The 57,671-nt window shown below is 38.6% G+C and carries 53 protein-coding genes and 1 pseudogene (1 of these 54 running past the window's edge); 23 read left to right on the forward strand and 31 right to left on the reverse strand.

Annotated elements, in window-relative coordinates:
* Positions 1 to 65: 65 nt before the first annotated feature.
* The 6 genes from ON09_RS00855 to ON09_RS00880 form a co-directional block, all read right to left on the reverse strand.
* Complete coding sequence (locus tag ON09_RS00855; RefSeq protein ID WP_010599173.1) at positions 66 to 680, reverse strand: ABC transporter ATP-binding protein; 615 nt, start codon at positions 678 to 680, stop codon at positions 66 to 68.
* A 10-nt stretch (positions 681 to 690) separates the two neighbouring features.
* Positions 691 to 1,173, reverse strand: a complete 483-nt coding sequence (locus ON09_RS00860; RefSeq protein ID WP_010599174.1) for a GNAT family N-acetyltransferase — start codon at positions 1,171 to 1,173, stop codon at positions 691 to 693.
* A 38-nt stretch (positions 1,174 to 1,211) separates the two neighbouring features.
* Entirely contained in the window at positions 1,212 to 1,997 is a 786-nt protein-coding gene (gene lpxA, locus ON09_RS00865; protein ID WP_010599175.1) for an acyl-ACP--UDP-N-acetylglucosamine O-acyltransferase, read from the reverse strand.
* Complete coding sequence (locus ON09_RS00870; RefSeq protein ID WP_010599176.1) at positions 1,997 to 3,409, reverse strand: bifunctional UDP-3-O-[3-hydroxymyristoyl] N-acetylglucosamine deacetylase/3-hydroxyacyl-ACP dehydratase; 1,413 nt, start codon at positions 3,407 to 3,409, stop codon at positions 1,997 to 1,999. Before ON09_RS00870 ends, lpxA begins: the two co-directional genes overlap by 1 nt.
* On the reverse strand, positions 3,399 to 4,475 hold the full coding sequence (gene lpxD / locus ON09_RS00875) for a UDP-3-O-(3-hydroxymyristoyl)glucosamine N-acyltransferase (protein ID WP_010599177.1): 1,077 nt from the start codon (positions 4,473 to 4,475) through the stop codon (positions 3,399 to 3,401). Before lpxD ends, ON09_RS00870 begins: the two co-directional genes overlap by 11 nt.
* 122 nt (positions 4,476 to 4,597) lie before the next feature.
* Positions 4,598 to 5,821: an HD domain-containing protein gene (locus tag ON09_RS00880; RefSeq protein WP_029204021.1), complete on the reverse strand. Its 1,224-nt coding sequence runs from the start codon at positions 5,819 to 5,821 to the stop codon at positions 4,598 to 4,600.
* A 111-nt stretch (positions 5,822 to 5,932) separates the two neighbouring features.
* On the opposite strand from ON09_RS00880, the gene porX reads away from it, so the two are divergent.
* The 4 genes from porX to ON09_RS00900 all read left to right on the forward strand — a co-directional run bounded on the left by porX (position 5,933) and on the right by ON09_RS00900 (position 10,050).
* Positions 5,933 to 7,486 (forward strand): T9SS response regulator signal transducer PorX, encoded by a 1,554-nt coding sequence (gene porX / locus ON09_RS00885; RefSeq protein WP_010599179.1) that lies wholly within the window; start codon positions 5,933 to 5,935, stop codon positions 7,484 to 7,486.
* A gap of 75 nt (positions 7,487 to 7,561) precedes the next feature.
* Positions 7,562 to 7,978 (forward strand): tRNA (adenosine(37)-N6)-threonylcarbamoyltransferase complex ATPase subunit type 1 TsaE, encoded by a 417-nt coding sequence (gene tsaE / locus ON09_RS00890; protein WP_039841704.1) that lies wholly within the window; start codon positions 7,562 to 7,564, stop codon positions 7,976 to 7,978.
* Between the two features lie 72 nt (positions 7,979 to 8,050).
* Positions 8,051 to 9,277, forward strand: coding sequence for an alanine dehydrogenase (locus ON09_RS00895; RefSeq protein ID WP_010599181.1), 1,227 nt, complete (start codon positions 8,051 to 8,053; stop codon positions 9,275 to 9,277).
* Positions 9,278 to 9,372: 95 nt separating this feature from the next.
* Entirely contained in the window at positions 9,373 to 10,050 is a 678-nt protein-coding gene (locus ON09_RS00900) for a M15 family metallopeptidase (RefSeq protein ID WP_010599182.1), read from the forward strand.
* A 67-nt stretch (positions 10,051 to 10,117) separates the two neighbouring features.
* Here the strand turns inward: ON09_RS00900 and ON09_RS00905 are convergent, their stop codons facing one another.
* From ON09_RS00905 to ON09_RS00945, 9 genes are all read right to left on the reverse strand, one after another.
* Positions 10,118 to 10,618 (reverse strand): SixA phosphatase family protein, encoded by a 501-nt coding sequence (locus tag ON09_RS00905; protein ID WP_010599183.1) that lies wholly within the window; start codon positions 10,616 to 10,618, stop codon positions 10,118 to 10,120.
* Positions 10,619 to 10,722: 104 nt separating this feature from the next.
* Positions 10,723 to 12,093 carry a RagB/SusD family nutrient uptake outer membrane protein gene (locus tag ON09_RS00910; RefSeq protein ID WP_010599184.1) on the reverse strand — a complete coding sequence of 457 codons (1,371 nt, stop codon included), beginning with the start codon at positions 12,091 to 12,093 and terminating at the stop codon, positions 10,723 to 10,725.
* A gap of 10 nt (positions 12,094 to 12,103) precedes the next feature.
* A complete protein-coding gene (locus tag ON09_RS00915) occupies positions 12,104 to 15,415 on the reverse strand; it encodes a SusC/RagA family TonB-linked outer membrane protein (protein WP_010599185.1) in 3,312 nt (1,103 codons plus the stop codon).
* Positions 15,416 to 15,506: 91 nt separating this feature from the next.
* A complete protein-coding gene (locus ON09_RS00920) occupies positions 15,507 to 16,325 on the reverse strand; it encodes a FecR family protein (protein WP_083837927.1) in 819 nt (272 codons plus the stop codon).
* Positions 16,256 to 16,528, reverse strand: coding sequence for a hypothetical protein (locus ON09_RS25040; protein ID WP_010599187.1), 273 nt, complete (start codon positions 16,526 to 16,528; stop codon positions 16,256 to 16,258). Before ON09_RS25040 ends, ON09_RS00920 begins: the two co-directional genes overlap by 70 nt.
* Before the next feature lie 58 nt (positions 16,529 to 16,586).
* On the reverse strand, positions 16,587 to 17,096 hold the full coding sequence (locus ON09_RS00930; RefSeq protein WP_010599188.1) for an RNA polymerase sigma factor: 510 nt from the start codon (positions 17,094 to 17,096) through the stop codon (positions 16,587 to 16,589).
* Between the two features lie 111 nt (positions 17,097 to 17,207).
* Complete coding sequence (locus ON09_RS00935) at positions 17,208 to 18,251, reverse strand: aminotransferase class I/II-fold pyridoxal phosphate-dependent enzyme (RefSeq protein WP_010599189.1); 1,044 nt, start codon at positions 18,249 to 18,251, stop codon at positions 17,208 to 17,210.
* Positions 18,252 to 18,254: 3 nt separating this feature from the next.
* On the reverse strand, positions 18,255 to 19,280 hold the full coding sequence (locus tag ON09_RS00940) for a glycosyl hydrolase family 18 protein (RefSeq protein ID WP_010599190.1): 1,026 nt from the start codon (positions 19,278 to 19,280) through the stop codon (positions 18,255 to 18,257).
* A 58-nt stretch (positions 19,281 to 19,338) separates the two neighbouring features.
* Positions 19,339 to 20,667, reverse strand: a complete 1,329-nt coding sequence (locus ON09_RS00945; protein ID WP_010599191.1) for a D-alanyl-D-alanine carboxypeptidase — start codon at positions 20,665 to 20,667, stop codon at positions 19,339 to 19,341.
* A 51-nt stretch (positions 20,668 to 20,718) separates the two neighbouring features.
* Here ON09_RS00945 and ON09_RS00950 point away from each other — a divergent pair, with 51 nt between their 5' ends.
* The 5 genes from ON09_RS00950 (at position 20,719) to ON09_RS00970 (ending at position 26,826) form a co-directional block, all read left to right on the forward strand.
* On the forward strand, positions 20,719 to 21,966 hold the full coding sequence (locus ON09_RS00950; protein WP_010599192.1) for a pepsin/retropepsin-like aspartic protease family protein: 1,248 nt from the start codon (positions 20,719 to 20,721) through the stop codon (positions 21,964 to 21,966).
* A 94-nt stretch (positions 21,967 to 22,060) separates the two neighbouring features.
* Complete coding sequence (locus ON09_RS00955) at positions 22,061 to 24,574, forward strand: zinc-dependent metalloprotease (RefSeq protein ID WP_010599193.1); 2,514 nt, start codon at positions 22,061 to 22,063, stop codon at positions 24,572 to 24,574.
* A gap of 145 nt (positions 24,575 to 24,719) precedes the next feature.
* Positions 24,720 to 25,586: a phosphodiester glycosidase family protein gene (locus ON09_RS00960; protein ID WP_010599194.1), complete on the forward strand. Its 867-nt coding sequence runs from the start codon at positions 24,720 to 24,722 to the stop codon at positions 25,584 to 25,586.
* Positions 25,587 to 25,641: 55 nt separating this feature from the next.
* A complete protein-coding gene (locus ON09_RS00965) occupies positions 25,642 to 26,529 on the forward strand; it encodes a hypothetical protein (protein ID WP_238533578.1) in 888 nt (295 codons plus the stop codon).
* Between the two features lie 105 nt (positions 26,530 to 26,634).
* Entirely contained in the window at positions 26,635 to 26,826 is a 192-nt protein-coding gene (locus ON09_RS00970; protein ID WP_010599196.1) for a cold-shock protein, read from the forward strand.
* 313 nt (positions 26,827 to 27,139) lie between these two features.
* Here ON09_RS00970 and ON09_RS00975 read toward each other — a convergent pair whose 3' ends face one another.
* The 4 genes from ON09_RS00975 to ON09_RS00990 all read right to left on the reverse strand — a co-directional run bounded on the left by ON09_RS00975 (position 27,140) and on the right by ON09_RS00990 (position 29,374).
* Entirely contained in the window at positions 27,140 to 27,619 is a 480-nt protein-coding gene (locus tag ON09_RS00975) for an anti-sigma factor (protein ID WP_010599197.1), read from the reverse strand.
* Positions 27,616 to 28,197, reverse strand: a complete 582-nt coding sequence (locus ON09_RS00980) for an RNA polymerase sigma factor (protein ID WP_010599198.1) — start codon at positions 28,195 to 28,197, stop codon at positions 27,616 to 27,618. Before ON09_RS00980 ends, ON09_RS00975 begins: the two co-directional genes overlap by 4 nt.
* A 220-nt stretch (positions 28,198 to 28,417) precedes the next feature.
* On the reverse strand, positions 28,418 to 28,738 hold the full coding sequence (locus tag ON09_RS00985) for a DMT family transporter (protein WP_010599199.1): 321 nt from the start codon (positions 28,736 to 28,738) through the stop codon (positions 28,418 to 28,420).
* A gap of 69 nt (positions 28,739 to 28,807) precedes the next feature.
* A complete protein-coding gene (locus ON09_RS00990; RefSeq protein ID WP_010599200.1) occupies positions 28,808 to 29,374 on the reverse strand; it encodes a Crp/Fnr family transcriptional regulator in 567 nt (188 codons plus the stop codon).
* Positions 29,375 to 29,508: 134 nt separating this feature from the next.
* Here ON09_RS00990 and ON09_RS00995 point away from each other — a divergent pair, with 134 nt between their 5' ends.
* Positions 29,509 to 29,874 carry a DUF6249 domain-containing protein gene (locus ON09_RS00995; protein WP_010599201.1) on the forward strand — a complete coding sequence of 122 codons (366 nt, stop codon included), beginning with the start codon at positions 29,509 to 29,511 and terminating at the stop codon, positions 29,872 to 29,874.
* 118 nt (positions 29,875 to 29,992) lie between these two features.
* Here the strand turns inward: ON09_RS00995 and ON09_RS01000 are convergent, their stop codons facing one another.
* From ON09_RS01000 to ON09_RS01010, 3 genes are read right to left on the reverse strand one after another with little or no spacing between them, the layout of a single operon-like run.
* Positions 29,993 to 30,418, reverse strand: a complete 426-nt coding sequence (locus tag ON09_RS01000; RefSeq protein ID WP_010599202.1) for a hotdog fold thioesterase — start codon at positions 30,416 to 30,418, stop codon at positions 29,993 to 29,995.
* Entirely contained in the window at positions 30,408 to 30,917 is a 510-nt protein-coding gene (locus tag ON09_RS01005) for a DinB family protein (protein ID WP_010599203.1), read from the reverse strand. The genes ON09_RS01000 and ON09_RS01005 overlap by 11 nt, the downstream gene beginning before the upstream one ends.
* Complete coding sequence (locus ON09_RS01010; RefSeq protein ID WP_010599204.1) at positions 30,898 to 32,103, reverse strand: sensor histidine kinase; 1,206 nt, start codon at positions 32,101 to 32,103, stop codon at positions 30,898 to 30,900. The genes ON09_RS01005 and ON09_RS01010 overlap by 20 nt, the downstream gene beginning before the upstream one ends.
* A gap of 223 nt (positions 32,104 to 32,326) precedes the next feature.
* Here ON09_RS01010 and gltX point away from each other — a divergent pair.
* The 8 genes and pseudogenes from gltX to ON09_RS01050 all read left to right on the forward strand — a co-directional run bounded on the left by gltX (position 32,327) and on the right by ON09_RS01050 (position 41,838).
* Positions 32,327 to 33,834 (forward strand): annotated as a pseudogene (gene gltX, locus ON09_RS01015) (glutamate--tRNA ligase).
* A gap of 150 nt (positions 33,835 to 33,984) precedes the next feature.
* Complete coding sequence (ypfJ, locus tag ON09_RS01020; RefSeq protein ID WP_010599206.1) at positions 33,985 to 34,827, forward strand: KPN_02809 family neutral zinc metallopeptidase; 843 nt, start codon at positions 33,985 to 33,987, stop codon at positions 34,825 to 34,827.
* 102 nt (positions 34,828 to 34,929) lie between these two features.
* On the forward strand, positions 34,930 to 36,063 hold the full coding sequence (locus ON09_RS01025; RefSeq protein WP_010599207.1) for a hybrid sensor histidine kinase/response regulator: 1,134 nt from the start codon (positions 34,930 to 34,932) through the stop codon (positions 36,061 to 36,063).
* An 18-nt stretch (positions 36,064 to 36,081) separates the two neighbouring features.
* A complete protein-coding gene (locus ON09_RS01030) occupies positions 36,082 to 39,663 on the forward strand; it encodes a response regulator (protein WP_010599208.1) in 3,582 nt (1,193 codons plus the stop codon).
* A gap of 16 nt (positions 39,664 to 39,679) precedes the next feature.
* The gene (locus ON09_RS01035) at positions 39,680 to 40,054 is read left to right on the forward strand and encodes a response regulator (protein WP_010599209.1); all 375 of its coding nucleotides are present in this window, start codon (positions 39,680 to 39,682) and stop codon (positions 40,052 to 40,054) included.
* Positions 40,051 to 40,869 (forward strand): CheR family methyltransferase, encoded by an 819-nt coding sequence (locus ON09_RS01040; RefSeq protein WP_010599210.1) that lies wholly within the window; start codon positions 40,051 to 40,053, stop codon positions 40,867 to 40,869. The genes ON09_RS01035 and ON09_RS01040 overlap by 4 nt, the downstream gene beginning before the upstream one ends.
* A complete protein-coding gene (locus ON09_RS01045; protein ID WP_010599211.1) occupies positions 40,854 to 41,438 on the forward strand; it encodes a chemotaxis protein CheB in 585 nt (194 codons plus the stop codon). Before ON09_RS01040 ends, ON09_RS01045 begins: the two co-directional genes overlap by 16 nt.
* Positions 41,439 to 41,472: 34 nt before the next feature.
* Complete coding sequence (locus ON09_RS01050; protein ID WP_010599212.1) at positions 41,473 to 41,838, forward strand: response regulator; 366 nt, start codon at positions 41,473 to 41,475, stop codon at positions 41,836 to 41,838.
* 6 nt (positions 41,839 to 41,844) lie between these two features.
* Here the strand turns inward: ON09_RS01050 and ON09_RS01055 are convergent, their stop codons facing one another.
* The 4 genes from ON09_RS01055 to ON09_RS01070 all read right to left on the reverse strand — a co-directional run bounded on the left by ON09_RS01055 (position 41,845) and on the right by ON09_RS01070 (position 47,096).
* On the reverse strand, positions 41,845 to 42,804 hold the full coding sequence (locus ON09_RS01055; RefSeq protein WP_010599213.1) for a DUF3137 domain-containing protein: 960 nt from the start codon (positions 42,802 to 42,804) through the stop codon (positions 41,845 to 41,847).
* A complete protein-coding gene (locus ON09_RS01060) occupies positions 42,804 to 43,358 on the reverse strand; it encodes a LemA family protein (RefSeq protein ID WP_010599214.1) in 555 nt (184 codons plus the stop codon). Before ON09_RS01060 ends, ON09_RS01055 begins: the two co-directional genes overlap by 1 nt.
* A gap of 53 nt (positions 43,359 to 43,411) precedes the next feature.
* On the reverse strand, positions 43,412 to 45,247 hold the full coding sequence (locus tag ON09_RS01065; RefSeq protein WP_010599215.1) for a hypothetical protein: 1,836 nt from the start codon (positions 45,245 to 45,247) through the stop codon (positions 43,412 to 43,414).
* A gap of 61 nt (positions 45,248 to 45,308) precedes the next feature.
* Positions 45,309 to 47,096, reverse strand: coding sequence for an AsmA family protein (locus ON09_RS01070; protein WP_010599216.1), 1,788 nt, complete (start codon positions 47,094 to 47,096; stop codon positions 45,309 to 45,311).
* Positions 47,097 to 47,438: 342 nt separating this feature from the next.
* On the opposite strand from ON09_RS01070, the gene ON09_RS01075 reads away from it, so the two are divergent.
* The gene (locus ON09_RS01075) at positions 47,439 to 48,080 is read left to right on the forward strand and encodes a DUF47 domain-containing protein (RefSeq protein WP_010599217.1); all 642 of its coding nucleotides are present in this window, start codon (positions 47,439 to 47,441) and stop codon (positions 48,078 to 48,080) included.
* Positions 48,081 to 48,092: 12 nt separating this feature from the next.
* Positions 48,093 to 49,103: an inorganic phosphate transporter gene (locus tag ON09_RS01080; RefSeq protein ID WP_010599218.1), complete on the forward strand. Its 1,011-nt coding sequence runs from the start codon at positions 48,093 to 48,095 to the stop codon at positions 49,101 to 49,103.
* Positions 49,104 to 49,401: 298 nt separating this feature from the next.
* Here the strand turns inward: ON09_RS01080 and ON09_RS01085 are convergent, their stop codons facing one another.
* Positions 49,402 to 50,694 (reverse strand): carboxypeptidase-like regulatory domain-containing protein, encoded by a 1,293-nt coding sequence (locus tag ON09_RS01085; RefSeq protein WP_010599219.1) that lies wholly within the window; start codon positions 50,692 to 50,694, stop codon positions 49,402 to 49,404.
* A complete protein-coding gene (locus tag ON09_RS01090; RefSeq protein WP_010599220.1) occupies positions 50,687 to 51,265 on the reverse strand; it encodes an RNA polymerase sigma factor in 579 nt (192 codons plus the stop codon). The genes ON09_RS01085 and ON09_RS01090 overlap by 8 nt, the downstream gene beginning before the upstream one ends.
* A 478-nt stretch (positions 51,266 to 51,743) precedes the next feature.
* Between ON09_RS01090 and ON09_RS01100 the strand changes: the two genes are divergently transcribed.
* Positions 51,744 to 52,979: a DEAD/DEAH box helicase gene (locus tag ON09_RS01100; RefSeq protein ID WP_010599222.1), complete on the forward strand. Its 1,236-nt coding sequence runs from the start codon at positions 51,744 to 51,746 to the stop codon at positions 52,977 to 52,979.
* Positions 52,980 to 53,039: 60 nt separating this feature from the next.
* Positions 53,040 to 53,951 (forward strand): AEC family transporter, encoded by a 912-nt coding sequence (locus tag ON09_RS01105; protein WP_029204024.1) that lies wholly within the window; start codon positions 53,040 to 53,042, stop codon positions 53,949 to 53,951.
* Between the two features lie 306 nt (positions 53,952 to 54,257).
* Here the strand turns inward: ON09_RS01105 and ON09_RS01110 are convergent, their stop codons facing one another.
* A complete protein-coding gene (locus tag ON09_RS01110; RefSeq protein WP_010599224.1) occupies positions 54,258 to 55,685 on the reverse strand; it encodes an L-serine ammonia-lyase in 1,428 nt (475 codons plus the stop codon).
* Positions 55,686 to 55,809: 124 nt separating this feature from the next.
* Here ON09_RS01110 and ON09_RS23970 point away from each other — a divergent pair, with 124 nt between their 5' ends.
* Complete coding sequence (locus ON09_RS23970) at positions 55,810 to 56,811, forward strand: energy transducer TonB (RefSeq protein ID WP_010599225.1); 1,002 nt, start codon at positions 55,810 to 55,812, stop codon at positions 56,809 to 56,811.
* Positions 56,812 to 56,815: 4 nt separating this feature from the next.
* Here ON09_RS23970 and ON09_RS01120 read toward each other — a convergent pair whose 3' ends face one another.
* Positions 56,816 to 57,475: an MgtC/SapB family protein gene (locus ON09_RS01120; RefSeq protein WP_010599226.1), complete on the reverse strand. Its 660-nt coding sequence runs from the start codon at positions 57,473 to 57,475 to the stop codon at positions 56,816 to 56,818.
* A gap of 22 nt (positions 57,476 to 57,497) precedes the next feature.
* Positions 57,498 to 57,671, reverse strand: partial view of a PorP/SprF family type IX secretion system membrane protein gene (locus ON09_RS01125; RefSeq protein WP_010599227.1) — the 3' end only. It continues 849 nt past the right edge of the window; only the last 174 of its 1,023 coding nucleotides appear in the window; its start codon lies beyond the right edge, outside the window; its stop codon occupies positions 57,498 to 57,500.

Genomic DNA, 57,671 nt, shown 5'->3' on the forward strand with positions numbered 1-57,671 from the left:
AAACAATTATAATACAAATTGATGACAAATCAATCAGTCTTCTAGCCTCGAAATCAGGTGTTAAGCTATTTGAAATCAGCTATTTGTAGGTGATTTTGACAAAAATCGTATTCGTGGATTTGATTAGAACCAATTATTGTCAACCGATCTTTTGCAAAATTTTCGATCAATTCATGATACCAGTCTATTCCCTGAACGTCTAAATTGCTGGTAGGTTCATCTAAAAATAAAATTGGAGAATCGGAACAACAAGCCAATGCAAGTTTAGTTCTTTGTTTCATTCCAGATGAAAAGTATTTAATTTCTTTGTTTGCTGATTTTTCAAGGTCGAGAATTCCAATTAGCGATTGCGCATCGACACCAGCGGCAAAATTCTTAAATTTGAAATGGAAATTGATAATCTCTTTTAAGGTAAAAGTTTCTACCAACTCTAAATATGGTGCGGCTAAACTGATGTATTTATAAATATCTTCAACCGGAATATCTGAGCCACCAGCAAACGAAATATCGCCTTCTGAAGGGGTTAAACTTCCGGTTAAAATACTTAGTAAAGTAGACTTGCCTGAACCATTCGGCCCCAAAATCGCATAACTGTTGCCTGAACTAAACTCGGTGCTCATGTTTCGGAAAATCCATTCCTTGTTAAATCTTCGGCCAACATTGTTTAAAGCGATCTTCATTTATTCAGTTTCAAGAATTATTATCCGGCAGGAGATTGGAAAGTGGTTTGGCCATGCAAACACTATTGTCTACACCGACGTATTGGCCATAATTTGGCGTAACTTGATAACCAACCTTTTGATATAAAGCAATTGCCTCGGGCTGTTTCTTACCGGTTTCTAACACACATTCACTATATCCTAATTCTTTGGCCCACTGCTCCAGCTCAGCTAAAATTTTAATAGCAATACCTTGATTTCTGTAATCAGGATGAACGAACATCCGTTTAACTTCAGCTGCGGTTTTTGAAAACGCTTTAATTGCTCCACAAGCAACAGGAATTTCATTTTGGTAAGCAACAATAACCTCTTTTATGGCATCAACCTTATTAAATTGAGCATAAAAGCTGTGTTCATCGCCATCTCTAACTGCTAATTCCTGATCCAACAAAGCCACTAACTGCATGAAATCAGTATGTGCTGAATGGGTTCTGATTAGCTTTAAATCACTCATGGATATCGCTATAAGCTTCTGTGTTTTTTGCTTTGAGTTTAACTGCCCATCCCGAAACCCTTCATCACGCCACGGTTAGAATTTCGAATAAAATCTACGATTTCATCACGAATTTCTGTTGGTTTGAATTCAGCCTCAATCATGTCTAAAGCTTTGGTAACGTTATTGTGTTTAACGAAAAGTACACGGTAAATTTCCTGAATTTCGTCAATTTGCTCATTGGTAAAACCTCTTCTGCGCAAGCCTACCGAGTTAATTCCGGCGTAAGAAAGCGGCTCGCGGGCAGCTTTAACATAAGGTGGCACATCTTTACGAACCAATGAACCACCGGTTACGAAAGCATAAGAACCTACTTTTACAAATTGATGAATAGCCACTAAACCAGCCAAAACAACATTGTTACCAATAGTGATGTGACCAGCCAAAGTAGTACTGTTTGAGAAAATACAGTTATTTCCTACTTCACAATCGTGAGCGATGTGTGAATAAGCCTGTATTAAGCAATTACTGCCAATAACTGTTTTCCATTTATCTTTCGTGCCACGGTTAATGGTTACGCATTCGCGAATGGTGGTATTATCGCCAATTTCGGCAGTCGTAACTTCACCTGCGAATTTTAAATCCTGAGGTTCTCCTGAAATTACTGCGCCAGGGAAAATCCGGCAATTCTTACCGATACGGGCACCATCCATGATGGTTACGTTTGATCCGATCCAGGTTCCTTCACCAATTACAACATCTTTATGTATCACTACAAAAGGTTCAATCACTACGTTTTCGGCAATTTTTGCCTGTGGGTGTATGTATGCTAAAGGTTGTATCATTATTGGGCAGGTTCTGGTTGTTTAACTTTTGAAATTTGGGCCATCATTTCGGCTTCGACAACGATTTTCTCGCCAACCATACCCACACCCTTCATTTGAGCAATTCCTCGTCTGATCGGTTCAAGTAAGTCGCAGCGGAAAACAATAGTATCGCCTGGAAGAACCTGAGCCCTGAAACGAACATTGTCTATCTTTAAGAAATAGGTGAGGTAATTGCTTGGGTCGGGAACAGTACTTAAAACTAAAATGCCACCCACCTGTGCCATGGCCTCAATTTGAATTACACCAGGAAATACTGGTGCACCAGGAAAATGGCCTTTAAAAAACTCTTCGTTCATGGTTACGTTTTTAACGCCCACAACGTGGTTTTTCGAAAGTTCTAAAATTTTATCTACAAACAAAAATGGTTGACGATGAGGCAAAATGTCCATAATCTGAACAACGTCGTATAATGGCTTAGCGCTTGGATCGTACACTTTTTGTATTTTTTTATTTTTCTCTTTTTTAATCGCGGCTTTAATTTTTTTGGCAAAAGCAACGTTAGCAGCATGGCCTGGACGAGCAGCCATAATATGACCTTTCAGGTGCATCCCTACCAAAGCCAAATCGCCAATCATATCCAATAACTTATGACGGGCTGGTTCGTTTTGATAACGCAACTCCATATTATTTAAAATTCCCTGAGGCGCTACATCGATATCAGCACGATTAAATAATTTGGCAAGATGGCTCAACTCATCTTTTGTAACTTCCTTATCCACAATAACAATAGCGTTATTTAAATCGCCACCTTTAATTAAATTGTGCGAAAGTTGATATTCTAGCTCATGTAAAAAACAGAAAGTACGGCAAGAAGCAATTTCTTTTTTAAACTCAGCAATGGTATTGATGCCCGCATGCTGGCTACCTAAAACCGGAGAATTATAATCAATCATACAGGTAAAACGGTAATCATCTAATGGCATGGCCACGATTTCTACCTTTCTGTCTTCTTCTGTATAGGTAATATTATGTGGAATGGTAAAGTATTCACGATCTGCGTTTTGCTCAATCGATCCTGCTTCTTCCAATAAATCAATAAACTGGATAGAACTGCCATCCATAATCGGTGTTTCCGGACCATCAAGTTTAATTAAAACGTTGTCTAAGTCCATACCAATTAACGAGGCCATTACATGTTCAACAGTGCTAACGCTTGCGCCATTTTGAGTAATGGTTGTTCCACGGGAAGTATCGGTTACATTGTCGGCATCCGCATCAATGATCGGGTGTCCTTCTAAATCAATACGTTGAAATTTAAAACCGTGATTTTCAGGCGCAGGGCAAAATGTAAGGGTAACATTAGCGCCGGTATGTAAACCAACACCCGCTGCTGATATTTCTTTTTTAATCGTTTTTTGTCTAACGTTCATTGTGTATTGTATTCTTTTCCAATTCGGCAGTAAGCCTTTTCAATTCTTCTTCTAAGGCGTTAATTCTTTTTTCAACTTCTGGCAAATGCTTAAAAATTACAGAAGCACGCATCCAGTTGCGCAAAGGTTGCGCAGGGCTGCCATGCCATTGTTTATTTTCTTCGGTGATATTAAAATTGATTCCGGCTTGTGCGCCAATTTGAGTGCCTTTTGCTAAGGTAAGGTGACCAGCAATGCCAACCTGACCGCCAACAACACTGTTAGGGCCAATTTTAGTGCTTCCGGAAATACCAGATTGCGCAGCTAAAACAGTGTTTTCCCCGATTTCAACATTATGAGCAATTTGAATGAGGTTATCAATTTTTGCCCCTTTTTTTACAATTGTTGAGCCCATGGTTGCACGGTCGACAGTAGTATTCGCACCAATTTCCACATCATCCTCAATCACTACATTTCCAATTTGTGGAATTTTGTTGTACGTACCGTCTTTTTGCGGAGCGAAACCAAAACCATCACTTCCAATTACCGTATTTGCATGAATAATCACCCGATTGCCGATAACGGAATTATGATAGATTTTTACACCAGGAAAAAAGGTGCTGTTTGCGCCAATTTTTGAGTTTGCGCCAATAAAGGTTTGTGCATTTAACTTACATCCATCGGCAATAACAACATTTTCTGAAACGTAAGCAAAAGCATCAATAAAAACATCTTTACCAATTTTTGCTGAAGGATGAACAAAGGCCAATTTATCAATTCCAGATTGAGCCGCCTGTGCATTTACAGCTTCGTTGTATTTATCTAACAGAATTGTAAATGAGCTATACGGATTATCTACACGTATTAATGTACTGGTATAAGGCTGCGTTGGAGCAAAATCTTTTGAAACGATGACTACAGAAGCCTGAGTAGAATACAAGAAGTTTTCATACTTAGGATTTGAAAGAAAAGACAATGAGCCTTCTTTACCATCTTCTATTTTAGAAAGTTCGGTAACGGCTACATCAGGGTTACCATCAATGGAACCGTTTAAAAACTCGCTTATCTGCTTTGCAGTAAATTGCATCGTACAAAGGTATATGTTAAATTGATATGAACAAAAAAACCTGTAAAGGTTAAACTGTGTATATTTTACACAATAGTAAGACTTAAAACGGCAGTAAAAGTTAAATATTTTGTTAATTAATCTTAAATCCCCCGCGGGTAGCAAAGAATATATTTTTCAACCGTTTTCTGCAGCGACTCCAGGTTGGACAGATCTGAAGCTTTAGCGATATCAACAATATCGTTATTTTTCATCAAAATTTTAATATTTCCAACACCAGCATTGTAAGCCCTGTTTTGAATGGCATCGGTAAAAACAAAGTACCGGGCTTCTTCTGGTTTAATATTCAGTAAATCTATTGTCGCATTTTTCAGAAAATCAACGCGATCCTTTAGTGCCATCTCATTTCCCATTTCTACCTTATATAAATTTCGGGCGGTAAGCATTTGGCAAAGTTTGGATAAGATTTTATCAGGGTGTTTTACCCAAACTTTTACTGCGGCGTAAATATCCTGATCATCGAGATTGGTAAAATGCTCCAGATTTTCATGTTGTTCGAAAAAGTTGGTTTCACTGATATCATTTTTTAAAAAGTAATTTAAGGATGGCGAGGCAAATAGATCTTGGCCAGCTGCAGCTAACTCTTTCGCTCGTTCCAGCAGCTTCACCAAAATCATTTCGCCAGAAATTACTGTTTTATGCAGGTAAACCTGCCAATACATTAAACGGCGGGCGATTAAAAATTTCTCGATAGAATAAATACCCTTTTCTTCGATAACCAAATCATCATCAAAAACGTTAAACATTTTGATAATCCGGTCGAAACTGATGACACCTTCACTTACACCGGTAAAGAAACTATCACGATTCAGATAATCCATGCGGTCTAAATCAAGCTGGCCAGAAATTAATTGGTGAAGAAATCTTTTTGGATAAGTACCATTAAAAACTTCAATGGCATGGCTTAACTTTCCATCGAAATGATCATTCAGATCTTGCATCAGCTTGGATGAAATATCTTCATGTTTAATGCCTGTAACCAATGAATGTTCCAGGGCATGCGAAAACGGACCATGCCCAATATCGTGTAGTAAAATAGCCAGTGTGGCAGCTTCCTCTTCACCTTCGGTAATGATATGGCCTTTACTTCTTAGTACTTCAATTGCCAAACTCATTAAATGCATCGCACCCAGTGCATGGTGAAATCGCGTATGTAAAGCCCCCGGGTAAACCAGGTGAGTCATTCCCAGTTGTTTGATGTAGCGCAAACGTTGGAAATACGGATGTGAAATAACATCGTAAACCAATTCGGATGGAATACTTATAAATCCGTAAACGGGATCATTGATTATTTTCTTCTTATTCAATCGTTAAAAATAGTTAAATAGCTAGATACGGTACAAAAATTGCTATTTTTATTTATAGATTGATTTACCCGCCGAAATAAAAAGGCATTACATACCTATTTTTACAAAAACATGCAAGAAACTAAAATATTGTGGGCCGATGACGAAATCGACTTATTAAAACCTCATATATTATTGTTGAATGATAAAGGTTATGATGTAACTACTTTCACCAATGGAAACGATGCCCTCGAAGCATTTGGAAAAGCACATTTCGACCTTGTTTTTTTAGATGAAAACATGCCAGGCATGAGTGGAATTGAAACACTATCTGCCATTAAAAACCTAAACCCCGATGTACCCGTAGTATTAATTACCAAAAGTGAGGAAGAAAACCTGATGGAAGATGCTATTGGAAGTAAAATTGACGATTATTTAATCAAGCCGGTTAACCCGAAACAGGTTTTGCTAACCATTAAAAAGTTAATCGATAACAAACGTTTAGTAAGTGAAAAAACCTCAATGGCTTATCAGCAAGATTTCCGTCGTTTAGGCATGACGTTAAGCGATCGGTTGAATTATGAAGAATGGATTGAGGTATACAAAAAAATTGTTTTCTGGGAGTTAGAGTTAGAAAAACTGGATGATCCTCAAATGCATGAAATTTTAACCATGCAGAAACAGGAAGCCAATACGCAGTTTTCAAAATTTATAGAAGAAAATTATCTTGATTGGGTACAGAATAAAGATAAATCACCATTGTTATCAAATGAGCTGTTAAAGAAAAAAGCTTTTCCGCATATAAATGATACGACACCGGTTTTTTTCATCCTGATTGATAATTTGCGGTATGATCAGTGGAAAATTATTAATCCTTTAATTTCTGAATATTTTAGGATAGACGAGGAAGATATGTACACCAGTATTCTTCCAACGGCAACGCAGTACGCCCGTAATGCTATTTTTTCTGGATTGATGCCTTTAGATATGGAAAAGCGTTTCCCTCAACTATGGCAAAATGATGATGATGAAGGCGGGAAAAATATGCACGAGGAAGCGTTTCTGGCAGATAACATCAAGCGGAGCTTGAGAAAAGATTGCAAATTTAGCTACAATAAAATTTTAACTTTTGAGCAGGGGAAAGATTTGGTTGAACAAACCAATAATTTATTGCAGAACGATTTCAATGCGATTGTTTTCAACTTTGTAGATATGCTGAGCCACGCCCGTACCGATATGCAAATGATCCGGGAACTGGCGAATGACGATGCAGCTTACCGCTCTTTAACCTTATCATGGTTTGAGCATTCACCGCTTTGGGATTTATTAAAGAAAATTGCGCAAAAACAGGTGAAAGTAATCATCACCACCGATCATGGAACCATTCGGGTGAAGAAACCCGTTAAAGTTATTGGAGACCGGGCAACAAATACTAACCTGAGGTATAAACAGGGAAGAAATCTAAACTTCAATGCGAAAGAGGTGTTTCTGATTAAAAACCCTCACGACGCTTTATTGCCTAAAATTAATATCAGCAGCAGCTATATTTTTGCCCGTGAGGATAGTTATTTCGTTTATCCGAACAACTATAACCAGTTTGTAAACTATTATAACGAAACGTTTCAGCATGGTGGAATTTCTCTTGAAGAAATGATCATTCCTGTGGTAACTTATTCGCCACGATAATGTTTGGCTCCTGAAGGGGAGTGAAAAGGCAAAAGCAATGCAATTATGTATTACTTTTGCCTTTATTTTTTTACCATGGAAATAGCAGTAAAAGATTTATCCGATTTACCTCAGGTTGCCAGTGAGCTTCTTGAATTTGCCTCGAAAGAAAAGATATTCATTTTTGAAGGAGAAATGGGTGCCGGAAAAACCACATTCATTAAAAGCTTTTGTAAAACACTCGGTGTAGAAGATGTAGTTTCGAGTCCTACATATTCTATCGTAAATGAATATGAAAGCCAAAACGGACCAGTTTTTCATTTCGATTTCTATCGGATTAAAGACATCCAGGAAGCTTATGATTTGGGTTATGAAGAATACTTTTATGGTAGCGGGATTTGCCTGATTGAGTGGCCTGAAAGAGTGGCAGAGTTATTGCCTGATCATTATGTAAAAGTTGAAATTTCTGTGAGCGAGGGGAACGAAAGAATTTTCAGCTTATCGAAGGTGTAACAATTAGTTTTCAATTAATTAACAGAATTTCCTTATCTTGAACAACCTAAAACTAATACATTTTTAAACATCATGGCTACAGGATTACGCGAAGGAATGGCCGACATTGCTCGCCAGGGTTTATTGCAAACTCAAGAGGCGACACTAGAAACCAGAAACAGGAAAAATAGCCTGAATATTGGAATACCAAAAGAAATTTCATTTCAAGAAAATAGAATTGCGCTAACCCCACTTTCGGTAGCATTATTGGTAAACAACGGACATAGAGTGGTTTTGGAAAGTGGTGCAGGAATAGCTGCTAACTTTTCCGATTCAGAGTATGCAGAGCAAGGTGCTAAAATCGCTTATGACAAAAAAGAGGTTTTCGATTCAGACATCCTGGTAAAAATAGCACCACCAATGCTGGAAGAAATTGAATTGATGCATAAAGGCCAAACCTTAATTTCTTCACTTCAAACCGGAACATTGAAGCAAGATTATCTAAAAGCTTTGATGCAGAAAAAAATCAATGCTTTATGCTTTGAAAATCTGCGTGATGAAGGTAATGTGCTAAGTGTGGTGCGGGCAATGAGCGAAATTGTAGGTTCTACATCGATTCTGATTGCGGCAGAATATTTAAGTAATGTGACTGGTGGAAAAGGTTTAATGTTAGGTGGCTTCACCGGTGTACCGCCTACAGAAATTGTAATTTTAGGAGCCGGAACAGTAGGAGAGTACGCCGCCAGAACCGCTTTGGCTCTGGGTGCTGAAGTAAAAGTTTTTGATAGCTCCATTTATCGTTTACGTCGTTTACAAAATAACCTTGGGAGTAGGGTTTTTACCTCAGTAATGCAGCCCATCGTTTTAAATAAAGCCATTGTTACCTGCGATGTAGTAATTGGTGCCATTCGTGCCAGCCATGGGCGTAGCCCGTGTGTGGTGATGGAAGAGACTGTCGCCCGGATGAAACCGCATTCAGTGGTGATTGATGTGAGCATTGATCAGGGCGGTTGCTTCGAAACTTCAGAAGTAACCAATCATACCAACCCCATTTTTAGAAAATACGATGTAATACATTATTGTGTGCCAAATATTGCATCTCGTGTTCCACGCACTGCATCGTATGCTTTGACCAATATTTTTGCGCCTATTTTACTAGATATTGGTGAATTTGGCGGTTTGATGAATATGGTTTGGAATAATCCGGGCATTCGTGAAGCCCTTTATATTTATCAAGGTAACTGTACCAATAAAGATCTGGCTGATATGTTTAATTTGCCATTTAAGGATTTGGAATTGTTAGTGGTTTCAAATCAGTAACGATATAGTCGTCATCGCGAGGCACGAAGCAATCTCACAAGCAAATAGATTGCTTCGTGCCTCGCAATGACGACCTAATTATAATATCCACCAAGATGAAAATAAAATTTCTCCTATTCTTACTATCCCTGTCTTTTTCTGCGCTAGCACAAAGCAACTCAGCATCAAAACTGGTTGTTATTAACTCTTATAACCAATATTTAGCTTCAGTAAAAACCAATCCAAATAATGAATTAGTGGAAATTAAGAAGGAAATTCCAAATATCAAGCTGGATATTCGCTACGCCACGAAGAATAATTTTATGAAACAGGTGATGTATAAACAGGCTAGGGCGTTTGCCCGCCGTCCGGTAGTTGAATCACTGAAAAAAATTCAAGAGGAATTAAACAAAAAAGGCTACGGACTGAAGATTTTTGATGGTTATCGACCGTATGCCATCACCGTAGAATTTTACAAAAAAGCAAGCGACAAGAATTTCGTGGCTAATCCGGCAAAAGGTTCTAAACACAATCGCGGTTGTGCAGTTGATTTGACATTGATTAATCTAAAAACGGGAAAAGAAGTAGCGATGGCAACACCGTACGATAGTTTTTCTGCTGCGGCTGCCGCCAGCTATGAGCCCGTAACTCCGGAGGTTAAAAAAAATCGTGAATTTTTAATCGCCACGATGAGAAAGTATAAAATGAATGTCCTTGATAATGAATGGTGGCATTATGATTTTTCTGGCTGGCAAAGTTACGATTTGATGGATATTCCGTTTGAAAAACTATAATGTAGTTGATCGGTTTGAATAATCGCCATTCATACAACAGGATGAGTTAATTAGCTTACATTCTCAACTAAAGATGGTGTGGTCTGCCAAACTGATCCTTTTTCACTTTCGCTTTATCATCTTTTACCGTCAATCGAAAAATATAATCGTAATCATCATCGGTAAGCATTTCCATTGGACGTTTTCCGCCAAAAGCCTCGATAATTTCTAGTACGGTATTAGAGTGGCCGGCAACAATTATGGTTTTACCAACGTAATTTTTCTTCACAGAATCAACCAATGATTTTGGGTCTTTGTAGTTAATTACTTTAGGAATGATGAGTGAATCTAGCGTTTGGTGTGTTCGTTTGTATGGTGTACTAAAGCCCACATCAAATTTTACTTTCTTCAAATAGATTGCTAAATCGGCAGCTCTGATTCTTCCTTCATCAGAAAGATTTGGATCTTTATCTTCAGGGTTTGTTTTGTCTTTCTCCGCGTGGCGAACTACCCAAACTTCGGTGTTTTGCGCAAAAGCTGTTGTTGAGATTAGAAAACTTAGCGAAAAGAATAAAATCAGTCGTTTCATTTTGTAAAGATTAAAAAAAATATTGTTAAACGAAGCTAAAATTGGGCAAAAGAAAACCGGTATCGCTTTTAAACGACACCGGTTAAGTTTTAATTTGCGCTTGCTTAATATCCTGTATTTTGCCAGCCAGATTTATTGTTTACGTTATCAATCTCCGCTTGTGGCACCGGGTAAATCGCTCTAAAAGCGGGGATGCCTGGAAAGATTGTCGGCATTTGACCAGTCCTTACAATATCAAACCACCGATCAGCTTCCAGCGCCAGTTCTAACCGGCGCTCCAAATAAACTGCAGTTCTAAATTCAGCCTGGGTTGTTAAGGTTGCCGCCGTTTTGTTTGTTGCTGCAGCATTGGTCCGTACTGCATTCAATGCTCTAAATGCCTCCGTGTTTCCGTAAGCAACTTCATTTAATGCTTCAGCATACATTAGCAAAACATCCGCACAACGAATTATCGGAAAGTCGCCACTGATCTCAGTTGAATTAGAAACCGGGCTATTAAACTTTCCTGGGCGAGCGCCTGTACCTGTTGTGGCTACCAATGCCCTGCGGTTATCTGTAGTTTCAAAAATAGCCTGAGGAATACTGATGGTGTTGGTATTGTTATTATTTCTATAACGGTTATCCTGGTTTACAGCCTCTTTAACTCCTCCATTTAAATATTGAACAGCAAAAATAACATCCTTACTGGTTTTCATGCCGCTTGGGAAGGTTGTGGTTTGCGGAACAACAGAAAGTACCGTGCCGGCGTAAATAGCAGTTGCAAGCGGCTGTAAGGTAGAAACTACTAGGTCATATCTCTTTTGGTATAAATAAACCTTCGCCAATAATGCAGATGCGGCATAACTAGTTGCCCTTCCACGTTGCGCATCGGCCCATGAAACAGGTAACTTACTAACTGCATCAGTTAAATCGTTGATGATTTGCTGGTAGACCTGTGCAGAAGTTGCCCGAACATTCTCTCTGGCCTCAGCTGTTTTTTGAACCGTTAAAACCAAAGGAACGTTGCCCCACAAACGCGTTAAATTAAAGTAACTTAAAGCACGTATAAATTTTGCCTGGCCAATGATCTGGTTTTTTGTTGCATCGGCCATACTGATACCCGGAGCTCTATCGAGTACGATATTGCTGCGGTAAATCGCTTTATAATGTCCTTGCCAGGATGCTGCCAAAATGTTGTTGGCTGAAGTTTCTGAAAACACTTCAATGGAATTACGGACACCAGCTCCGGATCCCGGATCGTTGTCGGTAACATTATCTCCCCGGATTTCGCCTAAGGTAAGCAGGTTGTTTCCGTACAAACTATCTGTCTGCAAAGCATCATAACAGCTAACCAGGCCGCCTTGTAAGCCTTTTTCATCCACATAAAATGTATTTTCAGTGTACGAATCAAGAGGCTTTAAATCTAAAAACTTTTTACAGGATGTAGCTGAAATAATTAAGCCGCCTGCTATGATTGGTATGATATATTTATTCATGATCTTCATTTTATAAAGTGATATTTAAACCGATTGAAGTTGTTTTAGCCGTTGGGTAAACGCCATAGTCTTCACCATTTGTAGTCGCGGCAGAGCGATTGGTAACTTCGGGATTGTAACCGGTATATTTGGTAAACGTAAATGGATTTTGCATAGAAACATATAATCGCACTTTGCTTAAAGACAGCTTTTTGATTAAATCTGTTGGGAAAGTGTAGCCTAATGCAATGTTGCGGATACGTAAATAAGAACCATCTTCTACATGCCAGGTTGAAGTTGTTCCGTTACTTCCTTTGGCTACACGATTTGCCCTCACATCTTGTCCGCTACCCGGATTGCTTTCAGAAACCCATCTATCCAAAGAGCTGATCATGTTATTCATGTTACCTTCTTTGTTGGCAAAATACCTGCGGGAAAGATTAAGGATTTTGTTTCCGTAAACACCTTGCATCGAAACATTCAAATCAATGCCTTTATATTCTGCAGAAGTTGCAAAACCATAAGTGAATTTTGGCAGGTAATTACCAACAATTTCGCGATCCTTGGTCAAATCAATTACGCCATCTCCATCAACATCTTTAAATTTAAAATCACCCGGTTTCGAAGTATTCAAATCATAATTACCCTGAGTATCCAAATAATGAGGATAAGCGTTTACTTCTGCCTGATTAGCAAAAACCCCCAAAACAACAGGTAGGTAATATGATCCAATTGGCTCCCCAACTCTGGTTAAAAAGTACGCATTGGCAACCGAACCTGTACTGATAATATCGGCATTGCCAGGTCCTAACTCAACAACTTTATTTTTGTTTTTAGAGAAGTTGGCACTTGCGGTCCATTTTACAGCTCCAAATTGTTGTTGCGTACCGAGGTTAATATCGATACCACGGTTATTTACTTTACCAATGTTCTTCAATTCAGTAGAGAAACCTGTGGTTAAAGGCACCGGTACGTTTAGCAATAAATCAGTGGTGTTACTGTTGTAAGCATCAACCGATAAAGTTAATTTATTGTTGAAGAATGCTGCATCGAAACCAACGTTCAATTGGGTTGTTTTCTCCCAGCTTAAATCATCATTTGGCTGCGCAAAAGGAGCTGCACCATTCACAACGCCTGGCGTTCCACCGCCGAAAATGTACCCATAATTGGTCATGGCACCTTGAGCAAGGTAATTCGGAATATTAAAGTTACCGGTTTGACCTAAACTCGCCCTGATTTTTAAATCAGAAATTGCTTTAGCATCTTTCAAGAATTCTTCTTCTGATAATCTCCAACCCACAGAAGCTGATGGGAAATAACCCCATTTGTTGTTTGACCCAAACCTCGAAGATCCATCGGCCCTTACCGAACCGGTGAATAAATATTTGCTTTTATAGCTGTACTGAACCCTGGCAATACCCGAAGCTAAAGACCATTGTTGTCTGGTTGAAGTTCCATTCGTAACTAAACCAGCACTTAAGTATTCAATCTGATCACTGATAAAACCTCTGGTTGCTACGGCATAATTTCCACTCAGATCGTCTTTCTGGTTTGACCAACCTAATAAAGCGCTTAAATTATGATCGCCGAAAGTTTTTGTGTAATTTAAAGTATGTTCTAATAACCAGTTGGTTTCTCTTATTGTTCTAGAACTTGCCTGTGCATCAGATAGTGGATTTCCGGCTGTATTTGATAACGGAATAATTGATGGTCTGAATGTATCTTCCGCACTGCTGAAAATATCGACACCCAACTGAATTTTGTATTTCAGATCTTTGATGATTTCAGCCTCCACAAAGGTACTTCCTGTTAATCTGTTGGAGCCAACATCGTCTTTTTGCAACATGGCCAAAGCAACCGGGTTCCAGGCCTGTGTTTCACCATTACCTGTAATTGTCGAACCGTTTGGCAAAGTGGTTACTTGTCCGGGGCTCCAAGAGTTTTGTGCAAAACTGTAGCTTCCATCGGCATTGTAAACCGGCCAAAGTGGTGAATAATGTAGTGCCGACGCCACAATACCACCGGTGTTTAAGCCATTGGCATTTCCCGCGTTATACGCACCGTTTGCATTTAACCTTTTTTCTTTAATTAAAGATGGCGTAATATTCACACCATATCTGAAAATTCCTTTTTTACCATCCAGGTTAAGTCGGCCGCTGTATCGTTTAAAACCACTGTTTAAAATGATACCATCCTGATCAAAATATTCAAGTGAAGCATAATATTTCATTGTTTCGCTTCCGCCTGCGGCAGAAATTGAATGGTTTTGAATTTTTGCTGTTCTAAAAATTTCATCCTGCCAATCAGTATTCGTTAAACCTTGCTGGCCATTTAAATAAGGAAGAATTTCCGTTGGTATCACGGCACTCGTATTGTTTCCAGAATTGACCAAACGCTGTGCGTTACTATCATTAATGTTGTAATTAATGCGTGGTAAACCTGTTGCCGCGTTTCTTCTGTTAATCGCGTCCATTGCATCAGCATAGGTGTTGTTTCTTGATTCAAGAGTCATTTGTGCATACTGATAGGCATCCATCATATCAATTTTGTGCGCAAGGCTCTGCCAGCCGGTGTAACTGTTTACGCTGATGGCGGCCACCCCTGTTTTACCTTGTTTGGTGGTAATCAAAACCACCCCATTTGATCCACGTGAACCATAAATGGCAGCTGATGATGCATCTTTCAAAACCTCAATGGAAGCAATGTCATTGGTGTTAATGGTATTGATGTTATCATTCGAGATCGGAACACCATCGATTACATACAGTGGATTCGAACCGGCAGTAATGGTACCAACGCCGCGTACTTTAATTGACAATGCACCTCCAGGGGTTCCTGATCCTTGCGAAACCTGAACACCGGCCATTTTACCGACCATCGCTTCTGCGGCATTATTTATCGGCTGGTTTTCTAAATCAGAAGCCTTAATACTGGCAATTGCAGTGGTTACGTCTTTCTTTTTCTGACTACCATAACCCACCACCACAACATCGGTTAAAGATGATGCTGCCGGGTTAAGCTGAATCAGCAAAGTAGCTTGTTCGCCGGCTTTAAGTAAGTAATTTTCAATGGTTTTAGTGGTATAGCCAATAAAAGAAGCACTAATATTGTAGGGTACACCTGCAGATAATCCGGTAATTTGGAATTTTCCATCGGGATTGACCATAATCCCTTTCTTCTCATTGGTTTTGGTATTAAGTAAAACGATGGAGGCACCAATTAGCGGGGCGCCGGTTTCATCTTTTACAATCCCTGTAATCTCTGATGTTTGAGCCCAGGCCGTTGCAGTTACTGATACAATCAGCAAACAAAGCAACAAGTGTTTTGTAAAGTTTCTAAGCATAGTACAATGATTAATTTGTTTGTTTTAGGCAATAGATTCCCCATACTACGTTTAATGGCAGCATAGTTCTTCAGGTAATGTTTGTTTGTTTTTATCTTTTAATTAAGTAACCCTCTGCTACTCTTTCCTTTGTTAGTTTGTTTAGTTCTGTTAGCTCGGTAAGTATTTGGTTTATAGTTTGGTTTAAGTTTACTGTTCCGGTAAAAGACATTGCTGAAAGATCATCGGCATTGAATATAATTTTGGTTTTGTAATGTTGTTCTAGTTTCACAAATACTGCTACAAGCGGAGCCTGGCTAAAAATTAATTCTGATTTGACTTCTTTCTCCGAGTGAATCTGATTCAAGGTTTCTACATTCAATTTGTTGTCCACCCTGTTAAACACCAAAGCATTCCCTGGAAGCAGGATTTTGCTGAACATTGAATTTCTCCCTGCTGAATCAACATCTTTAACCCACACTTTTCCGGTATGGAGTTTTACGGTGATGATTTTGCTTTTTTCATCGGCAACTATAGTAAACGATGTACCTAAGGCGGTTGTAGAAACACCCTTTGCATAAACCACAAAAGGATGCTTTTTATCTTTCTGCACATGAAAATAACTGGTGCCAGATAAAAACACCTCACGTTTTGCTGCTACAAAAGGAAGAGCATACGTTAGTTCTCCACCAGGATAAATTTTAACAGTAGATTGATCAGGAAGGGTAAACTTTTGAATTTTATCAGTGAAATTGTTAATCGATTTAAAACTGATCTGGTTGACTTTGCTGGCCTTCTTTGGTATGAGCTTAGCAACCTTTTCTTTAAAGTCTGGCGTTCGAGAGGCATAAAAACCGATGCCTAGAAACACCAGAACTGCCGCCGCGATTGAGCAAATGGTAAGCCATAAGTGTTTGTGTTTTTTGCGCAATGTTTGTTTTTTATAGCCTCAAACATTAAATCACTTCGCTCGTACGACATGGGGAAATCTTCTGCATCATCCCACTCTTCTTTTTGCACAAAATGATCTGGCAACTCCTCAATTTCCCGCAAATAATTTTCCACCACCAGCTTTTCTTCAGGTGTACATTTATTCTTGAAATATTTATCTAACAGTTGATCAGAAACATTCATATTAAGTAATACGATTGATTTGACCAAAAACCCGTAATGAAGAAAAAATAAATTTGATTTATTTCAAAAATCCCAAAAGGATAAAGAAATAGGCTATACCGGCATATCCGCTAAGTTGCTTTGTAGCTAAAGAAATGTGTTTTTCTACCGTTCGCGGAGATATGGAAAGTTTTTCTGCAATTTCTTTATATGAATAACCATGTAAGCGATTAAGCACAAAAACTTGTTTCCTGGTAGGAGGCAAACAACTCAAAACCATATCCAGTTCTTGTTTTGCCTCGTAAAGTTTTGATTCTGCTGCCGACGTTTCAAGCAAGTCACGGTGATAAATTTGAAGATTCCGGTTATCGTTTGCGATCTTTTTAAAATAATCAAGAAGAGTGCTTTTGGCAATTTTAAAAAGCTGTACATCCAGCGGAAAATCTTCTGATAAGGTATGTTTAAACCGCCAAAGCTTGATAAATGCCAATTGGGTAAGTTCTTCAGCCTGGTTTGCGCAAGCTGTTTTCTTGAAAAAATAAGCGTAAACTTTCCTGTGCCATAGTTTAAAAACTATTTCAAAAGACAAATGATCTCCTTCTATTATATTTTGGATATAGTTTGACACAATGGCTCAAAACTACCTGGTTAGTGTTAGCTGGAAATAAATATAGTGTTAATTTATTCATTTGCTAATATTTTATTTTAACACTGAGATCAATTGATCAATATCTTCCGGCTGATGCCAGCTGCTCAAAATAATCCGATTGATGGGCTTGCTGTCTGCATTTGGGTAAGGAAAGGATGAGATCAAAATATGATGTTTCAAAAGATCTGTAGCTAAATTTGGATAATTGATCAAATAAGCAGGAAAGCCCTGTTCAAACTTCCATGTCAAATTAATTGCATCACTGAAATGATCGATGTTTTGCTGTAACTGTTCCCAAGCGGTTTGGTATAAATCTTTTGCATGCATGAATGCATAGAGCGCTGCTGCTGCAGGCGGCGAAGCGCCGACAAAAATGTTTGAGCTTTTAAGCTGTTGAATGATTTCTTTTGATCCCAATACCAGGCCAGCATCAACCCCTAATGCTTTAGCCATCGATGCCACAACAACAGTTTCTACGTTTTTGAGCTTAGGCAATTCGCTAAAGGCGCCTAATCCATTATTGTTCAGGCCGATTCCGTGTGAGTCATCAACAATAAGTACAATGTTTTTGTCAGGGTTAATTTCTTCCAGGAAATCGAAATCATAAATTTCAGGAAAAAGATTATTCATCGAGTTGCTGATCAGCACATAATTTCGCTCCTCCGATGAATTTATAGCTTCAATGGTATGATGTTTCCATTGGCTAAATGAATCAGTGAAGGTATCGGGTGCTGCATTTAACCAGAGCGCCGGATGTGTTGCGGGCGCATAGATCACTTTTCCAAATGGGGACAATAATTTAACAGTGAGTTGTGCTGCCAAATAACCGCTTGACGTAATCAATGCATCTTCGGCTAAGAATCTTTTTGCCGCTTCTTGTTCGGCTGCATCATAAATACCTAGCTGAATATTATTGCTTCGGCTGGTGCCATTATTTAGGCCAAATTTCTTTATGCCTTCGAGGTACAAATCAATAAACGCCTCATTCTGAGGAATGCCTAAATAGGCTGTTCCGCCAAAATAGAGGTAAGTTTTTCCATTAACGACAACGGTATTTGAAAAAGGTTGATTAATCGATTTAAAATCGGTGTTCATTTGTTAGTTGTAATTTCTGCCCAACTCGTCATTTGCCGCCCTGATGATTGATTTGCTGCCATTATCATCGTGGTAAAATTCCCAGAACATGATTCCATTGGCCGTTTCTTTTGCAAGTTTAGCTTTTTTCTTCGTGGTTAAAATACCATTAAAATAATATTGAACGCCATCAATGGTGGCATAATCCAGATTCACATCGGCATTTGCTGCAACGAAATCGCGGTACGCCTTCGATGCATTTGCCGCATTTTTACCATATGCAGGAATTCCCAATACAGCTTTCTGTTTAGGCATGCCGCGGGTACCTATCCAATAATTTAGGCTGGCAACTGCCATGTTATAAGAAGCATGTTGAATTGGTTCATCTTTGTCCCAGCCAATGCCATCGTAAACCATAATGTTAAAAAAATCAACTGAAGGAAAAACTTCAGATTTTAAACCATCACGAATACTGCCGGCGTATACCCCCGGTGTAATGGCGGCACTTAAAAATTTATTGTATTTGTGCAGCGAATCAGATAGTTCTTTCATCAATAAAACATAATTGTCTGCAGAACCATCAGCTGTACTGGGATATTCCCAATCCATATCCACACCGTCTAAATTATTGGTTCGGGCGAAGCCCAGCACATTTTTAATAAATAATTTTCTTGCTGATGCTGATGCCGCCATTTCAACAAAAATACTGCGTGTACCCGAAACTGAAATGCCTGTTTTAACACCATTAGCCCTCGCTTTTTGCATTACAGCCGCAAAGCGGGATGGCTGTTCTAAATTAGCCAATGAACCGTCGGTATTTGGATTTAAAAAAGCATAAAACAGATGGGTGATCATCTTAAATTTTGCATCGGCAACGCCATTCGGATCGCGATAGCTCGGAAAGTAGGCGACAACTTTGAAACTATTGTCTGCTACATATGGTTTCGGTGGCTCAACCGGCGTAGGTGGATCGGTGATGCCATCGTTTTTTTTACAGGAAGAAATTCCAATTACCAAAATCGCGGTGAACAAAAAGTAGATTTTTTTCATAGGATTAGGTGTTACAGTAAGTTTACATAATATCGCTAACGAGATTTCTTATTGGTTACTAAAAATTATCGTGAATATAAGTCATAATTCTAACCATTTCAGCCCTAACTTCTGCTGTAGGTTTGTTAAAGTTATTATTCATGAAAGAATAAATATAAGTTTTGCCTTTTCTGGTCAGCACATAGCCACTCTGATTGTGAACGCCACCTAATGAGCCGGTTTTACCATAAACAAAAGGTTGATCAGTTTTTGGGTAAGCATTTCTTAAGGTTCCACTTTTCCCGCCTGCCGGTAACATATCAAATAATTTCTCGCGGTTGTTAACCAGGTGGTAAATAGAATCCAAAAGGTAAATATTATCCCTCGGTGTAAATAAATTCTGGCGAGATAAACCCGAACCATCTGCCCACTTTACCTTGTCAGGCAAAAATGAAAGATAGGTTTTGGTGATGTGCTGAATGGCTTTGGTCGTGCTCAACGTATCACCCAGCTGGTCGGAACAAACCAATAGCAAATGCTCAGCAATAAAATTATCGCTTGGCAACATCATGTGTTTCAAAACCGAATCGCGTTTAGCGCCCGGAAGCGTTTTAGCATTAGAAGGAATTTTCATTTTTACCACACCAACGGATTTATGAAGCGTATCAGATAGTACTTCAACTGTGGTTTGGATGCTGGTTTTATATGGATTTTGTTGGTTATAGCCAGGTTTTACATCAACCAATGGATATTTGAAATGGTTAGTTAAAAAATCTCTTGTTACCTGAAAGCTTCCTTTGGTTTTGCTGGAATCAACTTCAAAACAGTGCTCAAAAACTTTTGGCGAAATGTTAATTTTTCGTGGCCCTAGGTAGGTCGACGTTACCATGTTATCCATAATTGGCATTTCGGTAATTTCGGGTTGATAATAGTAATCGTAATCATCCCAGCTCCAGCCATCACCGAAAAAAGTACCTGAATATCTGCCGGGGGCAAAAAACAATTTCTTATTTGATGCCTGGAGGAAATTATAAGCTGATTTATCTTTCACCGCAAATTGTAGAAACGATGGATCTCCCGTTCCCCAAAAAATTAGCGAATCATTACGTTCCACATATTTTAAAGCTGGCATTTGCTCTGGCAACATTTTTAAACTGGCGAAAAAAGTATAGAGTTTGGTGTTTGAGGCCGGCGTGAAATACTTTTCTGCATCTTTCTCAAAAATCATCTTTTTATCTTCCATGTTATAAAGCGCAAAACCTACCTGATATTGTTTGATCACCGTTGAATTTTTAAATTCTTTCGATACTTTTTTAGCAATCATCTTATTTGTAGAGCAGCCGGATAAACTGAATAATCCGATAACGAAAAGGGCAAAGAATGGAAGCTGAAATTTATTAAGGAACATGTTAATGAATTAGAAATGATAATGATCAACTAATTTATTAAATTTAATTTAATGTTAACCAAATATGCTTTTGTTATCCAATTGAGTATCCACAAAATTACCATTTGTGTGGGGCTGCTATTAATTGGTTTACATTCGGTAGGGCAGGAGTTCACTTTTTCAGGTAAAAAACAAAAGCAGTCTATCCAGTTTAAATGTGTTAAAAATCTAATTATTATTCCGGTTTACGTTAATGAGAGAGGACCGTACAATTTTGTTTTGGATACCGGTGTCGGACCGATGATTATCACTGATCCTTCCATTATTGATACATTAAATTTCAGTTTGATGCGTAAGATTAAACTTTCAGGGCTTGGTTTGGAAGTGGTTGATGCTTACGTTTCTCAGAATGTTTCTGCACAAATTGGCCGGGCAAAAATTAACTACATTCCTACTGCCGTTTTAAAAGAAGATTTGTTTAATCTGTCAGGGCATTTGGGCGTTAAAATTTATGGCCTGATTGGCTATAGTTTTTTCAATAGTTTTATTGTAGATATTCGCTACAGCGAGAGCAGAATCATTTTTTGTGATGTAGATAGCAAGATTAAATATAGAGGCGATAAAATTCCGATCATTATTGAAAATTTAAAACCCTATGTAGATGTAGACGTAGATATGTATGGGGGCAATAAGGTAGGCACAAGGCTGTTGATGGATACCGGCGCTAGCCATGCACTATCAATGGAAATGTTAAAAGGTGAAGCTTTTCCGCTTCCGGAGAAAAAAATTAAAGCCAATTTAGGGATGAGCTTAAGCGGACAGATTAAAGGGTATGTTGGCCGGGTGGAAGCTTTTCATTTAGGTAAATATACTTTTAAAGATGTGGTTTCAGGATTTCCCGATTTTAATTCCATATCACAAAAAATCGATTTAAGCTTTCGCAACGGCAATTTGGGAGCCGAAATGCTCCGTAAATTTGATGTACAATTAAACTATCAGGAAAAGTTCATGTACCTGAAGCCAAATAGTTATGCAAATGCGCCTTTTCAATATGATATGATTGGCATGGTGATTTACCTCGATCAGGATAAATATAAACGGTTAATTGTGGGCGAAATTGATGAAGGCTCTCCGGCAGAAAAAGCGGGTTTGTGCCCTTATGATGAAATAATTGGCGTAAATTTTAAATCTATAGAAACCTACACTTTAAATGATTTATCGGAAATGTTTAAATCAAAAGCAGATAGAACCGTTATTTTTGAGATGGTGAGAGACAATAAAGTTTTTTTTAAAGTGGTTCGGCTCGAAAAGCGAATTTAACTGATTGGTAATTTTATGGTTACAAAATGTTTATAAGGTAACAAGGCTATAACTTCGGGCTCTTATTATCATAAAAACCATATAAACATTATAAATGAAGAAACAAGTTAAGGTACTTGCGTTAGCGGGTATTATGGTGCTTGGTTTGGCTGGAACAGATTCAGTACACGCACAAAAAAAATCAAAAAAGGGTTCAACTACCCCGGCAACTCCTTCAGCAGCGCCTGCTGCAGCAGCAAAAAAAGAAGGAATTAAACCATTTTCGGAAGTTATTACCGCCAAAGCAAGAACTACAAATGGTTTGTTCAAAACTCACAAAGTTGATGATAAGTGGTACTTTGAAATTCCAGATTCGATAATTAACAGGGAGATGTTGGTGGTTACCCGCTTGGCAAAAGCACCTGTGGGTATTAAAGTAGGTAATCAACAATATGGTGGTGAGGAATTAAACGAGCAGGTTTGGAAATGGGAAAAAAGAGGTAAACAGGTTTATATCCGTGTACCAAGTTATGCAACCAAGGCAGATCCAAAAAGTGATATGTTCGAGTCAGTTCAAAACTCAAACCTTGCACAGATTTTGGCAAGTTTCGAAATTAAAGCGTACAACAAAGATACAACCGGCGTAGTAATCGATGTTACCGATTTCTATAATGGCGATATCATGGCAATTGGTGCAACGGATCAAATCCGCAAGGCTTATAAAGTAATTGCGTATGATGCAACACGTTCCTACATCGATACAGTAAAGACTTTTCCAATTAACATCGAGGTTAAAACAGCAAAAACTTATCGTGCGGCCGAGTCGCCTACTGATAACAGCAATGGTGCAGTGACGTTGGAATTTAATACTTCAATGTTATTGTTGCCGAAAACACCCGTAAAAGCGAGAATTATGGATAGCCGCGTAGGTTATTTCGGTCAATCGCAGATTGATTATGGAACAGATGCTCAAAAAGCAGAACGTACGGCATACATCCACCGATGGAATTTAGTTCCGAAAGATACGGCTGCTTACATGAGAGGCGAATTAGTGGAACCGGTAAAACCGATTATCATTTATATCGATCCGGCTACGCCGAAAAAATGGGTTCCATTTTTAATTCAGGGAATTAACGACTGGCAAGTGGCGTTCCAGGCTGCGGGTTTCAAGAATGCTATTTTTGGCAAACAGGCGCCAACACCTCAGGAAGATCCTCAGTTTAGTGTAGAAGATTCAAGATATTCTGTAGTGCGTTATTTTGCTTCTGATATTCCTAACGCTTACGGCCCACATGTAAGTGATCCACGTACGGGTCAGATTTTAGAAACACACATTGGCTGGTACCACAACGTGATGAATTTGTTGCGCAACTGGTATTTTGTACAAACTGCTGCCGTTAACCCGGAAGTGCGTAAAGCTAAATTTACGGATGCACAAATGGGCGAATTGATTCGTTTCGTTTCCTCTCACGAGATTGGCCACACTTTAGGTTTGCCACATAACTTCGGTTCCAGCTATGCTTATCCGGTTGATTCTTTGCGTTCAAAATCTTTTACTGATACCCACGGAACGGCACCTTCAATTATGGATTATGCCCGTTTCAATTATATCGCTCAACCGGGTGATGGTGTAACGAAGCTTCACCCACAAATTGGTGAGTATGATAAATGGTCAATCAAATGGGGTTATTCATGGATTCCGGGCAACAAAACTGCAGAGCAGGAGAAAGAGGTGTTAAACCAATGGACTTTAAAAAACGCGGGTAATCCACTTTATTTCTATGGCCGCCAGGGAACTACTTTAGATCCTCGTTTACAAAGTGAAGATTTGGGAGATAATGCCATGAAAGCCAGTAACTATGGTATCGCAAACTTAAAACGTATTCTTCCGAACGTAGAAAAATGGACTTACCAAAAAGGTAAGGACTATAGCGATTTGAAAGAGATTTATACTGAAATAGTTGGTCAGTATAACCGTTACATGGGCCACGTGCTGACGAATGTTGGTGGTATGAGCGAAAACTTCAAAACTTACGATCAATCAGGTCCGGTTTACAGTTATTTATCAAAAGCAAAACAAAGGGAGGCCGTTTCGTTCTTTAACCAACAATTGTTTACGACGCCGCTTTGGTTAATCAATAACGATCAGTTAAGTAAATTTGATAATGGCACACTTCTGAACAGAATTAAGGCAGTCCAGGCCAATACTTTGGTTAACCTTTTAGCGGCACCAAGAATTGCTCGTTTATTGGATAATGAAGCTAAAAACGGAACAGCAAAAGCTTATACATTGCCTGAGTTATTCAAGGATATTAAAACTTCTGTTTTTGCGGCAGGTAGGGCCGATGCATTCAAACGTAACCTGCAACGGGCTTATGTAGATCGTTTAGGGTATCTAATGACGACAGAATCAGAATTGCCTCCAGGTTTTCCGGCAGAATATGCTGCCAGCTATGGTTTAACGCCAATCAACGTGAGCTTATCAGATATCCGTCCATTGGTTAGAGCTGAATTGAAAGCGTTATCTGCTACAACTAAAGCTCGCTCTGCTGCAGGTGATGCAATTACGAAAGCGCATTACGACGATCTGAGTGTGAGAATTAAAAACATTTTAGATCCGAAGAAATAGTTTTCAAGTTAAATGTTGAAACTGATCAACCAGAACATTCAATCATTTAAACAATCTATCATTCCATCATTTAATAAAAACGGAGTAAGCCTTTTCATTGGTTTACTCCGTTTTTTTTTTAATTTTTAGATCAAATCATCAACCCATGTTAAAAAGAATATTTATTTATACACTGATTTCATTCACAAGCTCCATCAGTTTCGCACAAAATATCGATTCGATAACAGTAGTTAAAACCAAATGGGAAAGAACCAGAATTGCGAAGCAGGTGAAACTTTACCGCCATCATTTTAATCAGAAAAATTTGTTTGCAGCAAATGAGAATATTTCTTTTCTGGAGATAAAAAATACGGGTAGGAGAGCCATTTTTGCTTTGGGCGCTGAAGAAAAAGAACTGATTACTACCAGTAATTTCGGTATTCGTGATACGGCGATTGCGGCTTTAAATGGTAATTTCTTTGATGTAAAAAATGGAGGATCGGTTGATTTTGTTCGGGTAAATGGAAAAGTGATCAATACCAACCGCCTGGATAAAAACGGTGAACGGGCAAGGCATCAACAGGCTGCGGTTGTGATCGATAATGGGAAAATCATGGTTAAAAAATGGGATGGAAGCACTGATTGGGAAACGAAACTTAGCGAACAAAACATCATGCTCAACGGACCGTTATTAACTTACAACACAAACGATGAATTGCTGGATACGACTTCTTTCACCCGTTTGCGTCATCCGCGGACTTGTTTAGGAATAAAACCTAACGGGAAAATTTTGTTGTTAACTGTTGATGGGCGAAATGAAAATTCAGCGGGCATGAGTTTACACGAGTTAACAAAATTGATGAAATGGCTGGGATGCACAACCAGTATCAATTTTGATGGCGGTGGCTCCACCACTTTGTGGGTAAACGGAATGCCCAATGGCGGGGTAGTCAATTATCCAACTGATAATAAAAAATGGGACCACGAGGGTCAACGTAAAGTTGCCAATGTAATTTTGGTAAAAAAGAAATAGTTATTTTAGCAGCTAGATGATCAAAAATATAATACAAATCTTTTTTTTAAGTCTGATGCTTTCTGCCTGTAGTTCAAAGAATAAAAAAAACGATGCTACACAGAGAGATTTTCAATTTGAGCCCGTAAAAGGGATTCGTTATGAAGAAGTAAAACGCCGTTTTAGTAACGGGTTATCTTTTAACGAGCAGGGTTTTATGCAAAAACCATCATGGATTATTGAGGTGGTTTCTGAAGATACGATGTCTGCCTGGAGTCCACAGAAGCAACGCATGCAGAATTTTTACCTTCAATACGATCATGGAAATGTGTACAACTTTGCAGAAGAATTTTTTAAGGTTAAACACATCAGTAAAGACAGTTTGGTTTTTCAACGCATTCAGGTAGATGGAAGAGTGATTGCTGATGATATCCGCTCCGATGTGAACATGACTTTCTACGCTCAGCATTATATTAAAAATAAACTGAAAACAACAGCCGAAATTTTGCAGCATCCTACAAAGGCCGATACCGCGTACATCGAAAAACGAGTTGCTGAAGTGAACCGTACCGATACCACCGCTTTTGCTGCTACAGAACCGGTTCAGTTCCTGCCAAAAAGTAAAATTGTAAAGGTTAAGAAATTTAGCAGTGCAGATAAATTGACTAAACGTACTTCGGCTTACGATTATATTTTCCCCCGGTACCGAATAGAAATTGAGCGGGCATATAAAGATTTTGCTTATGAATGCCTGGCGGTGGTAGATTATACCGGAAATATAAAAATTTTAAGCGTAAATGGAGTACTTCCGGAAACTGCTGAAGGCAAAAAAAAGATGATGCAGGGCGTGGCAGATATCTACATTAGAAATTTGTTTGACGTAGCTCCCGGAACCACACTAGGCATTCCGCATAACAGCGAAATTACAGTGATGATTGTGGGTAAGGCAATTAAAAAGCCTTAGTAATCTGCTGTTTACAAAGTTTTAACGTTAAAAAAAATGTTAAAATTTATTTTGATTTTAAAAATTAAAACTTACCTTGCAGACTTAATTTTAATATTTAATACAATGCAAGAAGGCACAGTAAAATTCTTCAATGTAACTAAAGGTTTTGGCTTTATCATCCCTGCGAATGGCGATAGCGAAATTTTTGTTCATTCAACAGGTCTTATCGACGAAATCCGTGAAAACGACAAAGTACAGTACGAAGTTGCTAACGGTAAAAAAGGCTTAAACGCCGTTAATGTGAAAGTAATCTAATTATTATCATATTTACACTGAAGCCCTGATTGCATAAATCGGGGCTTTTTTGTTTTTGAAAATCCTGAATATAATATGGAGCCCCACCATTCTTCTGAGTTTCAATTTATGTAGCAAAATCAATGTAAATGATGCCTTGGGGTTTTCGCTATTGCAAGGGAGTATTTCACGACCGCTTAGCAATCATTTCTTCGGATGAGATTGACTCAATCGATAATAGATTGATTCGCAACGACGAAAATAAAAACTGCGATTTAAGTTTAAGTTAAGATTTTCTAGCTGTAGAAACCTATTGATAATCTCTTTGTCAGTATTAGTGCACCGTTTTTTTCCTCAACAAATAATCTAAAAAAACTAATCCTAATACTAAATCAGCAAATAAGAAACTGTAAAGCATGGTTGGCGTAATGTATTTGTTCAAGTTAAAATTGGCATTTATTTTAAAATCAAGATCAGAAAATTTGATATCAGCATTGAAAAGTGCATAACCAAAAAGCGCTACTAAAGACATGATAAAAAAGCCACCAATCCCATAAATAATATTGGTGTTAACTTTCGTTTTCATGGCAACTGGAGCAGGCTCCAATGCTACACTTTCCATCACATTTCTGGTAAAAGACATTGAAGGTTCATCCAATGCTATCTTGCCAAAAGCTAAATTTAAACTTAAGAATTCTTCATACTGAAGTTTAACTTCGGCATCTGAATGAATCTTCTCTTCGATCAATTTTGCTTCGGAAACACTTAAATTTCCATCAATGTAATCCCAAAGCTGTTGTTCTATTGTGTTCATAGTAACTCCTTTACTTCATCTTGTAACAAATATTGTAATTTTTCTTTAAGCCTGTGCCTTGCCCGGTGTAATTTCACTTTGATGGTGTTTGGCTCCACGTTGAGCATTTCACCTATTTCTTCCAAACTTTGCTCACCCTGATAAAATAGCGTGATGATGGTGGCATCGTCAGGCATGAGCATTTGAATAGCCTGATTTAAATATTTGTGGCTGTCTTGCCTTTCGTAACCATTCGCATTAAAGCTTGAAGTATGATTTTCAAGTTGTAAAAATATTTCTTCATCATTAATGGATGATGTTTCTAATCGTTTCCTACGTAGAAAAGTCATCGAAGTAGTATAAGTAATGGTATACAGCCAGGTGCTAAATTTTGCAGTCTGTTTAAAAGTTCCTAAAGCTTTGTAGACCTTAATGAAGCAATCCTGAGCAATTTCTTCGGCATCTTCTCTATTTTTAGCGAACCTTAAAGCAAGCGTAAAAACAAATCGCTGGTGGCGTTTAACCAACAAAGCATATTGAGCGGAATCTCCGTTCAATACATTTTGAATCAGCATTAAATCTGTAAATTTTTGCTCCATGCTTACCTCTAAGACTACATTAGCGATCGGCAGGTTACAGGGTTGCTTTAAAAAAGTTGAAGGTTACTGGTATGGATGCTTGTTCAAAGTTACATGTTATAAGTTACGGGTTACGGGTTTGGATGCTTACGTAAAGTTTAAAGTATAAAGTATAAAGTTGCTGGCTGGTGTCAGAACAGTATTAATTGCCCTAGCCATGTAACCCGCAACTTTTACCCCACTAATGCGAGGCGAAAAACTTCAAACCAGCAATTGATCCAATTAAAGTGCAGATGAAAAATATTCGCCAAAAGGTAGCAGGCTCATTAAAATATGCAATACCAATAATTACCGTCCCCACAGCGCCAATGCCCGTCCATACGGCGTAAGCGGTACCCATTGGCAAGGTTTGGGTAGCTTTATTCAGCAGTAAAAAGCTCAAAATAATACATATAAAAAAGGCCGTACTCCATTTGATATTGGAGAAATTGTTTGATAGTTTGAGGCAAGTGGTAAAGCCAACTTCAAAAAGCCCGGCGATGATCAGAATAATCCAGTTCATAGTGTAAATGTTTGCACAAAGGTATTACCATTGATTTGTGCTACATTTTACAAATGTTAAAAAATGAACTTATTTATCACTTGCCCTGATTCTGCTTAAAGTAACTTGCGTAACACCTAAGTAGGAAGCAATATGTTTCAGCGCAACTCTTTTAATTAATTCAGGTTGCTGGTTCACAAATTCCCGATATCGCTGCGTTGCATCCTTGAACGATCGGTCAATTAGCCGCCTTTCTGTAGCTATTAGCTCCCGCTCGGCAATTTTTCTGCCCCAGTTTGCCAGTGCTAAATGCTGGTCGTATAACTTAAATAGGTCAAGCAGTTTAATCCTGAACAATGATGAATCTTCTAAAAGCTCAAGGTTTTCATATCCAGGTTTATTATTGATATAACTGTTATAAGATAGTAAAACATCACCTGCCTGTCCAAACCAAAAAGTAATTTGTTGATTTTCTCCATCGGAATAGGCCCTTGCAATCCCGCTTTCTAAAATATAAAAATAGGGCTCAACTTTATCGGCGTGTATCAAAACAGTACCTTTTCTATGGTTAACCAACCTGCAATGCCTAGCCAATAAGTTTAACGAGTCATTGTTTAGCGAACTGAATATTTCGATATTTCTTAATTTCTCCTGCAAAGCTGATGTTTATGGAATAAAGCTATAAATTTTTTTAGCAAGCCTGTAACCTGATTAAAAACCTTGTAGTCATAATACACAGAACACGGTTCAATACACAGAAAACAAAATTCACATTTTAAAATATTAACATCATGCAAGATATATTAGTTCCAATCTCACTTTTTTTAGGCGCATTCGCAATGGTATTTGGAATCCGCTATTTATCGAATAAAGAAAAAATGGCCATGATCGAGAGAGGAATCGATCCGGGATTAAGCAAATCTACACCCAAACCATTTCTGAGTTTAAAATTCGGATTACTTTTAGTTGGTTTTGGTTTGGGCTTGTTGGTTGCGCTATTTACGGTAAGGGGGTTATTTGGCAGCGACATGAACCATACAGAAAAAAGCCAATCTGTAGCCATTTATTTCGGATGCATCGGCATCTTCGGAGGCTTAGGTTTAATTGTTTCCTATGTAATCGAAAAGAAGTGGCTAGATCGTGAAACCCTAAAATAGTGTGGTTATTGCTCATGCTCGTTGGAAATGAGCGTGAGCAATACTGATCGTTTTTACAATTTAATCGTAATGCTACTATTGCACTCATCCTCAATGAGCGCATGAGAAAGGATATTTTTTATGATGTCGGTTTATTAATTACCGCTACCGTTAACCTGCTGATGCAACTCATCTTGCCGCGATCATTATAAATTTTGATATCCCAGATATGCGTTTTGGCACCAATATGAATTGGTGTACAAACACCTTTAACCAAGCCGCTTTTCACAGGTCGCAAATGGTTGGCATTTACTTCCAATCCAACGGCAACATATTTTTCCGGATCAATAAGCATATAAGATGCAATGCTGCCTAAAGTTTCGGCTAAAACCACAGAAGCGCCGCCATGCAAAATACCTGCAGGCTGATGTGTACGTTCATCAACGGGCATGGTGCCGGTTATAAAATTGTCGCCAATTTCGGTAAACTGAATATCCAGCAAAGCACCGATATGGTTTTTAGGCCGTCCATTCAAATCTTCAATGGTAAAATCTTTAAACCACATGATAACGTTCTTTTAATACACCAACGTGATGAATAATGTGCCCTGCAGCAATAAATAAGATAGACTTTACATTGATCTCCCGTTCTGAAGCGACACCTTTTCTTGCTAATTCTGCTTCATTCAAACTTTTAAAAAAGTAAAGATTGGCTTTTCGCAACGCCGAAAACTCCTCAATCATATCTTCATAATTTCGCTCACTGAAACGAGCATTTAATACATACTCATCTTCATCAAAACCCGGCAAATGCTGCGCTTCATTTCTGGCAAATGCAGTCATCCGGTAAACAAAAATTCGTTCACAATCTATAATGTGCCCCAGCATTTCTTTCAGCGTCCATTTGCCTTCTGCGTAAGCAAAGTTTTCTTTGTCTTTGTTCAATTCGAAAAGCGCCGGAATGCTGAAAACCTGTTCTTCCAAAATTTCTATAATGTCGCCATTAACTTTGCTGATGTAGGTTTCGCCCCAAGCCGGATACTCGTTAGGTTGTGGTCGGTTCATATCTTAAACTGCTTTTTAAAATGATTCGGAAGGTTGTTCCTTTGCCAAGTTCTGATTCTTTTACGAAAATTTCACCGCTGTGATAGTTTTCTACAATTCGTTTGGTTAAAGATAAACCCAAACCCCAGCCACGTTTTCGCGTCGTATAGCCTGGCTGAAATACCGCATCAAATTTTGATCTTGGAATTCCTTTTCCACTATCGGTTACATCAATAAATACCTGTTCTTTTGCCAAATTTTCAATGATATTTACCGAAATAGACCCTTCATTTTCGATGGCATTGGCTGCGTTTTTTAACAGGTTTTCAATTACCCAATCAAATAAAGGTACGTTTAGTAACGCCCGAACCTGCTCATCACCTGTAATGCTGAACTTCACTTTATCTGAGGTACGCACCTTGAAATACCTGATAAAATCGCTGATTACAATATAAACCGTATGATCTTCCAGGATAGGTTTGGAGCCAATTTTAGAGAAACGATCAGTAATAATTTCCAAACGTTTTATATCGTTTTCCATTTCGGCGATTAATGGATCGTCTTCTGCATCAAATTTCGATTTCATCAGCTCTGTCCAGGCCATGAGCGAAGATATTGGAGTGCCGAGTTGATGTGCGGTTTCTTTCGCTAAGCCCACCCAAACATGATCTTGTTCATCCCTCCGGGCCGAACTGAAAGCGGTATAAGCGGTTAAAAGGAAAAGAAAAATTACGCCCATTTGAATGTATGGGAAATATCTAAGCTGGGTAAGGATAAACGAATCTTTATAATAGGCAAGCTTTTCTTGTCCCATAATATTCATAACCAAAGGTCGGTGTTGCTTTCGCATGGTAGATAATTCTCTGACAAAATACAAGCTGTCGTAAACGAGCTTATCATTATCTGGATACCATGTTTTTGTGCTGTCAAGGCCGCTTGATGATAGAATTGTGCCATCATTATTAACAACAATAACAGGCATTTTTGTATTCTCACGAACATCTTCCACTACACTGGTAAAGTTATCGTTATCATACAAAAGCATTGATCTTTCTGTAATCTTAACCCAAAGTTGAAACTGAGCAGCCTCTTCTCGCTCCATTTTTTTTACGAAAGAATCCGTGTAAAAAACTGATGCTATGCCGATTAGGATCGCAAATATGAGTAGGAAAAACTTCCAGCGGCGCTTCTTTTGATAAGGGTTCATGCTTTAGGTAGGCAAATTACAATAACAAAACGATAAAAAAAGAAAACCATTATGATTTTTAATAATCCATAAATAAGTCATTTCAACCATAATTGCTTCATAACAGATGAGAACAGTATAAAATAAATGAAAAACATATCTTTGTGCTGAGCATAGTGCATAGCGCTTTAGGCATGGATTACACCATAGCTTTCGCCATAAACTCCCTGCTCTTTGCTTCATTATGGATAAAAAAGTTAGAGTAAGATTTGCCCCAAGCCCAACTGGAGGACTGCATTTAGGCGGTGTTCGTACGGCGTTGTTTAATTATTTGTTCGCCAAAAAAATAACGGAACTTTTGTGTTGCGTGTAGAAGATACCGATCAAAATCGTTTTGTAGAAGGTGCAGAGCAATATATTGTAGATTGTTTAAACTGGTGCGGCATTGCGCCGGATGAAAGTCCGAACAAGCCTGGCGCCTACGGACCTTACCGTCAGAGCGAACGCAAACCGAGTTATAGCAAATTTGCAGAACAACTGATTAGTGATGGTTACGCTTATTATGCTTTTGATACCCCGGAAGAGTTGGAAGCGAAACGTAAAGAAATTCCAAATTTTCAGTACGGGCAGGCCACACGTATGCAAATGCGCAACTCTTTAACGCTTACTTTGAGTGAGGTAGAAGAGCTTTTGACTGCTAAAACGCCACATGTGGTAAGAATAAAAGTTCCTGAAGATGAAATTGTTCATTTCAACGACTTAATCCGTGGCGATGTAAGTTTTGAAACTTCACTGGTTGATGATAAAGTTTTATTGAAAGCGGATGGAATGCCAACTTATCATTTAGCTGTTGTGGTTGATGATAAGGCTATGGAAATTTCTCATGCTTTCCGCGGAGAAGAATGGTTACCATCAGCACCTATTCACATCTTATTGTGGAAATATTTAGGTTGGGAAAGCGATATGCCGCAATGGGCACATCTGCCGTTAATCTTAAAACCTGATGGACACGGAAAATTAAGCAAACGTGATGGCGATCGTTTAGGTTTCCCGGTTTACGCCATGAACTGGACAGATCCGAAAACCGGCGATGTGACCAAAGGTTTCAAAGAAATGGGTTTTCTTCCGGAAGCTTTCATTAACATGTTGGCTTTATTAGGCTGGAATGATGGAACCGATCAGGAATTGTTTTCATTGAAAGAACTGGAAGATAAATTCTCCATTGAAAGAATCAGTAAGGCAGGAGCAAAGTTCGATTTTGAAAAAGCTAAATGGTATAACCACGAATGGATCAAATCGGATAGCGCAGAGCATTTAGCCCCAAGCGTAAAAATAGAATTGCAAAAGGCGGGAATTGAAGTTAAAGATGAAACGTTCTTAAACACTGTAATCGATTTGATCAAAGACCGTTGCACTTTGCTGCCAGATTTCGTAGCACAAAGCGGATACTTTTTCACTTCGCCTGCTGAATATGATGTAAACTCCGTAAAACCAAAATGGAGCGCTGAAAAAGCAGATTTCTTTAATGCTTTTGCTGAAAAATTAACTTTAACTGATGCTGTAAGTGAAGAAGCAGCATTTAAAGCGTTGGCAGAAGAAAAAGGATTTAAACCTGGAGAATTAATGCTACCCTTCCGAATTATGTTGGTTGGCGGCAAGTTTGGTCCGGGAGTTTTTGATATTGCTGTACTTTTACGCGTGGAAGAAACAAAAGCAAGGATAGCGAAAGCTGTAAACTTGTTTAACAGTTAATCAGAAAAGCAAATAGAATCAAGCCAGGGAGAAATTTCTGGCTTTTTTATTGCTTCAAAACCTAAAAGAATAAATCGGGAAATAATTTCTAATTTAGTCTAACAATTGTCCCAACATTTAGGTTATCCATTAAATTAAAAAATTAAAATTATGCAGTGGTTTGGTAAAGGCAGTAACAATGTAGAAGATGGCAGAAGCGGGGGCGGAGGTAAAACCATTTTAGGTGGTGGAATCGGGATTATAGTTGTGGTATTGGGTTTAATTTTCGGGAAAGATTTAACCGGTGTAGTGGGACAGCTTCCTACTTCGCAGGGAACAGAAGAAGTCAAGCAAGGTGTGCCCGCAAACGATCCGCAAGCGGTTTTCGTTTCTGGTGTTTTGGAGTCAACGGAGCAAGTTTGGGACAAAGAATTTCAGGCCATGGGCAAACAATATGAACATCCAAAATTAAGACTCTTTAGAGATGGCGTTCAAACAGCTTGTGGCAATGCAAGTTCAAACGTTGGCCCTTTTTATTGCCCGGGCGATCATAAAGTTTACATCGATTTATCATTTTATGATGATTTAAAAAACCGTTTTGGTGCTGCCGGCGACTTTGCCCAGGCTTATGTAATTGCCCACGAAGTTGGTCACCATGTTCAGAACATATTAGGAATTTCAGAAAAATTAGATCAGGCCCGTGGGCAGGTAAGCGAAAAGGAATACAATCGCTTATCGGTTAAGTTAGAGTTGCAAGCCGACTTCTTTGCCGGCTTATGGGCACATCACGCACAAAACTTAAAAGATTTTAAGCTGGAAGAGGGCGATATTGAAGAAGCCTTAACTGCAGCTAATGCCATTGGTGATGATAAACTGCAAAAGCAGGCAACAGGCGATGTGCAGCCAGATTCTTTTACGCATGGAACTTCTCAGCAACGCATGTACTGGTTTAAAAAAGGATTTGATACCGGAGATATTAAACAGGGTGATACGTTTAACTCGAATAATTTGTAAACATTAAAACATTTTCAAAACATAATTGTTGGTACCTAGTTAATGAGAATTTTATCTCCAAACCAAACATAATTATCCAAGCGCCCTAGTTGTATAATAAAAATGATCCTGATAGTTGATGACCGACCCGAAAACCTTATTTCATTACAGAAAGTTTTACAAGCACATAATTTTGAGGTTGAAACAGCATCATCTGGAGAGGAAGCACTAAAAAAAGTTTTAAAAAATAACTATGTGCTGATCATTTTAGATGTGCAGATGCCTGATATGGATGGTTTTGAAGTAGCCGAAGCCATCTCCGGTTTCAGTAAAGCTAAAGATACTGCCATTATTTTCTTATCTGCTGTAAATACCGAGCTGAAATTTATCACGAAAGGATATTTGAGTGGGGGCTTAGATTATATTACTAAACCGGTTGACATTAATGTCCTGCTTCTAAAAATCAAAACTTTTTACCGCATATACGAGCAAAGCAGAAAACTGAATGAGGTTCAGGAAAAGCTGCTGGAGGAAATTGAATTTAGAAAACAGGCTGAGCACAAAAAAGATGAGTTCATCAGTATTGCCAGTCATGAGCTTAAAACACCTTTAACAAGTGTAAAGGGTTATATACAATTGCTACAACGCAGTTTGAGCAGGGATAATAAGGAAATGGCTCAAAACCATCTGGAAAAGGCCAGTGTTCAGCTCGAAAAGTTAAATGAATTAATTGTTGATCTGCTGGATATTTCAAAGATCGAAAGTGGAAAAATGAAATTCAATATGCAGCATTTTTGCGCCGATAGTATGGTTAACAATGCGATTGAAATGCTGCAACAATCAAATCCCGATTTTAGAATTAATAAAATAGGTACCACCAATGAGCATATTTTTGGTGATGAAATGCGATTGGAACAGGTAGTGATCAACTTCATTACCAATGCTATAAAATATGCTCCTGGCACCAACCAGGTTAATGTAACCATCAATATCCGTGATGGAAAACTCTATCTCGCCGTAAAAGATTTTGGTATAGGCATTTCTGTTGAGCAGCAAGATAAAATATTCGACAAATTTTATCGGGTGGAAGAAAACAGCCATCGCTTTAATGGTTTAGGTATTGGCCTTTACATCTGTGCAGAAATTATCAAACGTCATGGCGGTACAATTGGTGTAAATAGCGTTCCTGATGAAGGCTCAGAATTTTATTTCATTGTTCCCACCACCGAAGAAGAAATCCTGCAAAATCAACTCTAGTCATCTTCAAAATATAGAATGAAAACTACTCTTAAAAATAATTTACGTTTAGGCCTGGGCTTGTCGCTTATTATTCTTTTTATCAGCTCGCTGGCTTCCTATGTGAGTATCAGCAATTTAATTAAAAGCACAGAACTGGTAAAACATAGCGATCAGGTTATCTTAGATTCCGAAAATATTATTTCTTATTTAAAAGATGCTGAAACCGGGCAGCGGGGTTTTTTATTAACCGGAAATAAGGTTTTCCTTTCACCATATTATGGAGCGAGTGATTCGGCAGCGGCTATCTTAAAAAAAGTTGAAGTGGCTACTAAAGATAATCCTGTGCAGCAGAAAAATGTGGCTGCACTTCGTAACATCCTCACTAAAAGGATGGGCATTATCAAATCGACCATCGAAATCAAAGAACTTGGTGGCGCAGTAGATCCTACGGTTTTGTTTCAGGGCAAGGTTTATATGGATGAAGCACGAGAAACCGTAAATGCTTTGGTGAAGGAAGAAAAACGTTTGCTGGAGTGGAGAACTGCAGAGCTTAATAAACTTACCGCTTACACACCAATACTGATATTGATCGCGGCTGCTTTGGCCATTTTGATTACGCTGTTTTTTTATAGAAAGGTATCAATAGATTTTGATGAGCGTGTGAAATTGCAGGAAGAAATCGAAAGCAAAAAATACGAAATGGAAAAACGTATTGCAGCGATTAAAGAAATTGCCTATCAAATATCCAATGGAAATTATGGCGTAAAACTAGATAGTCAAAGCCAGGACGATATCGGTGAACTGTCAGAATCTTTAAATACGATGTCGTTTTCGTTAAAAAAATCGTTCGATACCTTGGCAGAAAATGAATGGTTACAAACCGGGGTGGCCAACTTGAATGTAAAAATGGTTGGAGAAAAAGATGTTTTTCATTTAGCTGATGATATCATTGACTTTTTGGTTACCTACACCAAAAGCCAGATTGGAGCCATTTACTTATTTAAAGATGATGGTTACCTTCATTTGAAAGGAAAGTATGCATTGGAAGGGCAAAATCTTCTCCCTGTAATTGAACTTGGTCAGGGATTGATTGGCCAGGCTGTAAAAACCGGTAAAAATATTTTATTGGAAGATGTTCCTCAAAGTGAATTGACCATCACACACGCAACAGGAAACATAAAGCCTGCACAATTATTGGTTTTGCCAATCATCAGAAACGGAATTTCAATTGGAGGTTTGGAAATCGGTACCATTACCGCATTTACCGATTTACAAATGCATTTCTTAAACTTGGTGCTATCCGATGTAGGCACTGCATTATTGGGTGCACAAAACAGGCAGAAATTGCAACAATTGCTGGAGGAAACGCAGGCACAATCTGAAGAACTGCAAGTGCAGCATTCTGAATTAGAAGGAATGAATGCTGAACTGGAGGCGCAGGCCCAAAAGCTTCAGGCTTCGGAAGAAGAATTGAGGGTGCAGCAGGAAGAATTGCTTCAAAGCAACCAGGAACTGGAAGAAAGAAGCAGTTTACTGGAAGAGAAAAATGAGTTGATTGAAGAACGCAATATCGAAATTCAGCAGAAAGCAGAAGCTTTAGAGCTAAGTACAAGATACAAATCAGAGTTTTTGGCAAACATGTCTCATGAGTTGCGTACACCATTAAATTCTATCTTGTTATTATCAAGGTTGATGGCTGAAAACGAAGCCATGGATCGAGAACACCAGGAATATGCTGAAGTAATTCAAAGTTCAGGTCAAGGTTTATTGAGTTTAATTGATGAGATTCTGGACTTATCAAAAATCGAAGCTGGTAAAATGGAGCTCGACCGATCGAATGTTAAGGTAGACGATATTGCCTCAAATATGCGCTCTTTATTTAATCCTTTGGCTAATGAGAAGGCTTTGGCACTGGTTATCGATAAAGCAGAAGATGTGCCGGAATATTTCCATACGGATAAAATGCGTTTGGAGCAGATCCTGAAAAACCTGTTATCCAATGCGATTAAATTTACCTCAGCGGGATCAGTGAAGTTAAATATCGAAAAGAATGAAAAGCTAAATGCCCTGGTATTTAAAGTTACCGACACCGGTGTAGGTATAGCGCCAGAAAAACAGGGGATGGTGTTCGAAGCTTTTCAACAGGCAGATGGATCAACCCGTCGTAAATTTGGTGGAACAGGACTAGGTTTATCCATTAGTAGGGAGCTTGCAAAACTCTTAGGGGGTTACATCGATTTAAAGAGTAAAGAAAATGAAGGCAGCATATTCATTTTAACACTGCCGATTGATAAAAATAAAGGTTTTGATGATGTGAAAGGTCAGGTAGAAAAACCCGCCCCGGTAGCAGTTGAACCTCTTAAAATAAGTCATTTAACAGTGAGCAATATTCCGCAGGAAATTGAAGATGACCGCGATAATATTCAGCCCGATGATAAAGTAATTCTGATTGTAGAAGACGATACCCCTTTCGCGAAAACCTTGCTTGATTTTACAAGAAAACGCAGCTATAAAGGTTTGGTGGCCGTTCGCGGTGATGTAGGTATTGAAATGGCAAAAGCCTACAAACCTTTGGCAATTTTGTTAGATATCCAGTTGCCAATTAAAGATGGGTGGCAGGTAATGGAAGAACTGAAATCTGACCCTGCAACAAGGCCAATTCCGGTTCACATCATGTCATCATTACAGGTTAAAAAAGAAAGCTTGCTTAAAGGAGCGGTAGATTTTATAAATAAACCATTTGCTTTTGAGCACATGCAGGAAATTTTTTCTAAGCTTGAACATGCCTTAAGCAGACATCCGAAAAAGGTTCTGATTGTGGAGGAAAACGAACAGCATGCCAAAGCATTAAGTTATTTTCTGAGCAACTTCAACATCCAAACCGAAATTGTAAACCAGGTAAATGAAGGCGTTTCTGCTTTGCACAAACCAGATGTAAACTGTGTTATTCTTGATATGGGAATTCCAGATAAGCATGCTTACGAAACATTGGAGGTGGTGAAGAAAACTCCGGGTTTAGAGAATTTACCTATTATTATTTTTACAGGTAAAAATCTTTCAAAAGGGGAGGAAAACAGGATCAAGCAATATGCAGATTCGATTGTGGTAAAAACAGCACATTCCTATCAACGTATTTTAGATGAAGCCGGGTTGTTTTTACACCTTGTGGAGGAGAAAAGCCGTGAAAAGACCAAAGCGCCAAAAGGATTTTCTGAACTTCAGGATGTATTGAAGAACAAAACTGTTTTGGTTGCTGATGATGATGTTCGAAATATCTTCTCGCTGACCAAAATGCTCGAGCAACATCAAATGAAAGTACTTGCCGCTACCGATGGTAAGGAAGCCCTGAAACTGCTAAATGAAAACCCACAGGTAGATGTGGTTTTAATGGACATGATGATGCCTGAGTTGGATGGTTACGAAACGACAACAGCCATCAGGCAGGATGTTAAATATCGTGATTTGCCTATCTTAGCAGTCACCGCGAAAGCGATGATGGGCGACCGGGAGAAATGTATTGCTGCCGGTGCTTCTGATTATATCAGCAAACCGGTTGATATGGATCAGCTCGTTTCATTGTTGCGTGTTTGGTTGTACGAAAATCATTACAAAGCTTAAACCATTTAAATAAAATATGCCTCAAAAATTAATTCTCATTATTGATGATGATAATAGAAACATTTTCGCCTTAAAAGCTGTTCTAAAGGCCAAGGGCTTCGATTGTGTGTCCGCAATCAGTGCCCGTGAAGGTTTTTCGATCATGGAAGAAAATGAAAATGTTGCCGTTGTGCTAATGGATATGATGATGCCGGATATGGACGGTTATCAGGCCATTGCCGCAATGAAAAAATCAGAGAAAATGCAAAATATTCCTGTGCTTGCGGTTACCGCACAAGCCATGGTGGGCGATAAAGAAAGATGTCTTTCTGCAGGAGCTTCGGGTTATATATCAAAGCCTATAAATGTTGATGAGTTATTGGTACAAATTGAAGAGGTAACAAATAAGTGATAAGTGAGGCGATAGATAATGAGCAGGTTGACGCGTTACTAAGTGATGTACTGGAAGTTCATGGCTATGATTTTCTGGAATATTCGCATGCATCAATTAAACGCAGAATAACCCGGCTGTATACGTTAGATAACTTTGTAAGCTTCGCGGAGTTTAGGTATGCCGTTAAAAATGACAAACAGTATTTTAAACGCTTTCTAGAAGAAATTACTGTAAATGTTACCGAAATGTTTCGCGATCCGGGTTTTTACCAATCACTCAGAAATGATGTTTTACCGGTATTAGGCACATACCCTTTCATCAGGGTGTGGGTGGCAGGTTGCTCTACAGGAGAAGAAGCATATTCATTGGCCATTTTATTAAGAGAACTAAATCTGCTACAGAAGTCGCTGATCTATGCCACTGATATTAATCCATCTGTTTTGGAGAAAGCCAAAAAGGGGATTTTCCCATTAAATTACCTTAAGGGATATTCTGAAAATTACGTCAACTCAGGCGGTGTTAAAGATTTTTCTTCCTATTATACTGCAAATTATTCATTGGCAAAATTTGATGAGTCATTAAGCAGCAAAATGATTTTCTCTACGCATAATCTGGTTTCTGATCATTCATTCAATGAATTTCAACTTATTTTATGTAGAAATGTGCTCATTTATTTCGATAAGGAATTGCAGCATAAAGTGTTTCAGTTATTTGATAACAGTTTAGAAAAACTTGGTTATTTGGCATTAGGAAGTAAGGAGAGTCTTGATTTTTGGCCGGGAGCAAAGCAATTTAAGCGGATAAAATTAGAAAAGATATGGCGGAAGCTCTAATACCCACCAGGTGCAGTGCATTGGTGATTGGTGGATCTGCCGGGAGTTTGGATGTACTGTTAGAAATTTTTCCCTTGCTGGAGACAGCAATTAACTTCCCTATAATTTTGGTCACACACCGAAAATCGGGAAATGATTCTTTACTTGCCGATTTATTGCAAAGCAGAACCGGACTGAAAGTTAAAGAGGCTGAAGAAAAAGAACCTGTTTTGGCGGGATATGTTTACATCACACCAGCTGATTATCATCTTCTCATTGAACGCAATAAAACAATTTCTCTGGATTATTCAGAAAAAATAAACTACTCAAGGCCTTCAATTGATGTTACTTTCCAGTCTGCCGCGGAAGTATTCAAAGACGGCTTGGTATGTATATTGCTATCAGGTTCCAATGCTGATGGTGTAGAAGGATTAAAAATTGTAAACAATTTGGGCGGTTTGGTGGTTATTCAAAATCCTAATACAGCAATTATGCCCTATATGCCACAACAAGCAGTTAATAATGTGAAAAGGCACATTATTTTAGATAGCTTTGCAATGGCTGAGTTCATAAACAAGTTAAATAGATAAATAGAGAATAGATTGCCTTTTGAGAGATAAATGTATGGCTGAAGCAAAAAAAGTATTTGTTTTTGATGATAATAGGGATATTTTAGACTTGTGTACTTTCATATTGGAAGATGCAGGTTACGAAATTAAAACTTCGGAAACCGCAAACGAGATCGAAAGTCAGGTTGCCGCTTACATGCCCGACATTATTTTTATGGATAACTGGCTGCCGGATTTAGGTGGAATACAAGCAACAAAAGCAATTAAAAGTAATCCGGAACTCAAACATATTCCTGTAATTTATTTCTCTGCGAACAATGATATTTCAGCACTTGCTGATGAAGCTGGTGCAGATAGTTATTTATCAAAACCTTTTGATATTGAAGCACTGGAAAGCATCGTAAGGAAGCACTTAAGTTAGCATAAATTAATTCTTCCCCCAGATTCGAGTGTCAAGATCTAATTCTTTCACAATATCATACATAAACTTTATTGCCGTAATATCCTCGTTAAGCAACTCCGGGTTAAGCAACGATTTAAATATTGGAGCTTCGAAATAGTTCCTGTTTAGTGGAAAAGCGATATACATTCTCGATTCGATAAAAGATAATGAAATTGAGTACTTTGAGTTGCTATTCAACTTTAAGATACGCTCCATCATGGCGGGAGTAAGTAAATAACGTGATTCCACCTGGTCGGTTCCGTAAGTTATAAATGCTTTATCGAAATCAATATTCTCTAGCTTAATCACATCTTTATTATTGAAAGAAAACAAATTTTTTGAAAACCAGGCGCCTATTGCACTGCCAAAATCTTTCGGACGAACAATCGTTACTCCATTAAAATTCTTATTAAAGTCTGCCACAAAAATAATCCCTTTAAAAATGTCATGCCATTCGGTTCTGGTACCGTTTTTAGTTTGCGTAACAGTTTTGTATTCGGCATGTACTTCAGCGAAATAAAAACCGGTTTTATCTGCTTTTCCGCAAACTAAATCCTCAGTTTTATACCGGTCCGGATCTGTCGAAAAAAGCTGTGAGTAAATAAATTCCTGAGCCAGAATTCCTCTGTAAGGATCAATAGTTAAGCTTGCATCTAAAAAACGAAGCGCTTCGCCAATTACATCCCTTTTGTAAGCTTCTTTATAAGCTTGTAACTCATCACCAATTTTGTAAAATACAACTCCGCCATAAATTATCGGAATTAAACCAACAACAATAGCAAGTCCGATTAAGCCCATCAAAATGCCTGTGATTGCTAAAATAATTCCACCGCCAATAAAGAAATAACCTTTCTTTTGCGTCGAAGCAATTTTTTGACGCTCCACTTCCATTCTGGACAATACATTTTGTAAAGCCAAATTTCCTTCCAGACTAAAAAACTGCATTAGTTATTAAAGAGCTCTTTTGCACTGATATTCCTGCGTTCCTCTGCTGCGGTTTCTAAGACTGGAACAGGGTGGAAATTTAGCGCTCCGGCAAATAAATTTCCGGGAAACATCATAATGGAATTATTGTAATCAGTCACCGCTGCATTGTAGGTGCGTCTGGCTGCAGCAATTTGTTCCTCGCTTTCCGTCCAGGTGGTTTGCAAGTTGATGAAATTGGTGTTGGCTTTTAAATCAGGGTAATTCTCAACATTAACCATCAAACCCTTAACACTGCTACTTAACTGACTGTCGATTTGTGCTTTCTCCGCATCACTGATATTTCCTGCAGCAACTTTTGTTCTGAGCTCAACGATTTTTGATAGCGTTTCAGACTCATAATTGGTGTATTGTTTAACTACTTCAACCAGGTTAGGAATTAAGTCGAAACGTTTTTTTAGCATCACATCAATTGCTGAAAAAGCGTTGGTTACCTGATTTTTCTTGCCAACCAGCGAATTGTAGAAGAAAATTCCAAAAAGGAAAATGGCGATGAGAATAATTGCGATAATCATAGTTTAGTTTATGTTTAGATATTAAAGATAGGAAAACGTTACAAAATAGGAATTCAGCGTTTTTCGTTTCTGGTTTGTTCCCTTTCCCGTTGCTGTCTTCGCTCTAATCTTTTTTGTTTTCTAAGGCGATGGTTTTCCTGCATCTCTTTGAAGTTTTTAATATGCTTTCTGATTTCCTCTTGCTTCTCATCGGTGATGCCTACACTGTTTTTAATACCTACAAATAAGCTCCTCCAAATCAGATTGAAAAAAGAAGTATTTTCGATACGGCTATAATTTACTGAAGCCGATGTGAATTTTCCATCTCTGCCCGGATTTTCAGCATTAATGATTAATGCGTTGGCCAGTATAGAAAGCAAGCCGCGGGTCACCAGGTGATCTTTATCCGGATCATTCTTCATTAGCGCAACCGAAAGGTCGTAGTAGTAGAAATCAACCTTGCCTTTTGCCCCATCATTATTTGCCTTAAAATTAAAGCGAAGTTTATCTATAATGCCTCTGTTAATACGCACCAAACCTAAAGGTTTAGTAATTTGATTTAAAACCCTTGCATTGAACGTATGAAGCTGGCCTTTGTAAGCAAATCCACCATTTTTATCCAGCAGGTCGAAATTAAAATTCAAATCCAACTCTCCCTGCCCCAGTAAGTAAGTTTTCAAATCAACTTCCATAACAGGATTTATTGCCTTGATTTTGGTTAAATTGGTTACGTTTTTAAAAACACCTGAAGTGTGCTCAAAAGATATTTTTCCTCTTTGCTGGCTTTCAGGATTATAAACGGCGTAGCTTACATCAACATCTTTGAGTTTGATTTTTTGAATCAGCACCGGAGCACTGATGTTCTGTAGCAACTGGTGCGGAAATCGACGGACTCTATTTTCCAAACTATCTGCAGGATCGTAATTTTTCCCCAGGCTATTATCATTGAATACAGAAATAAATCCATTGGCAATAGCCATTTCTTTTGCCCTGAATTCTTGTTTACTAATGTAAAGTGGAAGATCGATTCCGTTTAACAGTATGTCGCTCATTTGTATGTGAAACCGATCTTTTGCATAACCCGCAACTTTGCCAAACTTCATCTCATCATACAGTGGTTCTACCTGAAATTTGTTGATCCGCAGATTACCTGTAGAGGCTTTGAAATCGAGCTGGTTAAGCTTAATGTTGTACATCTTATCAGGAGTGGGATAGGTGTAATCCTTTAAGTTGATGATAACATCTTTAAGTAAATAGAACCGATCCGGGTCTTCAGCAGAGGTAGAATCAACCAGTAAATCTGTTAAGGTAATATTTAAATCATCGATAGCGAAAGGCGTGGCGTTAAGCACATTTTTATTGATGTATTTGAAACTTGCATCCCTAAAAAGAATATTATTGATGCTAAACTCTTTTAGATTTTGAGAAATCATCGCATAGGGCGATTTTATAGGTCGGGGTGGCCGGTTCTCATTAAATGCAAATTGCCTGTTCATCATTACCACCTCTGGCTTATCAAAAATTACCTCTTCTAATTGAAGTTTTTGATGTCGGTAAAGCGTGAGCGGATGAAAGTGTTTCACCTGCAACTTCTTTAGCGATACAGTATAAAGGTTATTAGGCGCTCTCTTTAATGTGATCAGTTCGTTAAATCGGTTAGTATCTGGAATGATTTTTACATTGTATAATGTTGCACTTCCAGTTAAAATATTGGTTGATACTTTTGAGAAACTGATGGTATATAAACTATCAGTTGATTTATACAATAACGTTTTAATGCGGTTAGTAAGTATCGGTTGCGATTTTACATTTAAAAACCAAGCAAATCCTGCAAGTAATGCGAAGACGATTAAAGTTATTGATGCAATCCACTTAATAATTTTGTATTTTTTTCTTTTGGTATCGGGCATTTAACGGCAGGAATGGTTTTCACAGCAATATACATTTATAATTTTAATGTAAAAATAGACTTTAGCTTTTCTCTCTCTTTGCTTTGCGGGCTTCTTTGCGATCCTCTCGTTTCTGCTCTCTTATTTTCTTCGCAATTACCTTTTGTTGCTTAACAGGATTTTTTTCAGGCACAACACCTACACCTACAATATCTTTTATGCCAACAAATAATGTCTTCCACATGAGGTTAAAAAAGGAGGCCGAGTTTATCCTTGTATTGGTCATTGTTGCTGTTCGAGGCGGATTCCCTTTGCTTGGATTTTCATCTTTAACTAATATTGTGTTTGCCAAGAATGATAAAAATCCCTTTTCTTTAGTTCCTTCACCGTCAATGTTATCAGAAAGTAACTTCACCTTCAGGTTATTATAAAGCATATTCATTGAGCCAGATGCTGTGCGTAAATTTCCATTTGCTTTAAAATCAATATGTTGTACATTCCCGCTTTCAATTTCTATCAGGCCTAAATTTTTAGATAAGGAATTAAGATTTTTAAAATCGAATTTGCCTAAACTTCCGCTGTAATTAAAGGCACCATTTTGATCTGTCAGATTGAAATCGAGCTTTACGTTTAGCTTTCCGGTGCCCATTAGCAATGAATTTAGATTGGCCACAGCATGATTATTTTTAGCCAGACGTAAACTATCATTGGTTACATTTAAAATGTTTCCTGTTAGGGTTTTAAATGTAACCGATCCCGTTTTCTTACTAGCCGGGTTGTATTCTGCATATTTTACATCGATGTTCCTTAACTTTACAGTATCAATGGCGACAGGCATATTTAGCCTTTTTAAAGCCATGTGGGGATAATTTTTTCCCTTATCGAATCCTGGGGGAGGTGGCGATTCCCTGCTCATAAAAACTTCTACTCTTGCCGGACCGATTTTCACAGACTTTGCTTCAAGTTTGCCGTCGGTGTTCAGTTTGATAAAATCGACTCCGTTAAACTCCACTGTAGTAAAGCTTAAATCGTAACGATCTTTTTGAACTTTATATTTACGTGCAAACTCGAGTTCGGGATAAAGCGGTTTTAAGATCAAACCTTTAATGCTGATTTTTCTGGAAGAATAGGAGCCTTTAATGGTATCTACCTTCATGCTGTACATCTTGTCTTTCGTGGTCGATTTGTAACCTGCCACCTGAAACGAAATGTCTTTTGTATAGTAAAATCGCGTTGTATCTCTACCGGAAAGGGAATCGAGCAGAAAATCATTGACGTCGATATCCAGATGCTTGATGCTGTTTTTAGTTTTAACAGCTGTACTTTTATTAATGTAATCAAAATCTGCATCAACAATTTTAATGCGATGCACCCTGGCCGATTTAAAGGTCTTAGAAATCTGTTCATATAGTGATTTTTCAGCCTTCGCGGTATCAGGTTTCTTTGGCACCTTATTAAAAATCACATTAATTGATGGGCGATCGAGCAATATTTCATTAATATCCAACCGCTTTTTGAAATAGGCAGTTAAGATGCCCGTTCGCGTAATCTGAAGCTTTTTAAGTTTGATTTCAAAAGTATGTGCGGGAGCAAGATTCTGTTTTTTTAAAGTATCGAAAACCAGCGTGTCTGGTTTAAGCGTAACATCACGAATGGCCATACTACCCGTAATCACATTTAAATTAATGCTCTTGAAATCGATGCTATAAAGATGATTAGATCCATTATAAACCCCCTCTTTTATTTTTTCAGTAAGAATAGGTTTCCAGCGGGCGCTGATAAACATGGCACCGAAGGCTAAAATTAAAATCAATCCGCCCAGTATACTGCCAATCCAAATCCAAAGTCTGTTTCTATTTTGAGCTGTCATGTTTATGGTCTATCGATATAGAACAGATAGTTCACAGAAAGGTTTGCTTTGACAATTTCGCCATTTCGAACAGGCTTATGTAGATAAACCTGATATCAGCGAACACGGATCCCGATATTTCATCGGGAGGAGTAAAGCGTTTAGCTCGATGGAGTTCCTTTGGAACAGGGCTGATGTTACCTAAAAGCTAATTACTTTCATTTCCAAATTCTTTTAATCTAACTCCGTAGCTTTTAAATGTTTATAAAGCAAAAAGATTAGCAAACAATTTTTTAATATAATTAATGAATTAACATTAACTTAACATTGGGCTTGTAGCTTTGCAACATATTAGAAATTAACATGAACAATATTTTTAAGTTCTTTACACCTCAAGATAGAAAATTTCACCCTCTTTTTGAGCAGGCTGGTAGCAACGCGTTGAAAATTGCTGAAGCGCTTTTAGAAATGGTTAGCACTGCTGATGCTGAAAGCAGAAAAACAATTTTTAAAGAAATTGAGCGCCTGGAGCACGTTGGAGATGATATTACGCATTCAATTTTCTTAGAGCTGAGCAGGAACTTCATTACACCATTTGACAGGGAAGACATTCACCAATTGGCTACTGCAGTTGATGATGTTGCCGACTATATTTATGGTACAGCAAACCGCATGCAAATGTACAATATGAATACCATTAGCGAGCCAATTGTGAAAATTGCAGAACTTTTGGTTGAAATGTGCACCGATATTGATAAAGCGATTAAAGAATTACGCAGTTTCAAGAACATTCGTGTAATTGCTGATGCTTGTATCCGTATTAACAGTGGCGAAAACCAGGCTGATTATGTGTTTACGTTAGCGGTAGCCCGTTTATTTGAATACGAAACTAATGCGATTGAATTAATTAAACAAAAAGAGGTTTTACAAACGATAGAAAAAGCGACAGATAAATGTGAAGATGTGGCGAATGTGCTTGAAACTATCTTAGTTAAAAACGCTTAATATTAAACAAAAATGGTAACTACCTTATTGGTTGTTGTTGTAATTCTAGCTATTGCTTTCGATTACATTAACGGCTTTCACGATGCCGCTAACTCGATTGCAACAGTTGTTTCTACAAAAGTTCTTACGCCTTTTCAGGCGGTTTTGTGGGCTGCGCTTTTCAATTTTGCAGCTTACTTTTATTTTACCGATCATAAAGTAGCCAATACGGTTGCTAAAACGGTTATTGAAAATTATATTACACTAGAAGTTATCCTTGCCGGTTTAGTAGCCGCAATTATCTGGAACTTATTAACCTGGTGGTATGGTATTCCTTCAAGTTCTTCGCATACCTTAATTGGTGGTTTTGCCGGTGCAGGTATGACGCATGCTTTGTTGACAGGTGCCAGTCCGATGGACGCTGTAAACATGGGTTACGTAGTCAAGATCGTTTCCTTTATTGTGTTGGCGCCAATTATTGGTTTGGTAATTTCTGTTGTTTTAACATTGATCATCATCAACATTTGCCGCTATGCAAAACCAGCAACAGCTGAAAAATGGTTTAAGCGATTGCAGTTATTATCTTCTGCAGCTTTGAGTTTCTTTCACGGTGGTAACGATGCGCAAAAGGTAATGGGTATTATTGCTACGGCGCTAATTGCAGCTAAAGTCATACCTGATTTTGATTCAATGCCATCCTGGGTTCCAATTGCCTGTTATTCGGCGATTTCATTAGGTACCATGAGTGGTGGCTGGAAAATTGTGAAAACCATGGGTTCGAAAATCACTAAAGTGACCGCACTGGAAGGTGTTGCTGCCGAAGGTGCTGGCGCCATTACTTTGGGAATCACAGAGCATTTTGGTATTCCGGTTTCTACAACACATACCATTACAGGTTCGATTGTGGGTGTAGGCGTGGTGAAAAGCGTTTCTGCTGTACGTTGGGGTGTAACCATCAACTTAATTTGGGCCTGGATTTTAACCATCCCAGTATCAGCAACCTTAGCCGCCATTATTTACGGCGCAATTTATTATTTCAAATAAAACAAAATCCATCATCCATATTTAAGACTAAGGCAAATCGCTTTAGTCTTTTTTGTTTTTATCAAGAGGGAGACAGCGCATTTGTGTTCACTCGGTAGAGCTGCCAAACAAATGGCATTAGGGGAGAATAATTTCAGTTGATTTTAAACAATATAAGATCACATCAGTTTTAGTGCTTGCAGAAGGTTAACCAAGCTTTTCGACATTCCCTAAATATCTATATGGTTCCAGAACTGGAGATAAGCAATACCTTCACAACCATGCTATATTTCTTCGTGGTAAAAGATCGTTTTAAAACCTAAAACTTAACGCTCAACTCCACCAGGTCATTTCCATTTTTAGGCAGCACCCAATCTGGTCCGTTTTGAACAAGCCGTTTGGCTTCCGCATCGGCTTTGCTGTTTAATGATTTGATAACTTTAATATTTGTTGGGCGACCGTTTTTCTTAACCTTAAAACTTAAAATGACAAATTGTTCCGGCCCTTTAGGATTGTACAGTTTATTATTATTTTCTAGATATTGGCTATAATTAATTGTTGGAACAGGAATTGGTTTGGTGATCTCTCCAATAGATTTTCCATTCAGGTTCTGCTCAGCCCGAAGCATAATTTTAGGCGCAGGAATATTTTCCTTTTTACGACCATTTGAACCCACGATTACCGCAATTTCATTTAAAGATTTATCGCCGCTCATAGCGTTTCTAATTGCATTCGGATCTGCAACATTCGTAATCGGCCGTTCTCTGAACCCAATGGCATTAATTAACAAATCTTTATCTTTAGCGTTGCTATCGGCTGGTAAAGCAAAATAGCCATTCGCATCTGTAGCAGTCACTTTATTCGATCCTGATAACTTAACCACCGCACCTTCCACTGGTTTTCCATTGCTTTCATTTACTACATTGCCACTAAATACCACACGGTTTGAAGCAAGGGCAGGTGCGGCAGCCATTAAGGCATCGTTAGCCCCGGAGGCCTTCATTTTTGCAGCGCTGTTTAAAGTAGCAGCCTCTGCTTTTGCCTCACTCAACTCCTGCGATTTGGTTGCCTCCACCTGTGGCAATCTGCTTGCCGATTTTACAACTGGTGCCTTGCCGGTGTTTTTAGCCAAATCGCCCGTTTTGGCATCAGCAATTGCCTGGTCTATTAATGCAGATTTCGTAAGCGCCGGAGAAGTATCAGCTTTTGTTGGTTTTGTATTAGCCAAAGCCGCAGTTGTATCTAAATTAACTACAACACCTTCCTGCCTTCTTGCGGCAGTTTCAGCATTTTTACGATTGGTTTCACGCATAAAAAACAAAATGCTCACCGCAATAAAAGCAACCGTAGCGGTTGCCGCAATGCTTAATCGATGTGTGGTAATACCCCACATTTTCCGCTTAATCGGTTTCTCCGAAATGCGGTCGTAAAGCTGTTTTTGTAAAATAGAAAGGGTTTGTTTCCGTTTGGGCGATTGTTTCAATCCTTCCAAAGCTTCGGCCACGAAAGGATCTTCTAACGCCTGCCGCTCAACAAAGTGCATCGCTTTAGCATCAAGCTTACCATCAAGGTAATCTTCCAGAACGTCAATATCTAACCAATCGTTATTCACTACTATTTTTCTCTATACAAATCTTTAAATTCCGCTTTCCATTTTGGATATAGCTCTTCACCTTAAGCATGTCGTAGCCCGTAATATCGGCCACTTCCTTATAACATTTCTCCTGCAGATAGAATAAATCTACGCTTTTCCGCTGTTCTTCGGGCAAGGTTTCCATGCACTTTTCCATTATGGTAAGCTGCGTTTCTTTTGTGTCGTCAATATCCAGATGCACAAATTCGCTGTTTTCCACAAAAGTATCATCAATAGAAACGTTATTTTGCTTCGAAGATTTCCTTAGCGCCATTAAACAATGGTTCCGTGTTAAAACATGCAGCCAGCTCTTAAAATTCTGCACTTCATGTATTTTAAGTTTTTTAACCAGTTCCTCAAAAATCTGCATCACAGCATCTTTGCTCAACTCCTCATCCTTGAAATAATTCAGGCAAACCCCAAAAACCAGGTGCATATATTTATTATAAAGCGTACCCAATGCGTCTAAATCGCCTGTGCTTTTATACTCGGCAATTAAATCGGCATCATCTTTCTGGTTAATTCCAGCTATGTTTTTTATAAACTTCAAAAAATTGGGTCGCTATGATAAATATCCTCAAGTATAAAAAATATTTTTCAGTAACGAACGGATCTGAGCGAAATTGGTTTTTAATACCGGGAGAATATATTTTTTTGAAGCGCAAGGGTATTGCTAAAATTAGCGTTTGCTCCCGTTTTTCGCTTTTACGCTTCGCTCGTCATACTTCCTCGCTGCAGGGTAACGCTGCAACCGGGGCTAAAATCAAACTTTGATGCTTTTTTTAACGGTTTACAAATCAGAAGCTCAACAATAAGTTTGTAACTAATTAATGCATTCAAATGTTTAACGAGTCCACCGAAGTGCTCATGACCAGTCTGCTAGCCGCCAAATGCTGAGAACTTTAGATTTTAGCTTAAATATTGACGATTAGCACAGGCTATTTTACAATTGTAAATTCATGATGGGTTGGCGCTTGCTATTCGCCGTAATTTGAGGTACTTTTGTTAAAATACATAAACACAACAGATTGAATTTTAACGACTTTAATTTTAACCCCGATTTACATGAAGGCCTGATGGCTATGGGGTATAAAAGCGCTACTCCAATACAAGAACAAGCTATTCCTGTAATATTAAATAACCACGATCTTATTGCCTGTGCGCAAACCGGCACCGGAAAAACGGCAAGTTACCTGTTGCCAGTGATGGAAAAGATCAGTCGTGCTCAAGACAGGCATAACAATACCTTGATTTTGGCGCCAACACGGGAGCTTGCGCAACAGATAGATTTACAAGTAGAAGCTTTAGCTTATTTCACCAACATCAGTTCCCTGGCCGTTTACGGCGGTGGCGATGGTATCGCATATGAGCAGCAAAAACGTTCCATGCGTGATGGTGTAGATATTATCATCGCAACACCTGGCCGCTTAATGGCCCATTTGTCTTCAGGTGTTTTAAAGCTGGAACATTTGCAGCACCTCATTTTGGATGAAGCCGACCGTATGCTCGACATGGGTTTTTATGATGACATTATGCGCATTGTAAGTTATCTGCCTAAGAAACGACAAACGCTGCTTTTCTCAGCCACCATGGCACCAAAAATTAGGAAGATGGCGGGAAGTATTTTACATGAGCCGGAGCAGATTACCATTTCTATTGCAAAGCCTGCTGAAGGAATCGATCAGCAAGCTTACAATATTCATGATCAACAGAAACAAGCTTTATTAACAGATATTTTTAAGGATGAAACATACAAAAGTGCTATTATCTTCGCTTCAACCAAAGAGAAGGTAAAAGCTTTATACAAAACTTTTAAATCTTTAAAAATTAAGGCAGAAGCTTTCCACTCTGATTTGGGGCAGAAAGAACGTGAAGATATCTTGTTGGCTTTTAAAAATCGACGCTTACCGATTATCATTGGGACGGATGTTTTATCGCGTGGTATTGATGTAGAAGGTGTTGATTTGGTGATTAATTATGATGTTCCCGGCGATCCGGCAGATTATGTACACCGTATTGGTAGAACGGCAAGAGCCGCCACTAAAGGAACAGCAATTACGCTGGTTAACGGAAGAGATAAACGCAAGTTTGATAACATTGAGAAACTGATTGAAAAAGCGGTGCCTAGAATGACTTTGCCTGAGCATATTGCTACGATGGAAATCACCCATGTAGAAGAAAAGCGACCTCAACATCCAAAAAATAATGGCAAGAAAAAGGTTTGGCATAAGAAAAAACCTAAGCCAAGTAGCCCTACCTCATAAATTTTAAAAACGCCGATTTATTAATTGGCGTTTTCTTTTATCAATATTTTTGCACCCAACATGGCAAATTTCATTCTTATTGGTTTATGTATTATCGCAGGTATTCTTTTCAGAAAGAGCAAAACGCTACCAAAAGATGCACACAAAGGTATTAATGCCTGGATTATTTACATTGCACTTCCGGCTACCTCGTTCAAATATTTACCTCACATTAGCTGGTCGAATGAATTGTTATTCCCTGCTTTGGCGCCAATTTGTGTGTGGTTGTTGGGATGGCTAGTGATTACCCTTTATGCAAAATACAGTAAAATTAGCCGGGCCACTTCCGGAGGATTGAAACTGGTTAGTTCGCTAAGCAATACTTCATTTATTGGTTTTCCGTTGATCATTGCTTATTTCAGCGAAAAAGAAATTGCAACAGCGATTATTTGTGATCAGGTTACCTTCACTTTATTATCAACCATTGGAATTGTGGTTGCCATTCGTTCTTCTCAACAACAAAAATTAAGTGCAAAGTTGGTGTTTAAAAAAGTATTGACTTTTCCGCCTTTGCTGGGTTGTATTTTAGCATTAATCTTACCGCGATTTATTAACCTTTCACCTCTTGATGTTTTGTTCGATAAACTTTCTGGAACTGTTGGTCCGCTGGCATTATTCTCAATCGGTTTGCAACTAAAATTTGGTGGTTGGTTTAGCGAAATCAAACACATCAGTTTTGCACTCTCATACAAGCTGATTCTAGCGCCGCTTTCCATTTTAATCATCGCTTTGGTTTTAGGCATGAATGGCATGATTACCAAAATAACGATATTTGAAATGGCGATGCCGACACTATTAACCGCCGGAGTGGTTGCAGATCAGTATAATTTAAATCCAAAAGTTTCCAACTTGGTTGTGGGCGTGGGCATTTTACTATCCTTCATTACCACTTTTTTCTGGTGGCTGCTTTTAACTCAAACGAACCTATTATAACGTTTTTTTAAAAACGAGTGTTTGTATGCTTTTGGGTGGCATATAGTCATGCTAACCTTTTAAGTCCTCACTTCGCTGCCGGCTCTTCGTTTCTATCAGATTTAGGCACAGAGGCACCTTCAAGGGAAACCCATACGAAGAACCACTGGTTCTGCCTTCTACCCCCCGACATACGCGGAAATACTTTTGGGAGCATTTACCTTCATAACCGTGAAACCATAACTAAAAGATTGCAGCATTGGCGGGAAAAATGTTTCCCGAAGCAGCACAAAATTGCGCTTCAAATTACAGGATGATCTTGTTAATTTAACATTCAGGCAAACTAATCGGGATATTTGTAGCTAAACCACCATCGGATGTTTCTTTGTATTTGGCGTTCATATCCAAAGCGGTTTCCCACATCGTATTTACTACGGCGTCTAAACTTACTTTAGCCTTATCAGGATTACTTTGCAGCGCCAGTTGACTAGCAGTTATGGCTTTAATTGCCCCCATGGTATTTCTTTCGATGCATGGAATTTGTACCAAGCCGCCAATCGGATCGCAGGTTAAGCCCAAATGATGTTCCATGGCGATTTCTGCAGCCATTAAAACTTGTCGCTGAGAACCACCCAAACACTCAGTTAGTGCAGCCGCAGCCATTGCTGAGGAAACGCCAATTTCTGCCTGACAGCCGCCCATTGCTGCCGAAATGGTAGCGCCTTTTTTGAAAATGCTTCCTACTTCTGATGCACAGGCAATAAACTGGATGATTTTTTCTTCTGAATAACCATCACAAAAGGTGATAAAGTATTGCAGTACCGCAGGAATAACCCCAGCAGCACCGTTTGTGGGTGCGGTAACCACCCGACCAAAAGAAGCATTCTCTTCATTAACAGCAAGCGCAAAACAACTTACCCAATCTAAGATATAATTGAATCCGTTTCCGCCTTTGCGAATGGCTTCCACCCATGAATTATAATCGCTGTATTCCGCTTTTCCAATCAGGCGTTTATTTAAAGGGAAAGCTCTTCGAGCCACATCCAATCCACCCGGCAGAAACCCGGTGGTATGGCAGCCACGATAGATGCAATCACGCATGACGGCAAAATGTTGAAGAATTCCTGCCTTGGTTACTGCCTCAGGGCGCCAAGCCAGTTCGTTCTCCATTACAATTTCACTCACTTTCAAGCCTGTAGATAAACACCAATGTAAAAGTTCTTTCGCTTTCTCTACCGGAAAAGGCAAATCGACCTGAACTTTTTGGCTGTTATCTTCTCCTTCTTTTACTACAAAACCACCACCAATAGAATAATAGGTTTCAGAAAACGCTTTGCCGTTTTTCATAAAAGCCTGGAAGGTAACTGCATTGGGGTGAAAGGGGAGGCTTTCGGCAAATAGAAACAGTAAATCGTTGTTGTAATCGAAATCAATAATCAGGTTTCCTGCCAGATTTAATTTTTTATCTTTTTGGATACTTTCAAAAGTTGGAGTAACAGCATCAACATCAAATGTAACCGGATCTGCACCTGTTAGTCCCAATAAAATGGCAACATCAGTTCCGTGGCCTTTGCCGGTTTTGGCAAGTGATCCATAGAGTAATATTTTCACCATTTCCACTTCAGCAAGCAACCCTTGCTGATTAAGAGAAGCGGTAAACTGTTGCGCAGCCCGCCAAGGGCCAAGTGTATGAGAACTTGATGGACCGATGCCTATTTTAAAAATATCGAAAACTGAAATCTGTTCCTTAATCATGATAAGTTAGTTACACAAAGCTATGATTTGTTTTTATAATTTGCCCTTTTATCACAATATGTTCGTTACAAAAATGTAATGCAACTTAGTTAGTTTGTACATTGATTCTCATTAAATTTACATTATGAAATTACGCTTACTCTTATTCTTTTTATTGGCAACTTATACTTTTGCTCAAGCTCAGAAGAAGAAAAATATTTATTATTTAAAAGAAAACGGTAAAGAAGTGCCTACCAGAGCAGAAGCAGACTTTATCAGGATAATTGAAGAGCCAGATTCGGGAGATAATCGCTTCCAGTTGTTGCAGTTATATAAAGACGGCAAGCGTAAATCTCAGGGATACATCAGTGCTTTTGAACCTAGATTAATTTTCGAAGGGCCAGTGATGAGTTTTGATAGCACAGGCAAAAGAACCCAGGTAATGAACTACCTGCATGGTACCCTTTCTGGCGTATCTATCTTTTATCATAAAAACGGCAAAGAAAGAAGAAGATCGGAATATGTTAAGGCGAAACCAGTAAGCGACCAAATGATTGGGATTAATTCCTCACTTACCGATTTTATTTTTAATACCAATGCAAAAATCATTTATGATGCAGATTCGAACGGGAAAGTAAACATCGCAGATGGAAACGGACATTTAGTAGAAATATCAAAATCTGGAGATGGAGCGCTTACAGAAGAGGGTGATTATGTGAATGGTTTTAAGCATGGGAATTGGAGTGGAAAGTATTCTAATAAGAGCGATACATTTACAGAATTGTACGAAAACGGGGAGCTCAAATCAGGCGAAAGCATCAAAGACGGTAACACCTATCCCTATATAGCTACCATGGAAGCACCATCCTATCCTGGTGGTCAGCAAGCCTGGAATAAATATCTTGGATCCTCAACAAAATATCCGGCAGAGGCTTACAAGAATGGCACAAGAGGCAGAGTTTTTTTAAATTTTGTGATTGATCAAAAGGGCAACCTGACCGAAATTAAAATAGATAAGCCTGTGGATCGGTTACTAGATCAGGAAGCCATTAGGGTACTCAGTTCTGCACCACGATGGAAGCCTGCCAAACAGAGAGGCGTACCTGTTAGGGTGAGATATGATCAGAGTATAAATTTCAATTTTTGATATCCTAAAAATCAAACTCTATAATATCATTATCCTTTAGCATCTGTTCCACAAATTTTTGGTGATTTTTGGGTGTTCCTGTCGCAGTCCAGTTTCCGGTGATGACATTATTTACCAGTTGGTGTTTTCCACGTTGTGGTTTAAGTTTATTTTCCCTGAAAACCTGCTCGTAACTTTCTAAGTCGCCATGTGTATGCTGCTTTTTAACAATGCGATAAACTCTTTTGGTAAAGCGGCGATCGCCAACTTCTTCTAAGAATGGAAATATAATCAAGGCGAGCAAAACCACCCCGGTAACGCCAATTGCCTGTTCGTAATATCCACTGCCGATAGCCATCCCGATAGCCGCAACAATCCAGATAATGCAGGCTGTGGTTAAGCCTTTCACCCGGTTTTCTTCTTTAAAAATTACACCGGCGCCTAAAAAACCAATTCCGGTTACAATATTAGAGGCAATACGATCCTGACTGGTTAATCCGATTTTAATGGACAGGATGGTGAACAAGGTTGAACCTAAGCCAATCATCATCATGGTTTTTAAACCAGCTGATTTACTTCTGTACTCTCTTTCAGCGCCAATTAAACCACAAAGCAATGTGGCCAGTAAAAACTTATTGACTTCACTCTGTGTGATGAAATGACTGTTATCTAAAATATCGTTCATTGCCTCGAATTAGCAAGGCAAATTAATAAAAATCATAACATCTTAAACCATTTGCACGACCACCATTTGAACTATTCTGAAAATATTTTTCATAACCCACTCCAATTTCTGATGTTCCTCCGGTATTGGTGTAATTTATTTTGGAAGAAGTGGCATCGTGGCTAATACCCACCCGAAACTTCTCTCCATTTGTTTT

The sequence above is a fragment of the Pedobacter agri PB92 genome, from assembly GCF_000258495.1.
Classification (GTDB): domain Bacteria; phylum Bacteroidota; class Bacteroidia; order Sphingobacteriales; family Sphingobacteriaceae; genus Pedobacter; species Pedobacter agri.

Excerpts from the sequence above, each read along its gene's own strand:
- ON09_RS01120 (WP_010599226.1), bottom strand. The coding sequence starts at position 57,475 with ATGAACGATATTTTAGATAACAGTCATTTCATCACACAGAGTGAAGTC.
- ON09_RS00935 (WP_010599189.1), bottom strand. The coding sequence starts at position 18,251 with ATGAACACCGATTTTAAATCGATTAATCAACCTTTTTCAAATACCGTT.
- ON09_RS00955 (WP_010599193.1), top strand. The coding sequence starts at position 22,061 with ATGAAGAAACAAGTTAAGGTACTTGCGTTAGCGGGTATTATGGTGCTT.
- tsaE (WP_039841704.1), top strand. The coding sequence starts at position 7,562 with ATGGAAATAGCAGTAAAAGATTTATCCGATTTACCTCAGGTTGCCAGT.
- ON09_RS01055 (WP_010599213.1), bottom strand. The coding sequence starts at position 42,804 with ATGCAGTTTTTTAGTCTGGAAGGAAATTTGGCTTTACAAAATGTATTG.
- ON09_RS01025 (WP_010599207.1), top strand. The coding sequence starts at position 34,930 with ATGATCCTGATAGTTGATGACCGACCCGAAAACCTTATTTCATTACAG.
- ON09_RS00980 (WP_010599198.1), bottom strand. The coding sequence starts at position 28,197 with ATGGAGCAAAAATTTACAGATTTAATGCTGATTCAAAATGTATTGAAC.
- ON09_RS00975 (WP_010599197.1), bottom strand. The coding sequence starts at position 27,619 with ATGAACACAATAGAACAACAGCTTTGGGATTACATTGATGGAAATTTA.
- ON09_RS01050 (WP_010599212.1), top strand. The coding sequence starts at position 41,473 with ATGGCTGAAGCAAAAAAAGTATTTGTTTTTGATGATAATAGGGATATT.
- ON09_RS00915 (WP_010599185.1), bottom strand. The coding sequence starts at position 15,415 with ATGCTTAGAAACTTTACAAAACACTTGTTGCTTTGTTTGCTGATTGTA.
- ON09_RS00905 (WP_010599183.1), bottom strand. The coding sequence starts at position 10,618 with ATGAAACGACTGATTTTATTCTTTTCGCTAAGTTTTCTAATCTCAACA.
- ON09_RS01010 (WP_010599204.1), bottom strand. The coding sequence starts at position 32,103 with ATGAACCCTTATCAAAAGAAGCGCCGCTGGAAGTTTTTCCTACTCATA.
- ON09_RS01075 (WP_010599217.1), top strand. The coding sequence starts at position 47,439 with ATGAACAATATTTTTAAGTTCTTTACACCTCAAGATAGAAAATTTCAC.
- ON09_RS00970 (WP_010599196.1), top strand. The coding sequence starts at position 26,635 with ATGCAAGAAGGCACAGTAAAATTCTTCAATGTAACTAAAGGTTTTGGC.
- ON09_RS01080 (WP_010599218.1), top strand. The coding sequence starts at position 48,093 with ATGGTAACTACCTTATTGGTTGTTGTTGTAATTCTAGCTATTGCTTTC.
- lpxD (WP_010599177.1), bottom strand. The coding sequence starts at position 4,475 with ATGCAATTTACTGCAAAGCAGATAAGCGAGTTTTTAAACGGTTCCATT.
- ON09_RS25040 (WP_010599187.1), bottom strand. The coding sequence starts at position 16,528 with ATGAATGTTTCTGATCAACTGTTAGATAAATATTTCAAGAATAAATGT.
- lpxA (WP_010599175.1), bottom strand. The coding sequence starts at position 1,997 with ATGATACAACCTTTAGCATACATACACCCACAGGCAAAAATTGCCGAA.
- ON09_RS00855 (WP_010599173.1), bottom strand. The coding sequence starts at position 680 with ATGAAGATCGCTTTAAACAATGTTGGCCGAAGATTTAACAAGGAATGG.
- ON09_RS01000 (WP_010599202.1), bottom strand. The coding sequence starts at position 30,418 with ATGTGGTTTAAAGATTTTACCATTGAAGATTTGAATGGACGGCCTAAA.
- ON09_RS00960 (WP_010599194.1), top strand. The coding sequence starts at position 24,720 with ATGTTAAAAAGAATATTTATTTATACACTGATTTCATTCACAAGCTCC.
- porX (WP_010599179.1), top strand. The coding sequence starts at position 5,933 with ATGCAAGAAACTAAAATATTGTGGGCCGATGACGAAATCGACTTATTA.
- ON09_RS01005 (WP_010599203.1), bottom strand. The coding sequence starts at position 30,917 with ATGAACCGACCACAACCTAACGAGTATCCGGCTTGGGGCGAAACCTAC.
- ON09_RS00910 (WP_010599184.1), bottom strand. The coding sequence starts at position 12,093 with ATGAATAAATATATCATACCAATCATAGCAGGCGGCTTAATTATTTCA.
- ON09_RS01070 (WP_010599216.1), bottom strand. The coding sequence starts at position 47,096 with ATGACAGCTCAAAATAGAAACAGACTTTGGATTTGGATTGGCAGTATA.
- ON09_RS01110 (WP_010599224.1), bottom strand. The coding sequence starts at position 55,685 with ATGATTAAGGAACAGATTTCAGTTTTCGATATTTTTAAAATAGGCATC.
- ON09_RS00940 (WP_010599190.1), bottom strand. The coding sequence starts at position 19,280 with ATGAAAAAAATCTACTTTTTGTTCACCGCGATTTTGGTAATTGGAATT.
- ON09_RS00950 (WP_010599192.1), top strand. The coding sequence starts at position 20,719 with ATGTTAACCAAATATGCTTTTGTTATCCAATTGAGTATCCACAAAATT.
- ON09_RS00895 (WP_010599181.1), top strand. The coding sequence starts at position 8,051 with ATGGCTACAGGATTACGCGAAGGAATGGCCGACATTGCTCGCCAGGGT.
- ON09_RS00995 (WP_010599201.1), top strand. The coding sequence starts at position 29,509 with ATGCAAGATATATTAGTTCCAATCTCACTTTTTTTAGGCGCATTCGCA.
- ON09_RS01060 (WP_010599214.1), bottom strand. The coding sequence starts at position 43,358 with ATGATTATCGCAATTATTCTCATCGCCATTTTCCTTTTTGGAATTTTC.
- ON09_RS00900 (WP_010599182.1), top strand. The coding sequence starts at position 9,373 with ATGAAAATAAAATTTCTCCTATTCTTACTATCCCTGTCTTTTTCTGCG.
- ON09_RS00860 (WP_010599174.1), bottom strand. The coding sequence starts at position 1,173 with ATGAGTGATTTAAAGCTAATCAGAACCCATTCAGCACATACTGATTTC.
- ON09_RS01035 (WP_010599209.1), top strand. The coding sequence starts at position 39,680 with ATGCCTCAAAAATTAATTCTCATTATTGATGATGATAATAGAAACATT.
- ON09_RS00870 (WP_010599176.1), bottom strand. The coding sequence starts at position 3,409 with ATGAACGTTAGACAAAAAACGATTAAAAAAGAAATATCAGCAGCGGGT.
- ON09_RS01105 (WP_029204024.1), top strand. The coding sequence starts at position 53,040 with ATGGCAAATTTCATTCTTATTGGTTTATGTATTATCGCAGGTATTCTT.
- ON09_RS01030 (WP_010599208.1), top strand. The coding sequence starts at position 36,082 with ATGAAAACTACTCTTAAAAATAATTTACGTTTAGGCCTGGGCTTGTCG.
- ON09_RS00945 (WP_010599191.1), bottom strand. The coding sequence starts at position 20,667 with ATGTTCCTTAATAAATTTCAGCTTCCATTCTTTGCCCTTTTCGTTATC.
- ON09_RS00965 (WP_238533578.1), top strand. The coding sequence starts at position 25,642 with ATGCTTTCTGCCTGTAGTTCAAAGAATAAAAAAAACGATGCTACACAG.
- ON09_RS00985 (WP_010599199.1), bottom strand. The coding sequence starts at position 28,738 with ATGAACTGGATTATTCTGATCATCGCCGGGCTTTTTGAAGTTGGCTTT.
- ON09_RS01045 (WP_010599211.1), top strand. The coding sequence starts at position 40,854 with ATGGCGGAAGCTCTAATACCCACCAGGTGCAGTGCATTGGTGATTGGT.
- ON09_RS01065 (WP_010599215.1), bottom strand. The coding sequence starts at position 45,247 with ATGCCCGATACCAAAAGAAAAAAATACAAAATTATTAAGTGGATTGCA.
- ypfJ (WP_010599206.1), top strand. The coding sequence starts at position 33,985 with ATGCAGTGGTTTGGTAAAGGCAGTAACAATGTAGAAGATGGCAGAAGC.
- ON09_RS23970 (WP_010599225.1), top strand. The coding sequence starts at position 55,810 with ATGAAATTACGCTTACTCTTATTCTTTTTATTGGCAACTTATACTTTT.